The organism is Stenotrophomonas maltophilia (assembly GCF_900186865.1).
GTDB classification, from domain to species: Bacteria; Pseudomonadota; Gammaproteobacteria; order Xanthomonadales; family Xanthomonadaceae; genus Stenotrophomonas; species Stenotrophomonas maltophilia.
The window spans coordinates 4945001-5002671 of record NZ_LT906480.1 but is presented as its reverse complement, the minus strand read 5'-3'; the positions used below and the strand labels follow the sequence as shown (position 1 = coordinate 5002671).

Annotated in this window: 48 protein-coding genes (1 of these 48 cut by a window edge); 25 read left to right on the top strand and 23 right to left on the bottom strand. The window is 68.1% G+C overall.

Going from position 1 to position 57671, the window contains the following annotated elements; translation table 11 throughout:
* The 4 genes from yidC to CKW06_RS23400 form a co-directional block, all read left to right on the top strand.
* A protein-coding gene (yidC, locus tag CKW06_RS23415; protein WP_024958546.1) for a membrane protein insertase YidC crosses the window boundary here: on the top strand, positions 1–1021 show its 3' portion. 695 nt of this gene lie to the left of the window's left edge; the window shows 1021 of its 1716 coding nt (coding positions 696–1716); its start codon lies beyond the left edge, outside the window; its stop codon occupies positions 1019–1021.
* A 163-nt stretch (positions 1022–1184) separates the two neighbouring features.
* Positions 1185–3857 carry a polysaccharide deacetylase family protein gene (locus tag CKW06_RS23410; RefSeq protein ID WP_024958545.1) on the top strand — a complete coding sequence of 891 codons (2673 nt, stop codon included), beginning with the start codon at positions 1185–1187 and terminating at the stop codon, positions 3855–3857.
* Between the two features lie 3 nt (positions 3858–3860).
* Positions 3861–5210, top strand: a complete 1350-nt coding sequence (gene mnmE, locus CKW06_RS23405) for a tRNA uridine-5-carboxymethylaminomethyl(34) synthesis GTPase MnmE (protein WP_024958544.1) — start codon at positions 3861–3863, stop codon at positions 5208–5210.
* A 159-nt stretch (positions 5211–5369) separates the two neighbouring features.
* A complete protein-coding gene (locus CKW06_RS23400; RefSeq protein WP_024958543.1) occupies positions 5370–6485 on the top strand; it encodes a glycerophosphodiester phosphodiesterase in 1116 nt (371 codons plus the stop codon).
* Between the two features lie 110 nt (positions 6486–6595).
* Here the strand turns inward: CKW06_RS23400 and CKW06_RS23395 are convergent, their stop codons facing one another.
* Complete coding sequence (locus CKW06_RS23395; RefSeq protein ID WP_024958542.1) at positions 6596–7366, bottom strand: rhomboid family intramembrane serine protease; 771 nt, start codon at positions 7364–7366, stop codon at positions 6596–6598.
* A gap of 93 nt (positions 7367–7459) precedes the next feature.
* Positions 7460–8422, bottom strand: a complete 963-nt coding sequence (locus CKW06_RS23390) for a TerC family protein (RefSeq protein ID WP_005411722.1) — start codon at positions 8420–8422, stop codon at positions 7460–7462.
* A gap of 347 nt (positions 8423–8769) precedes the next feature.
* On the opposite strand from CKW06_RS23390, the gene CKW06_RS23385 reads away from it, so the two are divergent.
* From CKW06_RS23385 to CKW06_RS23370, 4 genes are all read left to right on the top strand, one after another.
* Entirely contained in the window at positions 8770–9939 is a 1170-nt protein-coding gene (locus CKW06_RS23385) for a class I SAM-dependent rRNA methyltransferase (RefSeq protein WP_005411721.1), read from the top strand.
* Positions 9940–10002: 63 nt separating this feature from the next.
* On the top strand, positions 10003–10683 hold the full coding sequence (locus CKW06_RS23380; protein WP_024958541.1) for a helix-turn-helix transcriptional regulator: 681 nt from the start codon (positions 10003–10005) through the stop codon (positions 10681–10683).
* Between the two features lie 60 nt (positions 10684–10743).
* On the top strand, positions 10744–11046 hold the full coding sequence (locus CKW06_RS23375) for an antibiotic biosynthesis monooxygenase family protein (protein ID WP_005414964.1): 303 nt from the start codon (positions 10744–10746) through the stop codon (positions 11044–11046).
* 112 nt (positions 11047–11158) lie between these two features.
* Positions 11159–12400, top strand: a complete 1242-nt coding sequence (locus tag CKW06_RS23370; protein WP_024958540.1) for a dipeptidase — start codon at positions 11159–11161, stop codon at positions 12398–12400.
* Between the two features lie 92 nt (positions 12401–12492).
* On the opposite strand, the gene CKW06_RS23365 is transcribed toward CKW06_RS23370, so the two are convergent.
* The 5 genes from CKW06_RS23365 to CKW06_RS23345 all read right to left on the bottom strand — a co-directional run bounded on the left by CKW06_RS23365 (position 12493) and on the right by CKW06_RS23345 (position 16816).
* Entirely contained in the window at positions 12493–13920 is a 1428-nt protein-coding gene (locus CKW06_RS23365; protein ID WP_005411719.1) for an amino acid permease, read from the bottom strand.
* A 166-nt stretch (positions 13921–14086) separates the two neighbouring features.
* On the bottom strand, positions 14087–14785 hold the full coding sequence (locus CKW06_RS23360) for a suppressor of fused domain protein (protein WP_024958539.1): 699 nt from the start codon (positions 14783–14785) through the stop codon (positions 14087–14089).
* Positions 14782–15204, bottom strand: a complete 423-nt coding sequence (locus tag CKW06_RS23355) for a hypothetical protein (RefSeq protein ID WP_005411717.1) — start codon at positions 15202–15204, stop codon at positions 14782–14784. The genes CKW06_RS23360 and CKW06_RS23355 overlap by 4 nt, the downstream gene beginning before the upstream one ends.
* Positions 15201–15830: a leucine efflux protein LeuE gene (leuE, locus tag CKW06_RS23350; RefSeq protein WP_005411716.1), complete on the bottom strand. Its 630-nt coding sequence runs from the start codon at positions 15828–15830 to the stop codon at positions 15201–15203. The genes CKW06_RS23355 and leuE overlap by 4 nt, the downstream gene beginning before the upstream one ends.
* 14 nt (positions 15831–15844) lie before the next feature.
* Positions 15845–16816 (bottom strand): LysR family transcriptional regulator, encoded by a 972-nt coding sequence (locus tag CKW06_RS23345; RefSeq protein ID WP_038646282.1) that lies wholly within the window; start codon positions 16814–16816, stop codon positions 15845–15847.
* Between the two features lie 91 nt (positions 16817–16907).
* On the opposite strand from CKW06_RS23345, the gene CKW06_RS23340 reads away from it, so the two are divergent.
* Complete coding sequence (locus CKW06_RS23340) at positions 16908–17915, top strand: zinc-binding alcohol dehydrogenase family protein (protein WP_024958407.1); 1008 nt, start codon at positions 16908–16910, stop codon at positions 17913–17915.
* Positions 17916–17982: 67 nt separating this feature from the next.
* Here the strand turns inward: CKW06_RS23340 and CKW06_RS23335 are convergent, their stop codons facing one another.
* Positions 17983–18588 (bottom strand): glutathione S-transferase family protein, encoded by a 606-nt coding sequence (locus tag CKW06_RS23335; RefSeq protein WP_024958408.1) that lies wholly within the window; start codon positions 18586–18588, stop codon positions 17983–17985.
* A gap of 45 nt (positions 18589–18633) precedes the next feature.
* Here CKW06_RS23335 and CKW06_RS23330 point away from each other — a divergent pair, with 45 nt between their 5' ends.
* The 3 genes from CKW06_RS23330 to CKW06_RS23320 all read left to right on the top strand — a co-directional run bounded on the left by CKW06_RS23330 (position 18634) and on the right by CKW06_RS23320 (position 21355).
* The gene (locus CKW06_RS23330; RefSeq protein ID WP_024958409.1) at positions 18634–20202 is read left to right on the top strand and encodes a DNA recombination protein RmuC; all 1569 of its coding nucleotides are present in this window, start codon (positions 18634–18636) and stop codon (positions 20200–20202) included.
* Positions 20203–20273: 71 nt separating this feature from the next.
* A complete protein-coding gene (locus tag CKW06_RS23325; RefSeq protein WP_024958410.1) occupies positions 20274–20672 on the top strand; it encodes a hypothetical protein in 399 nt (132 codons plus the stop codon).
* Between the two features lie 137 nt (positions 20673–20809).
* On the top strand, positions 20810–21355 hold the full coding sequence (locus CKW06_RS23320) for a glutathione peroxidase (RefSeq protein WP_005411710.1): 546 nt from the start codon (positions 20810–20812) through the stop codon (positions 21353–21355).
* A gap of 106 nt (positions 21356–21461) precedes the next feature.
* Here the strand turns inward: CKW06_RS23320 and CKW06_RS23315 are convergent, their stop codons facing one another.
* The 6 genes from CKW06_RS23315 to CKW06_RS23290 are packed head-to-tail and all read right to left on the bottom strand — an operon-like array spanning position 21462 to position 25561.
* Positions 21462–22478, bottom strand: coding sequence for an MlaA family lipoprotein (locus CKW06_RS23315; protein ID WP_005414957.1), 1017 nt, complete (start codon positions 22476–22478; stop codon positions 21462–21464).
* A gap of 1 nt (position 22479) precedes the next feature.
* Complete coding sequence (locus tag CKW06_RS23310) at positions 22480–22791, bottom strand: STAS domain-containing protein (RefSeq protein WP_024958411.1); 312 nt, start codon at positions 22789–22791, stop codon at positions 22480–22482.
* On the bottom strand, positions 22781–23443 hold the full coding sequence (locus CKW06_RS23305; RefSeq protein WP_005411707.1) for an MlaC/ttg2D family ABC transporter substrate-binding protein: 663 nt from the start codon (positions 23441–23443) through the stop codon (positions 22781–22783). The genes CKW06_RS23310 and CKW06_RS23305 overlap by 11 nt, the downstream gene beginning before the upstream one ends.
* Positions 23440–23964 carry an outer membrane lipid asymmetry maintenance protein MlaD gene (gene mlaD / locus CKW06_RS23300; RefSeq protein WP_005411706.1) on the bottom strand — a complete coding sequence of 175 codons (525 nt, stop codon included), beginning with the start codon at positions 23962–23964 and terminating at the stop codon, positions 23440–23442. Before mlaD ends, CKW06_RS23305 begins: the two co-directional genes overlap by 4 nt.
* 59 nt (positions 23965–24023) lie before the next feature.
* Positions 24024–24773: an MlaE family lipid ABC transporter permease subunit gene (locus CKW06_RS23295; protein WP_005414955.1), complete on the bottom strand. Its 750-nt coding sequence runs from the start codon at positions 24771–24773 to the stop codon at positions 24024–24026.
* A complete protein-coding gene (locus CKW06_RS23290; RefSeq protein WP_005411704.1) occupies positions 24773–25561 on the bottom strand; it encodes an ABC transporter ATP-binding protein in 789 nt (262 codons plus the stop codon). Before CKW06_RS23290 ends, CKW06_RS23295 begins: the two co-directional genes overlap by 1 nt.
* Positions 25562–25750: 189 nt before the next feature.
* Here CKW06_RS23290 and recC point away from each other — a divergent pair, with 189 nt between their 5' ends.
* From recC to recD, 3 genes are read left to right on the top strand one after another with little or no spacing between them, the layout of a single operon-like run.
* Positions 25751–29098 (top strand): exodeoxyribonuclease V subunit gamma, encoded by a 3348-nt coding sequence (recC, locus tag CKW06_RS23285; protein ID WP_024958412.1) that lies wholly within the window; start codon positions 25751–25753, stop codon positions 29096–29098.
* Complete coding sequence (gene recB, locus CKW06_RS23280; RefSeq protein ID WP_024958413.1) at positions 29095–32775, top strand: exodeoxyribonuclease V subunit beta; 3681 nt, start codon at positions 29095–29097, stop codon at positions 32773–32775. The genes recC and recB overlap by 4 nt, the downstream gene beginning before the upstream one ends.
* Complete coding sequence (gene recD, locus CKW06_RS23275; protein ID WP_024958414.1) at positions 32772–34652, top strand: exodeoxyribonuclease V subunit alpha; 1881 nt, start codon at positions 32772–32774, stop codon at positions 34650–34652. The genes recB and recD overlap by 4 nt, the downstream gene beginning before the upstream one ends.
* A gap of 468 nt (positions 34653–35120) precedes the next feature.
* Here the strand turns inward: recD and CKW06_RS23270 are convergent, their stop codons facing one another.
* The 6 genes from CKW06_RS23270 to CKW06_RS23245 form a co-directional block, all read right to left on the bottom strand.
* On the bottom strand, positions 35121–35519 hold the full coding sequence (locus tag CKW06_RS23270) for a hypothetical protein (protein ID WP_024958415.1): 399 nt from the start codon (positions 35517–35519) through the stop codon (positions 35121–35123).
* A 94-nt stretch (positions 35520–35613) separates the two neighbouring features.
* Positions 35614–37653 carry an FUSC family protein gene (locus tag CKW06_RS23265; RefSeq protein ID WP_024958416.1) on the bottom strand — a complete coding sequence of 680 codons (2040 nt, stop codon included), beginning with the start codon at positions 37651–37653 and terminating at the stop codon, positions 35614–35616.
* A gap of 3 nt (positions 37654–37656) precedes the next feature.
* On the bottom strand, positions 37657–39126 hold the full coding sequence (locus CKW06_RS23260) for an efflux transporter outer membrane subunit (RefSeq protein WP_024958417.1): 1470 nt from the start codon (positions 39124–39126) through the stop codon (positions 37657–37659).
* The gene (locus CKW06_RS23255) at positions 39123–40040 is read right to left on the bottom strand and encodes an efflux RND transporter periplasmic adaptor subunit (protein WP_024958418.1); all 918 of its coding nucleotides are present in this window, start codon (positions 40038–40040) and stop codon (positions 39123–39125) included. The genes CKW06_RS23260 and CKW06_RS23255 overlap by 4 nt, the downstream gene beginning before the upstream one ends.
* Positions 40037–40246, bottom strand: a complete 210-nt coding sequence (locus CKW06_RS23250; RefSeq protein ID WP_005411696.1) for a DUF1656 domain-containing protein — start codon at positions 40244–40246, stop codon at positions 40037–40039. Before CKW06_RS23250 ends, CKW06_RS23255 begins: the two co-directional genes overlap by 4 nt.
* Positions 40247–40360: 114 nt before the next feature.
* Positions 40361–40816: a MarR family winged helix-turn-helix transcriptional regulator gene (locus tag CKW06_RS23245; RefSeq protein ID WP_012481667.1), complete on the bottom strand. Its 456-nt coding sequence runs from the start codon at positions 40814–40816 to the stop codon at positions 40361–40363.
* Between the two features lie 611 nt (positions 40817–41427).
* On the opposite strand from CKW06_RS23245, the gene folE reads away from it, so the two are divergent.
* The 4 genes from folE to CKW06_RS23225 all read left to right on the top strand — a co-directional run bounded on the left by folE (position 41428) and on the right by CKW06_RS23225 (position 47706).
* Positions 41428–42039: a GTP cyclohydrolase I FolE gene (folE, locus tag CKW06_RS23240; protein WP_004141296.1), complete on the top strand. Its 612-nt coding sequence runs from the start codon at positions 41428–41430 to the stop codon at positions 42037–42039.
* 112 nt (positions 42040–42151) lie between these two features.
* The gene (locus tag CKW06_RS23235; protein ID WP_005411693.1) at positions 42152–43621 is read left to right on the top strand and encodes a DUF3375 domain-containing protein; all 1470 of its coding nucleotides are present in this window, start codon (positions 42152–42154) and stop codon (positions 43619–43621) included.
* Positions 43608–44309: a DUF4194 domain-containing protein gene (locus CKW06_RS23230; protein ID WP_005411692.1), complete on the top strand. Its 702-nt coding sequence runs from the start codon at positions 43608–43610 to the stop codon at positions 44307–44309. Before CKW06_RS23235 ends, CKW06_RS23230 begins: the two co-directional genes overlap by 14 nt.
* Before the next feature lie 16 nt (positions 44310–44325).
* On the top strand, positions 44326–47706 hold the full coding sequence (locus CKW06_RS23225; RefSeq protein ID WP_024958382.1) for an ATP-binding protein: 3381 nt from the start codon (positions 44326–44328) through the stop codon (positions 47704–47706).
* A 268-nt stretch (positions 47707–47974) separates the two neighbouring features.
* On the opposite strand, the gene CKW06_RS23220 is transcribed toward CKW06_RS23225, so the two are convergent.
* A complete protein-coding gene (locus tag CKW06_RS23220; protein WP_024958383.1) occupies positions 47975–48754 on the bottom strand; it encodes a sulfite exporter TauE/SafE family protein in 780 nt (259 codons plus the stop codon).
* A 102-nt stretch (positions 48755–48856) separates the two neighbouring features.
* Here CKW06_RS23220 and CKW06_RS23215 point away from each other — a divergent pair, with 102 nt between their 5' ends.
* The gene (locus CKW06_RS23215) at positions 48857–49249 is read left to right on the top strand and encodes a YchJ family protein (protein WP_005414942.1); all 393 of its coding nucleotides are present in this window, start codon (positions 48857–48859) and stop codon (positions 49247–49249) included.
* 3 nt (positions 49250–49252) lie between these two features.
* On the opposite strand, the gene CKW06_RS23210 is transcribed toward CKW06_RS23215, so the two are convergent.
* Positions 49253–50533: a GGDEF domain-containing protein gene (locus CKW06_RS23210; protein ID WP_024958384.1), complete on the bottom strand. Its 1281-nt coding sequence runs from the start codon at positions 50531–50533 to the stop codon at positions 49253–49255.
* Positions 50534–50683: 150 nt separating this feature from the next.
* Here CKW06_RS23210 and egtB point away from each other — a divergent pair, with 150 nt between their 5' ends.
* The 5 genes from egtB (at position 50684) to CKW06_RS23185 (ending at position 56010) form a co-directional block, all read left to right on the top strand.
* The gene (gene egtB / locus CKW06_RS23205; RefSeq protein WP_024958385.1) at positions 50684–51955 is read left to right on the top strand and encodes an ergothioneine biosynthesis protein EgtB; all 1272 of its coding nucleotides are present in this window, start codon (positions 50684–50686) and stop codon (positions 51953–51955) included.
* Entirely contained in the window at positions 51952–52926 is a 975-nt protein-coding gene (gene egtD, locus CKW06_RS23200; RefSeq protein ID WP_024958386.1) for an L-histidine N(alpha)-methyltransferase, read from the top strand. The genes egtB and egtD overlap by 4 nt, the downstream gene beginning before the upstream one ends.
* Positions 52927–53010: 84 nt before the next feature.
* A complete protein-coding gene (locus CKW06_RS23195; RefSeq protein WP_024958387.1) occupies positions 53011–54279 on the top strand; it encodes a lytic murein transglycosylase in 1269 nt (422 codons plus the stop codon).
* Positions 54280–54319: 40 nt separating this feature from the next.
* On the top strand, positions 54320–55186 hold the full coding sequence (locus CKW06_RS23190) for a D-hexose-6-phosphate mutarotase (RefSeq protein WP_024958388.1): 867 nt from the start codon (positions 54320–54322) through the stop codon (positions 55184–55186).
* Between the two features lie 50 nt (positions 55187–55236).
* Entirely contained in the window at positions 55237–56010 is a 774-nt protein-coding gene (locus CKW06_RS23185) for a DUF2628 domain-containing protein (protein WP_005411683.1), read from the top strand.
* A gap of 6 nt (positions 56011–56016) precedes the next feature.
* On the opposite strand, the gene CKW06_RS23180 is transcribed toward CKW06_RS23185, so the two are convergent.
* Positions 56017–57204 (bottom strand): benzoate/H(+) symporter BenE family transporter, encoded by a 1188-nt coding sequence (locus tag CKW06_RS23180; protein WP_005411682.1) that lies wholly within the window; start codon positions 57202–57204, stop codon positions 56017–56019.
* Positions 57205–57671 lie beyond the last annotated feature (467 nt).

Sequence of the window (57671 nt, the reverse complement as noted above, 5' to 3'; positions counted from 1 at the left end):
CAGCTTCAACGGTGCCACCTGGTACGACAACGACAAGAAGTACCAGCGTCGTGCGTTCAAGGACTACCTGGAAGACGGCACGCTGAACCAGAACATCACCGGCGGCTGGCTGGCGATGCTGCAGCACCACTTCTTCACCGCCTGGATCCCGCAGAAGGACCAGACCGCACACTACGTGCTGTCGCAGGTGGCCGGTCGTGACCTGATCGAAGCGCGTGGCCCGGCCTTCACCGTGGCCCCGGGCCAGTCCACCAGCACCGAAGCCCGCCTGTGGGTCGGCCCGAAGCTGGTCAACCTGATCGCCAAGGAAGACGTGCCGGGCCTGGACCGCGTGGTCGACTACAGCCGCTTCTCGATGATGGCGGTGATCGGCCAGGGCCTGTTCTGGGTGCTGAACCAGGTGCACAAGCTGGTCGGCAACTGGGGCTGGGCGATCGTCGGCCTGGTGGTGCTGCTGAAGCTGGTGCTGTACCCGCTGTCGGCGACCCAGTACAAGAGCGGCGCCAAGATGCGTCGTTTCCAGCCGCGCATCGCGCAGCTGAAGGAACGCTATGGCGATGACCGCCAGAAGTTCCAGACCGCGATGATGGAGCTGTACAAGAAGGAAAAGATCAATCCGATGGGGGGCTGCCTGCCGATCCTCATCCAGATGCCGATCTTCTTCGCCCTGTACTGGGTGCTGGTGGAATCGGTCGAACTGCGCCAGGCGCCCTGGTTCGGCTGGATCCAGGACCTGACCGCACGCGACCCGTACTTCATCCTGCCGGTCATCAACGTGGCAGTGATGTGGTTCACCCAGAAGCTGACCCCGGCACCGGGCATGGACCCGATGCAGCAGAAGATGATGCAGTTCATGCCGCTGGTGTTCGGCGTCATGATGGCCTTCATGCCGTCCGGCCTGGTCCTGTACTGGGTGGTCAACGGCGGCCTGGGCCTGCTGCAGCAGTGGTGGATGACCAAGCGCCATGGCGGCGAGCCGGTCCCGGCCACCACCGCGCCGGCCCCGGTCAAAAAGAAGTAATCCCGACCTGTAGAGTCGACTGTTGGTCGACTGGCAGTAGAGCAGTCGACCAACAGTCGACTCTACTACCGCCCCGGTCGATGAGAAGCCCGCCGCAAGGCGGGCTTTTCGCATGCGGCGTTAGAATCGCCGGCACACCGTTCCTCCCACCTTCGAGTCCTCCATGCAGCGTGCGCCGTCGTTCCGCCTGTTCCTGCCGTCGCTGTTGTTGACCCTGGTCGTTGCCGGCTGTGGCGACAAGGACGCGAAGGCGCCGGCGACCACGGTCACCCAGCCCAGCGCGCAGGCCGCGGCCGCCGCCGATCCCGCCGCTGCACCGTTGCTGGCCGCGCTGCAGAAGCAGCTCGACGGCTACCGCCGCATCATCGTGCTGCTGGCCGACGAGGAACAGCAGTCGGCTGCCGACCGCGGTACCTCCACGCGCGTGGGCCAGCAGCTGTTCCACGATGGCCTGGAACAGCGCACGGCCATCGCCGCGCAGTTCGACACGCTGCTGCGCGGCTCCAGTCCGCAGCGCTTCGCCACCCTCGGCACCGTGCTGGACTACATCGAGTCGGCGCCGGAACTGTTCGACGCCGACCGCCTGGCCTTCCGCGAAGTGCTGCGTGACCTGCATGAACGGGTCGGCACCGATTCGTCGCTGCCGGCAGTGAAGCTGCACCAGCGCATCGGTGAGGACCTGGAGGCGCTTGATGAGATCGAGCGCAACTACAACCAGGAACTGACCCGCATCTTCAGCCGCTTCGAGCGCACCCGCGCCATCGAACTGAAGCGTGAGAAGTGGGACGACTACATCGCCCACCTGCACAAGGACTACAGCCGCGAAGCGATCCTGCGCGACTACGGCGTGATCGAGCCGTACCCGATGTCGATGAAGGACAGCGACCGCGAGATCTTCGGCCGCGACCTGCCGGCCAAGACCGTTGTGCTCACCTTCGACGATGGCCCGCACAAGGCCTACACCGATGAAGTGGTGGCCATCCTCAAGCGCTACGACGTGCCGGGCGTGTTCTTCGAAGTGGGCCGCAACCTCGGCAAGGTCGAGGCCGACGGCAAGGTCAGCCTCGGCCCGATGGCGAAGATCAGCCGCAACCTGATGGAAGAGGGCTATGCGGTCGGCAATCACAGCCTGACCCACGCCCAGCTGTCGCGCACCACCGGTGACGCGCTGCGCCAGCAGGTGCTGGACACCGACACGCTGCTGAAGGATGTCGACAGCAAGCGCGCGCCGCTGTTCCGCTTCCCCTATGGCGCACGCAATGCCGAAGGCCTGCAGCTGCTCAACGAAGCCGGGCTGAAGTCGATCATGTGGAACATCGACTCGATGGACTGGGCCGACCCGGTGCCGGAATCGATCGTCCAGCGCGTGCTCGACCAGGTGAACAAGGAACAGCGCGGCATCATCCTGTTCCACGACATTCACGATCGTGCGGTGAAGGCGCTGCCGCAGATCCTCGACCGGCTGATCGCCGATGGCTACCAGTTCGCTGGCTGGAACGGCCGCGACTTCACGGTCGCCCGTGCGCGCAAGGGCGCGACCAACGATGCCACCGTCACCACCGGCTACGAGAAGTCCTGGGCGATCGTGGTCGGCATCGACAACTACGCCAAGTGGCCGAAGCTGGAGTACGCCAGCCACGATGCGCAGGCGGTGGCCGATACCCTGACCGGGCAGTTCGGCTTCCCGTCCTCGCAGGTGATCGTGCTGAAGAACGAGCAGGCCACGCGCAACAACATCCTGGCTGCCTTCCACGACCGCCTGGCCGATGACCGCACTGGCAAGAACGATCGCGTGTTCGTGTTCTTTGCCGGCCATGGCGCGACCCGCCAGCTCGCCTCCGGGCGCGACCTCGGCTACATCATCCCGGTCGATTCGGACCCGAAGGAATTCGCTACCGACGCCATCGCGATGACCGACATCCAGAACATCGCCGAGAGCATGCAGGCCAAGCACGTGATGTTCGTGATGGATGCCTGCTACAGCGGCCTGGGCCTGACCCGTGGCGGTCCATCGTCGTCGTCGTTCCTGCGCGAGAACGCGCGGCGCAGCGCGCGGCAGATGCTGACCGCCGGCGGTGCCGACCAGCAGGTGGCCGACGCCGCTCCGAACGGCCACTCGGTGTTCACCTGGGTGCTGCTGCAGGCATTGGCCGGCAAGGGCGACCTCAACGGCGATGGGCTGATCACCGGTACCGAACTGGCCGCCTACGTTGCGCCGGCCGTCTCAGCCGTTTCACACCAGACCCCGGCCTTCGGCAGCCTGCCCGGTTCGCAGGGCGGCGAGTTCGTGTTCCAGGTGCCGGACAGCCAGGAGTTCCTCAATGCCGATACGCGCCAGTTGACCGCCGATGCGATCGCACTGAACAACAAGGTTGAAGCCGCCAGCGAAGCCAAGGGCAGCCAGGCGCCGGTGACGGTGGCCGACCTGCAGGGCGGCAAGGCCAAGCTGGTGGTGCCCACTGCGGGCCCGGCGTCGGATCGCCAGCGCGCGCAGCAGGCCAATGACCGCGGCCTGCAGCTGTACCGCGAGAAGCAGTACGACGAGGCGGTGGCGCAGTTCACCGAGGCGCTGAAGCTGCGTCCGGACTTCGCCCAGGCCGCCAACAACCTCGGCTTCGTCTACTACCGCCAGCAGCGCTATGCCGAAGCGGCGCGCTGGCTGGAGAACACGCTGAAGATCGACCCCTCGCGTGCAGTGGCCTATCTCAACCTGGGCGATGCCTACTTCAACGCCGGCGACAAGGCCAAGGCCAAGCAGGCCTACACCACCTACCTGGCGTTGCAGCCGCAGGGCAGTGGCGCGGCCCAGGCGCGCGCACAGCTGGAGAAGCTCTGAGCCATGAACGACGCGATCCGCACCGACACCATCGTCGCCATCGCCAGCGCCCCTGGCGCCGGCGGTGTCGGCCTGCTGCGCCTGTCCGGCCCGCGTGCTGCGGCCATCGCCAATGCACTGGGCGCACCTGCACTGCGTCCGCGCCACGCGCACTACGCGCGCCTGCGTGATGCCGACGGCGAGGTCATCGACGATGGCATCGTGCTGTGGTTCCCGGCACCGAACAGCTTTACCGGCGAGGAAGTGGTGGAACTGCAGGGCCACGGCAGCCCGGTGCTGCTGCAGCAGCTGGTCGCGCGCTGCATCGCGCTCGGCGCGCGCCAGGCGCGGCCGGGTGAGTTCAGTGAACGGGCATTCCTCAACGGCAAGCTCGACCTGGCCCAGGCCGAGGCCATCGCCGACCTGATCGCCGCGGGCGACAACCGCGCCGCGCGCGCGGCACGTCGCTCGCTGGATGGCGTGTTCTCGCGCCGCATCGACGCCGTGGTCGAGCAGCTGGTGCTGCTGCGCATCCACGTGGAAGCGGCCATCGATTTTGCCGACGAACCGCTGGATACGCTCGGTGGCGCGCAGGTGCGGCGTGGGCTGGAACAGGCGCGCAGCGATCTGGCCCTGCTGCGCCGCGATGCCGAACGCGGCCGTCGCCTGCGCGATGGCCTGCACGCGGTGCTGATCGGTCCGCCGAACGCCGGCAAGAGTTCACTGCTCAACGCGCTGGCCGGCAGCGAACGCGCCATCGTCACCGACATCGCCGGTACCACCCGCGACACCCTGCGCGAGACCATCCGCCTGGACGGCCTGGAGCTGACCCTGGTCGACACCGCCGGCCTGCGCGACGGCGGTGACGCCATCGAACGCGAAGGCATGCGCCGCGCCCACGTGGAAATCGAGCGCACCGATCTGGCGCTGATCGTGCTGGATGCGCGCGATCCGGCGGCTGGCGAAGCGGCGCTGGGCGAGGCCGTGGCGGCGGTGCCGCACAAGGTCTACATCCACAACAAGTCGGACCTGCTGGAGGCGTTGCCGTCGCTGGACGATCCGGACCGCGTGTTCGTTTCGGCCGCCACCGGCGCCGGGCTCGACGATCTGCACGCGCGTCTGCGTTCGATCGCTTCGGCCGGGGCAGGGGAGCAGGTGGATGGCGAGTTCTCCGCGCGCACGCGCCATGTGGATGCAATCGAACGTGCGCAGGAACATGCGCAGCGCGCCGATGGCGAGCTGGCGCACGAGCACCTGGAGCTGGCCGCCGAGGAACTGCGGCTGGCGCATGACGCGCTGGGTGAGATCACTGGGCAGATGAGTGCCGATGATCTGCTGGGGAGGATCTTCTCCAGTTTCTGCATCGGCAAGTAAGCCTTGGTAGTGCCGGCCGCTGGCCGGCAACCCAGCCGAACGAGCTCCCCGGGATCGCTACGGGGTCGGAGCCCCTGCGGGGATCCGACCCCAGGTCCCCCACCTGTCACATTGCCGCCGCATACTGACGCCCATCACATACCGCTTGGGGAAGTCGCAGTGAAGTCGTGGGGTTGTGCGTTGCTGTTGTCGCTGGCCGTGGCACCATCGGTGGCCATGAGTGCTGAATCCTCCACCCCGGCCGCGCACAAGGTGTCGGTCTATGGCCATCGCGGGGCGAGCGCGTTGCTGCCCGAGCACACCTTGGCCGCCTATGCGCAGGCGATCGCCGATGGCGCCGACTACATCGAGCCGGACCTGGTGATGACCGGGGACGGAGTGATGGTCGCCCGCCACGAGAACGAGATCAGCGGCACCACTGATGTGGCCTCGCATCCCGAATTCGCCAGCCGCCGCACCAGCAAGGTCATCGACGGGCAGAAGGTGGACGGCTGGTTCACCGAAGACTTCACCCTGGCCGAGCTGAAGACCCTGTACGCGCGCGAGCGCCTGCCGGAACTGCGCAGCACCGCCTATGACGGCCAGTTCCGCATCGCCAGCCTGGACGAGATCCTCGCATTCCTTGTCCAGCAGGCCGGGCGTGCCAACCGTGGCATCGGCCTGGTGCCGGAGATCAAGCACCCGACCTACTTCCAGTCGATCGGCCTGCCGATGGAAGACAAGCTCCTGACCGCGCTGCGTGGCAATGCCTATACCAACGTCGGCCCGGTCACCATCCAGTCGTTCGAGACCGCCAACCTGCGCTACCTGCGCGGCAAGATCCCGCGCGGCAGCAACATCCGCCTGCTGCAACTGCTGTGGAAGGGCGACACCCAGCCGGCCGACATCGCCAAGGCCGGTGGCAAGCTGACCTACGCCCAGATGATGACGCCGGCAGGACTGAAGGACATCGCCAGCTACGCCGACAGCATCGGCCCGGAACTGCGCTCGATCATTCCGCTGGACGCCAAGGGCGCGCTGAGCACTCCGACCACGCTGGTACAGGACGCACATGCAGTGGGCCTGATGGTGATTCCGTACACCTTCCGTCCGGAGAACCACTTCCAGGCCAGCAACCTGCGCAAGGGCGCCGACAACGCGCGCAATGCCGAGGGTTCGATTGCCGAGATGCGTGCCTATCTGGCCACCGGCATCGACGCCTTCTTCACCGATGACCCGGCACTGGGCCGGCAGGCGGTGGATGGCATGGGCGCGGCGGGGAATGCGGCGAACTGACGGACTCTGGTAGATGCCAACCTTGGTTGGCACACAACAACCGCCGACCAAGGTCGGCCACTACCGGTTCATGAGGGTGCCGGCCAGCGGCCGGCACTACCGGGGCATTTTCAGCCGCGCGGCTCGTCTGGCCGGCGGAACGGAATCACCACGTAGTCCTGGCCTTCGCGCGGCTGCCACAGCACCGGCACGCGCTGCGGTGACGGCGGTTCCAGCTCGTCGTCGGCCAGCGGTTCGGCCTCGTCTTCTTCGTCTTCCCAGCTGTAGCGTTGGCGCGGCGGCAGCGGGTCGGCGTTGCGGAACAGCAGCGCGGCGATGATGCCGGCGAAGGCGCCGCCCATGTGCGACTGCCAGGACACGCCGTCGGCGTGCGGCAGGATGGTCATCAGCATGCCGCCGTAGAACAGCATGCCGATCAGGCCGGTGGCAATCGCTGCACGGTCGCGGCGCAGCAGGCCCAGGCTGGCCAGCAGGAACATCAGGCCATGGGTCACGCCGCTGGCGCCCAGGTGCACGCTGCCCGGATTGCCCAGCATCCACGCACCGATGCCCGAGCCCAGCCACAGCAGGGGCAGGGCGCGCACGGTGGCTTTCGGGTAGACGCTGCCGGCCAGCGTGCCCAGGATCAGGATCGCGATGCTGTTGGCGGCGATGTGCTCGACCGAGGCATGCAGCATCGGGCCGCCGATCAGGCCAAGCAGGCCCTTGGCTTCCAGCGGCGCGACCGCCCAGGGCCGCCAGTCGAAGGTGCCCTGCAGGGCGAACACGGCCACCAGCACCAGCACGGCGGCCAGGCTGACATTGAACGCCCGCAGGATGCGCGAGCGGTCATTGCGGGGGGCCGGCAGGTCGCCAGCGGGCAGGGGCGCGTTGTTGTCCATACCTCAGCAATGGCGGTGACTGGCGCGAAACCAAGGCCACCGCAACGGGAGAGTGGGTGAGGCCGGCGGGACAAGCCCGCCGGCCGGCCATGATCAGGCGTGGCCGGAGCCTTCCTTCGGCGGGTACTTCAGGCTCAGTACCACGGTGGCGGCGATGATCACCGCGACCACGCCCAGCGACACCGGGGTCGGGATCTTGAACAGGTCGATGATCATCATCTTGATGCCGATGAAGCCCAGCACCAGCGCCAGGCCATACGGCAGCAGGTGGAAGCGGTCGGCCATGCCGGCCAGCAGGAAGAACATCGCGCGCAGGCCCAGTACCGCGAACACGTTGGAGGTGAGCACGATGAACGGGTCGGTGGTGATCGCGAAAATCGCCGGGATGCTGTCCACGGCGAAGATCACGTCGGTGACCGCGATCAGGATCAGCACCGCGAACAGCGGGGTGAACCAGCGCACGCCGTCGCGCTTCACGCTCAGTGCGTTGCCGGCATAGTCCGGCAGCAGGCGCAGGTGCTTGCGCATCCAGCGCAGGGCGGGATTGGTCTCCAGGTCCGGCTCCTGGCCGGCGGCGAACCACATCTTCCAGCCGGTGAACAGCAGGAAGGCGCCGAACACGTAGAGCAGCCAATGGAACTGGCTGATCAGCACGCTGCCGGCGAAGATCATGATCGTACGCAGCACGATCGCGCCCAGGATGCCGATGATCAGCACCTTCTGGCGCTGCTCCTCCGGCACCGCGAAGTAGCTCATGATCATCAGGAACACAAAGATGTTGTCGACCGCCAGCGCCTTCTCGACCAGGTAGCCGGTCAGGAACTCGAGGCCGACCTTGTTGGCCACCACCTGGCCGGCGGTCTCATTCAGGTAGTACCAGAGGCCCGCATTGAACAGCAGGGCCAGCGCGACCCAGCCGATGGACCACCACAGGGCCTCCTTGAAGGTGACCTTGTGCGGTCCACCATGGCGCATCAACACGAGGTCGACCAGCAGGGCGATGACCACCACCGCTGCGAAGCCGCCCCACAACCACACGTTACCGATCGTCTGCATTGGGAATGTCCGTTGGAAAGATGAATGCCAGGCCGGACGGCGAGGATCTGCAACGGAGGATCGGGAGGGGGATCCAGGGACAGAGCTTCGCCAGTACGGCGAAGGTCTCGCTCGCAGTTCCAGTCGGCTGGAACTGCCGTTGCACCGGAGCCTGCGGGCTCGAAATGACGGCGACAACGTCTGGGAGCTACTCCCCTTCTGGCGCCGATTCTGCCGTCTGGCCCCGCCGCCGTCAAATGGGGAGGCCAGGGGTCGGATCCCCAAAGGGGCTCCGACCCCATCGTCGCCACACTGGGGTCAGAGCCCCTGCGGGGATCCGACCCCGGCGCCCGGTTTACAATGGGTGGATGAATACCCCCCTTCCGATTGTCCGCCTCAAGAATGCGTGGCGTTCCAGCCACCCGTGGATCTTCCAGAAACTGGTCGAGAAACCGACCGTCCGGCCCAAGCCCGGTTCCATCGTCGACGTGGTCGGCATCGATGGCGAGTTCATTGGCCGCGGGTTCTACAACGGGCACTCGCGCATCGCCGTGCGCATCCTCGAAACCGACCAGAACGTGCCGGTCGATGCCGGCTGGTTCTCGCGCAAGATCGCCCAGGCGGTGTCGCTGCGCCGTGAGGTGCTGAAGCTCGACGCGGTCTCCGACGCCTGGCGCGTGGTGCACAGCGAAGGCGACGGCCTGTCCGGCCTGGTGGTGGATCGCTACGGCGACCTGGTGGTGGTCGAGTTCTTCGCCGCCGGCATGTTCCGCCACCGCGAATGGATCTACGACGCCCTGCGCGAGCAGTTCCCGGGCTGCCGTTTCCACAGCTTTGCCGACGAACACGTGCAGAAGCAGGAGAGCTTCGACTTCCACGGCAACACCACCACCGAGGCGTCGGTGATCACCGAGTACGGCATCAAGTTCCGCGCCGACCCGGCCGGCGCGCACAAGACCGGCTTCTTCGCCGACCAGCGCGAGAACCGCGAGTGGCTGAGCCAGCAGGTGGAAGGCAAGAGCGTGCTGGACCTGTGCTGCAACACCGGCGGTTTCGCCGTGTATGCCGCTGCGCGTGGCGCTTCGGAAGTGGTCGGCATCGACATCGATGAGGACGTCATCCAGATCGCCAAGGGCAATTCGCGCCTGAACAACGTGCGCCCGAAGTTCATCCAGTCCGACATCTTCCCGTGGCTGCGCGACGCCGCCAACCGCGGCGAGCAGTACGACGTGGTGATCCTGGATCCGGCGAAGATGACCCGCGACCGCGACCAGGTCATCACCGCGCTGAAGAAGTACCTGGACATGAACAAGCTGGCGCTGGGCGTGGTCAAGCCGGGCGGCCTGTTCGCCACGTTCTCCTGCACCGGCCTGGTGGCCGAGGACCAGTTCCTCGACATGCTGCGCCGCGCGGCCTATTTCTCCGGCCGCACGATCCAGATCCTGAAGGTCGCTGGTGCGGGTCCGGACCATCCGTTCATGGCCCACGTGCAGGAATCGCGTTACCTGAAGGCCGTGTTCTGCCGCGTGGTCGACTGACCCGCGGCACACCTGCCCGGCCGGCCGTGGGCCGGCCACTGCGGCATCGCCGGGGAAAGGTCCATGCGTAAAGCTGACCGCCTGTTCCAGCTGGTCAACCTGATCCGTGTACGGCAGCCGGTGACCGCCGCCGTGCTGGCGGCGGAGCTGGGCCTGTCGGTACGTAGCATCTATCGCTACATCGATGACCTGTCCGTGGCCGGTATTCCGGTCTACGGCGAGGCGGGCATCGGCTATCGGCTCGACCCGGGTTTCGAACTGCCCCCGCTGAGCCTGGATGCGGCCGAGGCAGAGGCACTGCAGCTGGCCGTGGAAATGCTGGCCTGTAGTGGCGCTGGCCACCTGCAACCGGCGGCGCGTTCGCTGCTGCACAAGCTGCAGGCGGCGATGCCCGAGCGTGCTGCCAGCCCACGCACTGCCCGCGCGCTGCGTGCCATACCCGTTTCACTGCGGTGTTGGCAGCCACTGCATGCGGCCATCGCCGACCGCCGCAGCGTCCAACTGCGCTACCGCAGCCGGCAGGGTGACATCAGTCAACGTAGCGTGTTCCCGCTGGGCTTATTCCACTGGGGGCAGCACTGGACGCTGGGCAGCTGGTGCGCGCTGCGGCAGGACTATCGCGACTTCCGCCTCGACCAGATCGAGGCGATGGACGATGCCGTTGACGTGCCGTTGCCTGCCTGGGTCACGCTCGAAGCGTATCTGCAACACCAGCAACGGGCCTGGGAACAGCGCGCGCACTGACACCCCGGTGGCAGCAGGGGGAGCACAGACTGCCCGCTCATCCACAGCGGAATCCTTCCCATGCACGCACGTACGTCCGTCCTTGAACTGGCGGTGTTCACCGTCAAGCCCGAGGCACGCGCTGACATGCCCAAACTGCGCATGCAACTGCGCGCGGTGATCGCCCAGTTCCCAGGGTTGATCGATTACCAGCCGTTCTCGCCGATGGACGGTGATGATCGCTTCGTCGATATCGCGCACTGGCAGGACCTGGCCAGCGCACAGGCAGTGGCACAGGCCTTCGCTGAAGGCGATGCGCGATTCGCGCCATACATGGCGGTCATCGAGGAACTGCAGCTGATGCAGCACTTCCTGCCAGGCTGACCCTGGGCGTTCGAGATAATGGCGCCCCATTGATCAGATGGCGCGGCCCGACTCTACAAATCTGCCGGCTGCAGCGCTATGGTCGGGCTCTTCCCATTGCCGGTGAGAGCCCATGCCATCGTTGCGCCACCTGTCCGTCGTGCTTGCCCTGGCGCTGTGTGCGCCGCTGTCGGCTCATGCCATCGAGTTCAGCGCACAGGAACTGGCCCGCGCCAAGGCCCTGCAGCAGCGCCTGGTCACACTCGACAGCCATCTGGATACGCCGGCCAATTTCGGCCGGACCGGCTTCGACATCGAGCAGCGCCACGACCGCAACGCACTCTCGCAGGTGGACTACCCGCGCATGGTCGAGGGCGCGCTGGACGGTGGCTTCTGGGCGATTTACACCGATCAGGGCGACCGCAGCCCAGCCGCGCACCTCGCCGAGCGTGACCATGGCCTGCAGCGGCTGCTGGAGATCCGCGAAATGCTGGCCGCCAATCCCGAGCGTTTCGCGCTGGCATTGACCGCCGATGACGCGGCACGGATCAAGGCCGCCGGCAAGCGCGTGGTCTACATCAGCATGGAAAACGCCAGCCCGCTGGTGGAAGACCCCAGCCTGCTCTCGTTCTACCACCGTGCCGGCCTGCGCCTGCTCAGTACCGTGCACTTCGCCAACAACGAGTTCGCCGATTCGGCCACCGACCCCAAGGGAGCGGAATGGAAAGGCCTGAGCCCGGCCGGCAAGGGCCTGGTGCAGCAGGCGGTGAATCTGGGCATCGTGATCGACCAGTCGCATGCGTCCGACGCGGTGTTCGATGACCTGCTGGCAATGATGCCGGTGCCCTTCGTGCTGTCGCACAGCTCAGCCAAGGCGGTCTACGACCACCCGCGCAATCTTGATGACGCGCGCCTGCGCAAGCTGGCCAAGGCCGGCGGCGTGATCCAGGTGAACGCCTATGGCGGCTACCTGATCGACACGGCGAAGACACCCGAGCGCAAGCAGGCCGAGGAAGCGCTGAGCAAGCAGCTGGGTGGCTGGGAAGGCATGGGCATTGAGCAGGGGGTTGCCCTGCTGAAGGCCGAACAGGTGCTGGACCACGAGCACCCGGTGCGCCATGCCAGCCTCGACGACTTCTTCGCCCACTTCGAGCACATCCTCAAGGTGGTCGGCCCCGAGCACGTGGGCATCGGCCTGGACTGGGATGGCGGCGGCGGCCTGAGCGACCTGCCCGATGTCAGCCAGCTGCCGAAGATCACCGCGTGGCTGCTGCGCAAGGGTTACACCGAGCAGCAGATTGCCGGCATCTGGGGCGGCAACCTGCTGCGGGTGATGCGCCAGGCGCAGGACTACGCGGCAAAGCAGGGCGGTTGACCGCCCTGCGGTAGTGCCGGCCGCTGGCCGGCATTGCCCGTATCAACAGGATGTGAGGTGCCGGCCAGCGGCCGGCACTACCGGCGATCCGGTTATTTCGCGATCAGCGCGTGGCGACGGCTGTACAGGAAGTACAGCACCAGGCCGGCCACGTTCCACAGCAGGAAATACAGCTGGGTGGTGTGCGGCAGGCTGAGGAACAGGTAGATGCAGCCCAGCGCGGCCAGCGGGCCGACCACGAAGGCCAGCGGCGTGCGGAACGTGCGCTCGCGGTTCGGCTCGCGCAGGCGCAGCACCACCAGGCAGATGCCGACGGCGGTGAACGCGGCCAGGGTACCGGCGTTGGCCAGCGCGGCAATCTCGTCCAAGCGCGCCACACCGGCCAGCGCCGACACCACCACTGCGGTGAACAGCGTGGTCGCCACCGGCGTGCCGGTGCGCGCGTTGACCTTGGACAGGCCACGCGGCAGCAGGCCATCACGGCTCATCACGAAGAAGATGCGGCTCTGGCCGTACAGGAAGGCCAGCAGCACGGTCGGCAGGGCGATGATCGCGATCACGCCGATCACCATCGCCGCGGTCGGATGGCCCAGCTGGCGCATGATCAGCGCCAGCGGCTCGGCGCTGTGGCCAAACACGGCGTAGCTCATCGCACCCACGGCGGCCAGCGCCACCAGCACGTAGACGATGGTGCAGCCGATCATCGAACCGATGATGCCGATCGACAGGTCGCGGCCCGGGTTCTTGGTTTCCTCGGCGGCGGTGGAGATCGCATCGAAGCCGTAGAAGGCGAAGAAGATGATCGCCGCCGCTGCCATTACGCCGTGCTCGACGCCATCGGGGCCCATCGACTTGGCGAAGCCATACGGCATGAACGGCTGCAGGTTGGCGCTGTCGAAGGCGGGCAGGGCCACGGCCACGAAGATGGCCAGCGCGATCAGCTTGAACACCACCAGGATGGCGTTGAGGGTGGCGCTTTCCTTGGTGCCGGCCATCAGCATGCCGGCCACCAGCCAGGTGATGATGATCGCCGGCAGGTTGATCATGCCGCCTTCCACGTGCGGGCCGGCCGCCAGCCAGGCCGGCAGGTGCACGTTCCAGCCGAACTGGGTGTGGACCCATTCGAGGAAGCCGACGAAGTAGCCGGACCAGCCCACCGCCACCGTACTCACCACCAGCGAGTACTCCAGGATCAGACTCCAGCCCACCACCCAGGCAAACACCTCGCCCAGCGCACTGTAGCTGTAGGTGTAGGCACTGCCGGCGGCCGGCATCATCGTAGACAGCTCGGCGTAGGACAGCGCCGCGCAGGCACAGACCGCACCGGCGATGGCGAAGGAGATCAGCACGGCCGGGCCGGCCAGGTTGGCACCGACGCCGATCAGCGTGTAGATGCCGGTACCGACGATGGCGCCAATACCCAGCGCGATCAGGTGCGGCCAGCTGAGGGTCGGGATCAGACGCCTGCCGGCTTCGTGGACGGTGACGGAATCTAGGGACTTGCGCCGGAACAGGGACATGCAGGCCTCGGAAGGGGTGACTAAGAACGACAAGTTCCCGAGTGTGACCGAACGCAGCGCAGCATTACCACTGACGGGGGTCATGCATGGCGGGGCGCGCGTTGCACCCCGGCCACGCTGCCGGAATCGGCACAAATGCTGGCAGGGTTCGAAATGATTCGATCCCTCAAGGCGAGCCCGGAGGCGATTGAAGTACGAGAGCAGGGGCCAGATCGATGCTGACCCGCTGCGGATCGATCACCGGCGCCGCACCTTGGGTTCTCAACTGGGCCACCAGCACTTCGAAGCCATGCGCGCGGCCGAACGCGTGCTCGTCCAGGGTCAACGGCAGCAGCTGCAGGAAGTCGAATCGTCCCGATGGCAGTTGCTGGGGTCCCGGAAAGTGCAATGACGGAACGAAGACGGCCGCCCGCAGCATGCTCCCTGCGTGATCCACCGGCCCCCCCAGCTTCAGCCGGTCCCATGGCGCCAACGGATTGCCGGGCATGCGTGAGTGGCACAGCAGCAGGTGGTACGCGGTGAACCAGCGCAAGGTGGTCAGCGCCCACGTCGCTTCATCCTGGGTCTCAAGCATCAGTTCGATGCCCCACCCCGAATCTCCATCTTCGTGCCGCCCTTCCCAGGGGTTGGACAGGCCGGTGCTGACATAGATCCAGTGCCGTCGATCACCGTGCGGAGGGCACGCATTGACGCCGACATGCAGCCAGCGCGGGTCGATCTGCTCCTGCTTGAAGACGTTGCGCAGCAGATCCATGTCGAGGGGGTAGATCCCCGGTCCGGTATCGCCGAACAACCGCCGGTACAGCGTCTCCTCCCGATACTCCCAGCTGCGCTCCAGCAGGGTGTCGTCGTCGATGGTGGTCACTCAGCCACCCTGCCGGGCCAGCGGCAGCCGTCTTCCTGCCAGGCTTCGGGGTCGTCGTGGAAGGTGGTGCTGCGGCCATCGCGGGCGCGTTCGTAACGCAGATCCAGCACCAGGGCACCCTGCGTGCTCAGCAGGTAGCGGCCGTTGAGGCGTCCGTCGATGCGTTCTTCCCAGACGCTGTCGAACTGGTACGGGCGATCTTCGGCCAGCACCGTGGTCTCCATCGAGATCCGGTGCAGGGGCAGGCGCTCGCGCTGCCCGGCGTAGCGCACATCGGCCCGGCCGTCTTTCAGCCAGCGCCATTCCAGGTGGATGCTGTCATTGCGACCGCCGCTCAGGCAGCGATGGTCCTGCACGGTGGTGCCAGAGGCGGTGCCGGCGAGCAGTAGTGCGACCGCGGTTGCCAGCCAGGCCTTCATCCGTTCAACCCCAACCGGATGCCGAACCCGACAAGGAACAGGCCGGCCACCCGGCGCAGCGCATCGCTGATGCGCGGATGCTGGATCAACCGGCGGCGGGCCAGGTTGCCCACACCGATCAGCATCGAGCAGTAGGCGATGCTGACCACCAGGATGATCCCGGCCAGCGCCGCGAAGGTGGCGATGCCCTGGTGCGCCTTCGGATCGATGAACAGCGGCAGGAAGGCCATGTAGAACAGGATCGCCTTCGGATTGAGCAGGCTGACCAGGATTGCCTGCTGGAAATAGCGGCCCGGCTGCATGCGGATCGGGCCAGCATCACCGCCCTCGTGCTTCGGCGTACGCAGCAGGCTGATGCCCACCCATACCAGGTAGGCCGCACCCAGGTACTGCACAGCGTGGAAGACCAAGGGGTTGGCCTTCAGCAGTGCGGCGACACCGGCCAGCGCCAGCCACATCAGGATCTGATCGCCGACCAGCAGTCCGGCCAGTGCGGTGTAGCCGCCGCGCACGCCGCCACGGCCGGTTGCGGTCAGCAGGGTGAAGGTGCCGGGGCCGGGCAGGGCGAGAAACACCAGCACGGCGACCAGAAACGTCCACAGGTCCTGGATGCCCATCCACGGCATGGCGGTGTTCTCTCTTACGGGGGGCCGCCATTGTCGGCCAGCACCGGGGTGGGCGACAGGGGGCGGGGAAGTCCATCGGGCATGCCAGACAGCAGCGGTTGCAGGTGCTGGCGCAGCTGCGCGTGCAGCTGCCGCACCGCCGGCGAGAACTGCTTGCGATGCGGGCACACCAGCTGCAGCGGAATGTGGCTGCCGACGCCGTCGAGCAGCAGCTGCAGGCGCCCGGCCAGCACGTCTTCGCGCAGGTCCAGCCAGGATTTGTAGGTGATGCCCTCGCCCGCCACCGCCCAGCGCCGCACCACGTCGGCGTCGTCGCAGACCAGCGGGCCGCGCACCGGGATCACGGTGCGGCGCCCGTCGACCTCGAACGACCAGCGATCGTAGGCGCGGCCACTGAGCTGGTAGACCAGGCAATCGTGCTCGCGCAGTTCGTCCAGGCGCACCGGCGTGCCCCGTCGCTGCAGGTAATCGGGCGACGCCGCGAGTACACGGCGGTTGCCTTCGAGCAGGGGCAGGGCCACGTAGTTGGCGTCGTCGAAGTGGCCGATGCGGATCGCCACATCGACCGGATCGCGGAACACGTCGGCCACTTCATCGGACAGCCGCAGGTGCAGGCGCAGCCGTGGATGGGCGGCTCGGAACGCGGTCAGCCACGGCAGCAGCAGGTTGCGACCGAAGTCCGACGGCGCCGACAGCTGCAGCGTGCCATGCAGTTCGGCGTCCTCGCCCTGCACGCGGGCCCGCCCTTCGCGCAGGGTAGCCAGCACCTCCTGCGCATACGGCAGGTACAGCGCGCCCTCGCCGGTCAGGCGCAGGCTGCGGGTGGTACGCACGAACAGGCGCAGGTCCAGTTCGCGTTCCAGCCGCGCCACGGCAGCAGCGACCTGGCCGGGTAACAGATCGGCCTCGCGGGCCGCCTGCGAGAAGCTGCCCAGTGCGGCCGTGCGGACGAACAACTGCAGGTCGCCGAAGCGGATCATCTTCATTACCGGAGTGAAAGTGCTGCCCGATTCTGCGCCTTTCTGAGCGACCGTGCGCGGCGCAACCTGTGCACTCCTTCCCCACTGGACCGCTGCCATGCGCGCCATTGCCTACACCCACGCCGGCCTGCCGATCGACGACACCCGGGCCCTGATCGATATCGAACTGGAACTGCCGCAGCCCGGCCCACGCGACCTGCGGGTGGCGGTGCGCGCGGTGGCGGTGAACCCGGTCGACACCAAGGTCCGCCGCGGCGTGGCCACCGACGGCCCGCGCGTGCTGGGCTGGGACGCGGTCGGCATCGTCGACGCGGTGGGCAGCGAAGTCACCCTGTTCCAGCCTGGCGACGCGGTCTACTACGCCGGCGTGATCGACCGCCCGGGCAGCAATGCCGAGTACCAGCTGGTGGACGAGCGCAGCGTCGGCCGCAAGCCGGCCAGCCTCGATGATGCCGCCGCCGCCGCGCTGCCACTGACTGCAATCACCGCCTGGGAGCTGCTGTTCGACCGCCTGCGCATCCCCGAGGGCGGTGGCGAAGGCCAGACCCTGCTGGTGATCGGTGCTGCTGGCGGTGTCGGTTCGATCCTGGTGCAGCTGGCACGGAAGCTGACGAAACTGACGGTGATCGGCACCGCATCGCGCCCGGACACCCAGGACTGGGCGTATGCGATGGGCGCACACCACGTGATCGACCACCGCCTGCCGCTGGCCGAGGGACTGGCACGGCTGGGCATCAGCGAGGTGCAGCACGTGGCCAGCCTGACCCACTCCGACCAGCACTACGCGCAGATCGTGGAGCTGCTGGCGCCGCAGGGCCAGTTCGGCCTGATCGACGATCCGGGCCAGGTGGACGTGATGGCGCTCAAGCGCAAGGCACTGTCACTGCACTGGGAGTCGATGTTCACCCGCCCGCTGTACAAGACCGCGGACATGCAGCGCCAGCACGACCTGCTGAACCGGGTGGCCGAGCTGATCGATGCCGGCGTGCTGCAGACCACCCTGGGCGAGCATTTCGGGCGCATCGACGCGGCCAACCTGCGGCGCGCGCATGCGCTGCTGGAGAGCCACCGCGCCAAGGGCAAGATCGTGCTGGAAGGCTGGTAAGGCAGGTTGTTCCCGCGTCCTCGGGGTCAGATCCCTTTCCCGTTGGGAAAGGGATCTGACCCCTGCCTCAAGCCACGCCGTTGTCGACGTGTTCGGCGAAACCGGGCTGCTGGCGCAGGCGTTCGAACCACGCCGCGAGGTGTGGCAGTGCGGGCTTGTGGCCGGGTGTGCTGCGCCAGCGCTGGGTCGACAGCCCCAGCACGATATCGGCGAGGGTAAAGGTGTCGCCCGCCACGTAGGCATCGGTGGCGGCCAGCTGGGCTTCAAGCACACCCATCAGCCGGTTCCACTGCGCCAGGCTGGCCTCGGCACGGGCATCGTCCGGGTAGTCCGGATGCTGGCGCACGCGCGCCATGAACACATGGCGCCAGGCGCTGTTGAGGTCGCTGGCCTGCCAGTCCATCCACTGCTCCACCCGGGCCCGGGCCTGCGCTGCTGCGGGCAGCAGGTCGTCACGGCCGGCGCGGGCGGCCAGGTAGCGGCAGATGCTGTTGGACTCCCACAGCACGAAGTCGCCATCGCGCAGCACCGGTACCTGCCGGTTCGGATTCAGTGCGGCCAGCAGGTCCGCGGGTGGCGCAGGCTCGTGGTGAAGTGGCAGGTCGAGCCCGACGCACAGCCACAGCACCTTGCGCACGTTGATGGAGGTGGGCTTTCCGTACAGAGCGAGCATGGTTCTGGCGCAGCAGCTGAGACTCCGCCAGCCTACACTTGCCCCATGCAAACCGAATATCTGCTCATTGGCGGCCTTCTATTGGCCGTGCTCATCCTGCAGCTTGTCGCCCTGCTGCGCCGCCCGCCGCACGACCGCCTCGAACAGGCGGTGCGTGAGGAGGCGCGCGCCGGGCGCAGCGAGCTGCGCGAACAGCTCGATGGCTTTGCCCGCGCGCTGACCGATCTGTCCACCCGCACCGACCAGCGCCTGGACCTGCTGCGCGAGGCGCTGGGCGAGGACGCCCGCAAGGCGCGTGCCGAGGCGGCGGAGAGCCAGCAGCGTGGCGCCGCACTCATGGGGCAGCGCCTGCAGGAACTGCGCGGCCAGCTGGAAACCTTCGGCCAGCAGCAGGAAGCGCGCATCCACGCCTTCGGCCAGCAGCTGCAGGAACTCACCGGGCGGACCGATACCCAGCTGGGCGCGCTGCGCCAGACCCTGGTGGACGATGCGCGCAAGGGTCGTGAGGAAGGTGCGCAGTCGCAGCAGCGCCTTACCGAAAGCCTTGGCCTGCGCCTGCAGGAACTGACCCAGCGCAACGAACAGCGCATCGCCGAGATGCGCGCCACGCTGGAAGAGCAGCTGCGCGCGCTGCAGAACGACAATGCGCAGAAGCTGGAGCAGATGCGCCACACCGTGGACGAAAAGCTGCAGTCGACGCTGGAAACACGCCTGGGCAACTCCTTCAAGCTGGTTTCCGAGCGCCTGGAACAGGTGCAGCGCGGTCTTGGCGAGATGCAGCAGCTGGCCACCGGCGTTGGCGATCTCAAGCGTGTGCTGACCAACGTCAAGAACCGTGGCAGCTGGGGCGAAGTACAGCTGGAGAACATCCTCGAACAGACGCTCACCCAGGAACAGTACGCGCGGGCAGTGAAGGTACGCCCGGACAGTGGCGAGATGGTCGATATCGCGGTGCGCCTGCCGGGCCGCAGCAGTGACGACACGCCGGTGTGGCTGCCGATCGACTCCAAGTTCCCGCGCGAGGACTACGAGCGCCTGCTCGACGCGCAGGAACAGGGTGACGCCGAGGGCGTGCGCCTGCAGGGCATCCAGCTTGAACGCGCGGTGCGCGTGCAGGCCAAGTCGATCTGCGACAAGTACATCGCGCCGCCGCACACCACCGACTTCGCGGTGATGTTCCTGCCCACCGAAGGCCTGTATGCCGAAGTGATCCGGCGCCCGGGCCTGGTCGACCTGTTGCAGCGCGAGCACCGCGTGGTGGTGGCTGGACCGACCACGGTCACCGCGCTGCTCAACAGCCTGCAGATGGGCTTCCGCACGCTGGCCATCGAGCAGCGTTCCAGCGAGGTGTGGAGCCTGCTGGGTGCGGTGAAGAGCGAGTTCGGCAAGTTCGCCGGCATTCTCGAGAAGGCCGAGAAGCAGATCACCACGGTCGGCCGCAGCATCGGCGAAGCCAGCCGCAAGACGCGCACCATCGAACGGCGCCTGCGCGGCGTGGAGTCGCTGGCGTCAGAGCAGGCGCAATCCCTGCTGGGCGGCCTGGCCGATGCTGATGCCACGGCCGAGGACGAAGGCAACGAAGGCGACGACGGCGACGACGGCGACGAAGCCTGAGCTACGTCGACACGCCGCCTGCATGGTCGATGCGTATGCTGGCGGCCTGTCCTACTGGATCAGGTAACGCCATGCGCCTGCGCCTCTGCACCAGTCTCATCCTGACCGCGCTGCTTGTCGCCTGCAGCAGCGCACCGCCGGCTGCCAATCCGGCGGCGGCACCAGCCGCAGTCACCAGTCCCGAAGCGGCCGAGGCCTACCGCGAAGCGCGCGATGTGGACTGCCAGGCCGCTGGCGGCACCCTGCAGCGGCTGGGCCGGCTGCAGCGCGAACAGTGCGTGATTCCCTACGCCGATGCCGGCAAGGCCTGCAGCCGCAGGAGCGACTGCACGGGCCAGTGCCTTGCCGGCGGCGAAGTGGCGGTTGGCAGCCCCGCCACCGGCACCTGCCAGCGCGATGCCCGCCAGAACTTCGGCTGCCGCCAGCGCATTGATGAGGGCAAGGCGCAGGGCATGATCTGCGTGGACTGATCGTAGTGCCGGCCGCTGGCCGGCAGCCTCATGAACCCTTGCGAACGATCGCACGATTGCCGGCCAGCGGCCGGCACGACCGACATCGCGCGGCGCTATGCTGGTGGGCCATTCCCCGCTGTTGCCGGAGCCCCCGCGTGAGCACTTCGATCCAGGACATTTCCCTCACCACCATCGACGGCCAGCCGTCCTCGCTTGCCGACTACCAGGGCAAGGTACTGCTGCTGGTCAACGTCGCCTCCAAGTGCGGCCTGACCCCGCAGTACGAAGGCCTGCAGGCGCTGTATGCGGAAAAGCACGCACAGGGCCTGGAAGTGCTGGGCTTCCCGGCCAACAACTTCCTCGGCCAGGAGCCGGGCAGCGAAGCGGAGATCCAGCAGTTCTGCCAGCTCACCTACGATGTCAGTTTCCCGATGTTCTCCAAGATCAGCGTGGCCGGTGACGACACCCACCCGCTGTACCAGCAGCTGACCGCTGCGCAGCCGCAGTCGATCGGCGAAGGCCCGCTGCGCGAGCGCCTGGCCAGCAAGGAGATTCCGATCCACGCCGCGCCGGCGGTGCTGTGGAACTTCGAGAAGTTCCTGGTCGGCCGCGACGGCAAGGTCATCGCCCGCTTCGCCCCGGACGTGGCGGCTGACGACGCGCGCCTGCGCGAAGCCATCGAAGCCGCGCTGGCTGCCTGATCGGTCGGGGTCGGATCCCTTTCCACGGGAAAGGGCTCCGACCCCACCCACGGCGCCAAAGAAAAACCCCGCCGAGGCGGGGTTTTTCATGCGTCGCTGAAAGGACTCAGTGCGTCCACTGCGGCATCGGCATCGCATCGACCGGGATCGGCGAATTGGCGTCGTCGTGGCCACGCTCGCGCTTGCTGCGCAGATCGTTCTCGATCTGGTAGTTGCGACGCTGCATCCATGCATCGCGCACCAGCGAGTACTCGTCCACGGCAGTGTCACGCAGGTCGTCGATCGCCAGCAGCTGCGCGCGGGTATCGACCAGCTGCAGGCCCTGCAGGCCGATGCGGACCTTGTCCTCTTCGATACGGCGGATCGGCGACAGCGGAATGTCGCCGGCCAGGCCGAACACGTCGCGCACGGTACGCGGGCCGAAGAACGGCAGTTCCACGTAACGCGAACGACGCCAGCCCCAGGCACCCAGGGTCTGGCCGAAGTCCTCATTGCGGCGCGGTACCATCGCCTTGCTGGCCGGATCGAACAGGCCACCGATGCCCAGCGTGCTGTTCATCAGGAAGCGGCCGAGGCTGTCCCATGCATCGGCACCGCGGCCCTGCAGCAGCTGGTTGGTGATGGTCACCGGCGCGCGCAGGTTGCTGAAGAAGTTGCTGACGCCAGTGCGGGCGAAGCGCGGCACCACGTGGGTATAGGCGGTGGCCAGCGGACGCGCGACGCCGCGGTCGACCGCGTTGTTGAACTTGTGCACCTTGCGGTTGAATGGTTCCCACGGATCGTAGGCCGCTGCGTTGGTGGTGTTGCCGGCACCGCCATAGAGGGCATCGAAGTCGTCATCGCCACCGGGCGCGGTGGCGGCTGAGGTCTTCGCCGCGCTGCCGTCGCCGCTGTCGGTGGGCGCAGCCGGCGACGATGCGGCAGCAGCCGGCGGATTGGCCACCGGCGCGACCGGAGCAGCGTCAGCCGTGCCGGCATCGGTGGCCGCGACGGCGGGCGAGGTGGAAGAACTGGCCGGGACCACGGTGCTGGCTGCCGGTGCATCGCTGCGCGCGGGCTTGCCGGCACAGGCGGTGAGGGCGGTGGCCAGGACGATCAGGGGGAGAGTGCGCACGACGTTCATGTCAGCTCGCAGCAGAAGTAGCGTTGAAATCCAGGTTGGGCGACAGCCGGTAGGCCGCGCTCAGTTCGTTGTAGCCAGCCGGCGCGCCGCTGATCACCAGCGGATGGCCGGCCTTGCGCGCACGTGCCGCCAGCTCGGCCAGCAGGGCCAGGCCGGCGCTGTCCACGCGTTCGACCTCAGCCAGATCCAGCCTTGCCAGCTTTGCCGGCAGGGCCTGCAGCTGCGGCCATAGCGCGATCACCGCAGCGCGGTCGAGCACCCCGCGCAGGCGCAGGGTGTCGCCTTCCAGCAGTGCCAGTGCGTTACTTGCCATTGCCCGCGGGCCCGGCCTGCATGCTGCCGCTGTGCAGCTCGCTGGCCACCTGCTTGATGCCCTTCTGGCGCAGCGGGGTGTCGAACTGGTTGCGGAACGTCTGCACGTAGGAGATGCCTTCGATGTTGACGTCGAAGATCTTCCACTGGCCGTTCACGTTGCGCATCCAGTACTCGACCGGGGTCGGCTCGCTGCCGGCACGCACCAGCTCGGTGCTCACGCGCACGCCGCGGTTGCCCGGCAGCGGGCTTTCACCCTTCAGGCGGAAGCTCGGCTTGCCCTGGATGTTGAGCAGGGTCGAACCGTAGCGCTGCATGAGGCTGTCGGCCATGGCATCGGCGAACAGCTTGATGTCGGCATCCGAGGCACCACGGGCGTGCGGGCCCAGCACCAGGCGCGCGGCATAGTCGCGGTCGAAGGTGCGGTTCAGTTCGCTGTCGATGTAGTTGCGCAGGCTGGCCGGGTTGCTGCCGAATTCGCTCCTGCGCTGCTGCAGAGTGGTGAGGATGCGCGTGCTGGCATCGATCACCACCTTGCCGGCCTGGCCCTGCGCCGCGGCAGCGGCGGGGGCGGCGGCCTGGGCCTGGGCGAGGAACGGAGTGGCCGCCAGCAGCGCCGAGGCGAGCAGGGCCGGGATCAGTTTCATCTTCATGGTTGCGGTTCCGTTGCAGGCGCCTGCGCGCCATCGTTGGGCTTCTGAGCAGCGCCGCCACCGGCGCCGCCACTGAACATGTACTTGCCGACCAGCTGGATCAGGTCAACCGCCGGCTGGGTGAAGACAATTTCGTCGCCGGCCTTCAGCACGTCCGGATCACCGCCCGGCTGCAGTCCGATATAGCTCTCGCCGAGCAAACCACTGGTGAAGATGCCGGCCGAGGTGTCCGCCGGCAGGTCCTTGACCTTGCTGTCCATGCGCAGGGTCACGATCGATTCGAACTTCACCGGGTCCAGATCGATGGAGGCGACCTGGCCGACGGTGACGCCGCCGATCTTCACCGGCGCCTGCTTGCGCAGCTGGCCGACCTGGGAGAAGCGCGCCTTCAGCTCGTAGCCCTGGCTGCCCCAGCTCCAGCGCTGGTTGGTCGAGGCCACGGCCAGCACCATCAGCGAGGCCAGGGCCAGCAGCAGGAAAGCGCCGACGGAGAATTCGAGTCTGGGACCGCGGATGGCCATGTGGATTACCTGATCGAGTCGTGGTGGCCGCGCGCGCCTGCGCACCGCCGGTGGAGGGGTTAGGTGAACAACATTGCCGACAGAACGAAGTTGAACATCAGCACCAGCAGCGAAGCGTTGACCACTGCACGGGTGGTCGCCACCGACGTGCCTTCAATGGTCGGCTCGGCATGGAAACCAACATAGGCGGCGACCAGCGCGGCGGTGCCGCCGAAGATCGCCGACTTCAGCATCGCCACGCCGAAGTCATCCCAGAAATCGACGCTGTTGCGCAGCGCCGACCAGAACACGCCATTGTCCAGGCCCAGCACGTGCACGGCCTCGAAGTAGCTGGCACTGATCGCCAGCGAGCAGAAGATGCCGGTCAGCAGCGGCACGGTCAGCACCGCCGCCCAGAAGCGTGGCGCCACGGCCTTGGCCACCGGGTCGATCGCCATCAGCTCCAGCGCCTTGATCTGGTCGGTGGCGCGCATCAGGCCCAGCTCGGCGGCGATCGAACTGCCGGCGCGGCCGATGAACAGCAGCGCGGTCAGCACCGGCGCCAGTTCGCGGTACAGCGACAGGCCAAGCAGGGTCGACAACGCGTCGGCCGCGCCGAAGGTGGTCAGCGTGCGGTAGCCCTGCAGGGTCAGCACCAGGCCGACGAAGGCGCCACCGACGGCGATGATCGGCAGCGAGCGCGCGCCGATCTTGTAGATCTCGCGGGTCAGTTCGGCCAGGAAATCACGGGTCGGCAGGGAACCGCGCAGCACGGTCAGCGAGAACAGCCCGGCGCGGCCCAGCGAGCGGGTGGCTTGGACGAACGGCATCAGGCAACCCTCGCGCGTGGCGCGGCATCGAACGGAATCGGGCCATCCGGCTGGCCATGCAGGAACTGCCGCAGCAGCGGATCCTGGCTGGACTGCAGTGCCTCGGGCGTCCCTTGGAACACGACGCCGCCATTGGCGATGGCGATCACCTGGTCGCAGATCGGCAGGGTCTCGTGCACGTGGTGGCTGACGATGATGCTGGTCAGGCCCAGGCTGTGGTTGAGGCGCTGGATCAGGCTCATGATCACCCCGGAGGCGATCGGGTCCAGCCCGGTCAGCGGCTCGTCGTAGATCATCAGCGGCGGGTCCAGCGCCAGCGCACGGGCCAGCGCCACACGGCGCGCCATGCCGCCGGACAGCTCGCGCGGCCAGGCGTCGGCGGCGGCCAGCAGGCCCACCGCATGCAGCTTCATCTCCACCAGCCGGCGCAGCACGGCGGCCGGCAGGCGGGTATGCGTACGCAGCGGCAGGGCGACGTTCTCGGCCACGGTGAGGTCGGTCAGCAGGCCATTGCCCTGCAGCAGCACGCCCACGCTCTTGCGCATCTCCAGCAGCGCGCTGCTGTCATGCGGGATCGGCTTGCCGAACAGGGTAACGTCGCCGGCCACCGGTCGCAGTTCGCCGGTCAGCGCCGCCAGCAGGGTCGACTTGCCGCTGCCGGAGGGTCCGAGCACGGCGGTGATGCTGCCCTGCGGCACCTGCAGCGACACGTCACGCAGGATCGTGCGTCCGCTCCGGTCGATGCGGACGTTGGACAACTGCACCAGACTGGAGGTGGAAGCCGACATGGGCACCATTAACGTTTTTTAGACATCGAAGGATCGGGCCAGCCGGCTGAACATAAGCAGACTGGACGGTGCAGTATTGTTGCACGGCAGGGCGTGGCGCAGGCCGGGACAATCGGCCGGCAGCCCGGAACAATCCGTACCGTCGATGGGTCGACCATTGAATACTGCCTGCCGTCCTGCACACTGTGCATGATGAGTGACCCAGGCAGCGATTTCCGCCTCTACCATTCCAACTCGCTGGACGTGCTGGCCGCGCTGCTGGCGCGCAACGTGCGTGCGCCGGTGCCAGGCCAGCCATTGCTGGCGCCGGAAGTGGTGTTGATCCCGCAGGTGGCGATGCGCCGCTGGCTGCAAGCGACACTGGCCGCCGAATTCGGTGTCGCCGCCAACCTCGAATTCCTCACCCCGGGCGAGTTCGTGGCCCGTGCGCTGAAGGCCAACGTCAGCGGCGAGCAGGACGATCTGGACGCGGCCGGCCTGCACTGGAAGCTGTACCAGGCCCTGCGCGACCCGACATTGCTGGCGCAGCCACCGATGCGTGCGCTGCAGTCCTATCTTGCCGGCGGTGACGCATTGAAACCCTGGGCGCTGGCCGGCGAGCTGGCCTCGGTATTCGAGAAGTACCAGGCGTGGCGCCGTGACTGGCTGCTGCGCTGGGCAGCCGGTGCCGATCCTGCCGACCCGCAGGCGATCCTGTGGCGCACCATCACCCAGGGCCACGACTACCGCGCGCGCCGCATCCAGGAATACCTGGACCGTTTCGAAGGTGCCGGCCAACCGCTGCCGAAGGGCTTGCCACCGCGCATGTCTGCGTTCGCAACGCTCAACATCTCGCCCGACGTGCTGCGGGTGATGGCCACCCAGGCGCGGGTGGGCGAACTGCATTTCTATATGCCTACCCCGGTGCAGTCGTACTGGGGTGACCTGCAGACGCTGGCCGAGCGCCTGCGCAGCGGCGCACCGGACCCCTTCGGCGAAGCGGCCGGCGAGAACCGCCTGCTGGAAGCCTGGGGTGCGGCCGGGCGCGACTTCATGGCGGTGCTGGGCAGTTACGAGGTGGTGCATCCGGCCGGTGAAATCGCTGCCTATTCCGATCCGGAGGAGGACACCCGCCCGACCCTGGACGAAGGCGGCCTGTCCGACAGCCTGCTGCATCGCCTGCAGCGTGACCTGTTCCACCGCCGCGCGCTGCCCTCGGGCGAGCTGCGCGACGGCCTGCGCAGCGACGACCCCAGCCTGCAGGTGCATGCCTGCCATACCCGCCTGCGCGAGCTGCAGGTGCTGCACGACCAGCTGCGCAGCCTGCTGCAGGACCCGCGCTTCGACCCGCCGCTGCAGGCGCGCGAGATCGCGGTGCTGGCACCGGACATCGATCCCTATGTGCCGTACCTGGAAGCGGTGTTCGGCGGTCGCGGCGGCGAGGAGGAACACATTCCGTATGCGCTGGCCGACAGCAGTCCGCTGGCCGGCGAGCCGTTGGCCGATGTGTTCGTGCACCTGCTGGGCCTGCCGGTCTCGCGCTTTGGCTTGAACGAAGTGCTGGACCTGCTGGCCAGCGCGCCGCTGGCCGAGGCGGCCGGGCTGGAAGCGGTGGACTTCGACCGCCTGCATGGCTGGCTGCAACAGGCCGGTGCACGCTGGGGCCTGGATGCGAAACACCGCAACCAGCACCAGGCACCGGCCGACGACGCCTACACCTGGCAGTTCGCGCTGGATCGCCTGGTACTCGGCCATGCCACCGGCAGCGAGGCCGACCTGGCCGGCGTGGCGCCGTGGATCGAACTGGAAGGCGGCGCGCTGGACGCGCTGGACCGGCTGCTGCGCCTGCTGCGCGTGCTGGCCATCTACCAGCGCCGACTGGGCGAGCTGCTGACCCCGGCGCAGTGGCGGCAACGCCTGCTGTCGCTGCTGGATGCACTGCTGCCCACCGCGCCCAGTTCCCCCAACAGCCAGCGCGCGCTGGAGCGCCTGCGCAAGCTGCTCAACCAGTTCGCCGAAGATGCCGCCAAGGCCGGCTTCGAGGAAGGCGTGCCGCCGGAGGTGGTGCGCGCGCACTTCGCCGGCGCGCTGGGCGAGGCCGATACGCGCGCACCGCTGCTGACCGGTGGCATCAGTTTCGGCCGCATGGTGCCGATGCGCCTGCTGCCGTTCCGGGTGATCTGCGTGCTCGGCCTCAATGATGGCGATTTCCCGCGCCGTGACCCCGCTGCCGGTCTCAACCAGCTCACCGCCGAGCTGGATACGCCGCGCCGCCGTCCGGGCGACCGCTCCACCCGCGAGGATGACCGCTTCCTGTTCCTGCAGCTGTTCGCCGCGGCGCAGGAGGTGTTCTATCTCAGCTATCTCGGCGCCGATCCGCGCGATGGCAGCGTGCGCGAGCCGTCGGTGCTGGTCAGCGAACTGATCGATGCCGCCGCCGCGTATCACCTCGATCCGCCTGCGGCGGTCCGCGACTTCACCGTGCGCCACGCACTGCAGCCGTTCTCACCGGCGGCGTTCGGCGATGGCGATCCGCGTCGCTTCAGCTATCGCCGCCAGTGGCATCCGGCCGCCGGTCGCCTCACCGGCCAGCGCGGTGGCCTGCAGCCGTGGTTCGATGCACCGTTGCCGCCGCCGGCCGACGATGCGGTGGAAAACGAGGTCGCGCTCGATACCCTGCGCCGCTTCCTGTGCGACCCGGCCGGGCAGTTCCTCGCACAGTCGCTGGGCCTGCGCCTGGCCGACGAGGTCGAGGAGGTGGATGACCTGGAACCGCTGGTGCTGTCCTCGCGCGGGCCGGAAAAGCGCAGCGTGCAGGCGGCGGTAGTGCGCGCCACGCTCAGCGGCGATACCGAGCCGTTGTACCCACGCCTGCGCGCGCGTGGCCTGCTGCCGTCGGGTCCATTGGGCGAGCGTCAGTTCGAGGTGGAGCAGTTGAAGACACGCCCATATGCCAGTGCGCTGCTGGGCTGGATGCAGGGCGAACCACTGGAAAGCCGTCGCTACGAAGTGGACATCGATGGCGTGCGCCTGCATGGCCGCGTGGCCGATCGGCATCCGGAAGGGCTGGTGCGCCTGCGTGCCGGCACACTCAATGGCAATGCAGTGATCCGCCACGGCCTGGACTGGCTGCTGGCGAACGCTGCGGGCGATGCGCTGCCGCTTGTGCAGTTCCATGATGGTGGCGACGCCGGTCCCGGCCCGCATGTACTGCCGGCACTGAGCGTTCCCGCTGCACGTGCGGCGCTGCGTGCGCTGCTGCAGCTGCGCCAGCGTGGCCTGCGCGAGCCGCTGCGCTTTGCCCCGTACACCGGCTGGGTGCTGTACAACGCGCCGGCAGAAAAGCAGCGCAGCGAAGGCTGGAAGCAGTGGCACGGCAGCGACCGCACCTGGGGTGAATCCAGCAGCGACGCCTGGCAGCTGCTGCTGCGGGGTGCCGACCCGTTCGCTACCGAGGCCAGCTACGCTGACCTGCTGCGCAACAGCCAGGTGGTCTTCAGCGCGGTGCGCGAAGGCCGCGCTCTCGGCACCGAAGCACGCCAGGAGGGCGACGCATGAACACCGCCATCGCCGAAGACGGCCTCGAATCCCTCAGCCGCGATCCCTATCTCGCGCTGTCGCTGGAGGGCATCCGGCTGATCGAAGCCAGCGCCGGCACCGGCAAGACCTTCACCCTGGCTACGTTGTTCACCCGCCTGGTGGTGGAGCAGGGCCTGCGCATCGGCCAGATCCTGGCGGTGACCTTCACCGATGCCGCCACCCAGGAACTGCGCAAGCGCATCCGCGAGCGCCTGGCGCTGGCCGCGCGCCTGGTCGACCTGGAAGCGGCCGACGGTGAAGCACCGGAGGTACGATTGACGCGCGACGTGCTGCAGCGCCATCTGCAGGGCGGCACCGAGAGCGCCGCCGCACTGAAACGCCGCCTGCAGGTGGCCGCAGACGAGATCGACCTGGCGTCCATCTTCACCATTCATGGTTTCTGTACCCGCGTGCTGCGCGAGCATGCGCTGGAAAGCGGCCACACCTTTGATCCGCCGGAACTGCTGGCCAGCGACCGTGAACTGCTGGAGGAGCTCGCGGCCGATCTGTGGCGCGTGCATGCCAACGACCCGGCCACGCTGGAGCCGCTGACCTGGCTGTGGTCCAGCCCCGACGCGCTGGCCGCCGATCTGCGCGCGCTGCTGGGCACACCGCCGCTGCATCCGCTGCCACGGCCGGCGGCGCTGGCCGATCCACACCCCGCATTGCAGAGCGCGGCGGAAGCATTGTCTGCAAGCGTGCGCGAGCATGGCGAGCAGTTCTTCATCGACCTCTGCGATGCCGTCGACAACAAGTGGATCAACGGCGTGTCCTACAAGCTCGGCTGGCTGCACCCGCTGGGCCGGCAGTTGCTGGCCTGGGCCGAGCGCGGCGACCCGCGCGAGCTGCTGGTCAGCGAGCGCCTGCCGGCACTGCTGCCGGAGGTGCTGGCCGACAAGACCAACAAGAAATGCCTGGATCGCACGCCGTCGTCGCCATTGCAGGCGCCGTTGTCGCGCTATGTCGCGCTGCTGGCCGAACGCGATGCCTGGCTGCGTGGTACCGCGCTGAATTTCCTGCACGCGCTTCGCGCCGAAGCCACGCAGCGCCTGCAGGCGCTGAAGCGTACGCGCCGGGTCCAGACCTACGACGATCTGATCGATGGCGTAGCGCTCGCCCTGGAAGGTCCGCAGCGACTGACGCTGGTCGGGCAACTGCGTGCGCAGTACCGCATCGCACTGGTCGATGAGTTCCAGGATACCGACGACCGCCAGTGGGGCATCTTCCACACCGTGTTCGGCGATTCGCCGGAGGTGCGCGAGCTGGGCCTGGCGCCGGCGCTGTTCCTGATCGGCGACCCCAAGCAGGCGATCTACGGTTTCCGCGGCGGTGATATCCACACCTACCTGAAGGCCAAGCAGGTGGCGCAGCAGGCGCCGGTGCTGGACCAGAACTTCCGCTCGCGACCGTCTGTGCTGCGCGCGTTGCAGGCGCTGTACGACAACGGTGGCGAAGACGCCTTCCTCGAGCGCGACATCCAGTTCGAGCCGGTGCGTGCCGGTGGCGTGCGTACCGACGAGGACTACCAGCGCGACGGCCATGCCGCCGCGGCGCTCACCCTGCGTGTGCTGCGCAGTGGTGGCGACAAGGCGTTGAGTGCCGACGCCTCGCGCGATGCGGCCACCCAGGCCTGCGTGGCCGCGATTCACCAGATCCTGGTCGAGGCGCGTGCGGGCAATGCCGTGTTGCGTGGGCGACCGGTGCAGCCCGGTGATATCGCGGTGCTGGTGCGCTCGCATCGCGAGGCCACCCTGGTACAGCGTGCGCTGGCCGCTGTCGGCATTCCCGCGGTGGCGGCCGGCAAGCAGAGCCTGTTCGCCACTGCTGAAGCCCGCGACCTTCGTGCGCTGCTGCTGGCACTGCTGCAACCGGCCGACGAAGGCCGCCTGCGTGCAGCGCTGGCCACCGTGCTGCTTGGCCAGCGGGCCAGCGCGATCGCGGCAATGGAACGCGAAGGTGACCTGCAACGCGGGTTCCAGGCACAGCTGCTGCATTGGCGCGAGCGCTGGCAGCGCGGCGGACCGTTCGCAGTGATTGCCGATGTCTGTGCCGCACAGGGTGAACGCCTGCTGGCGCTGATCGATGGCGAGCGCCGCCTGACCAATTACCTGCAGCTGGGTGAACTGCTGCAGGAGGCCTCGGCGCAGGCGCTGGGCATGCATGGCCTGCTGGACTGGCTGCAGGGGCAGATGGCCAGTGCCGACCAGGATGACGAGCAGCAGCTCCTGCGCCTGGAGTCGGATGCGCGCCGCGTGCAGATCATCACCCTGCACAAGAGCAAGGGCCTGGAGTATCCGCTGGTGTTCCTGCCCTTCGTCGGCATCGACGGCGGCGCGCCGAACACCGCCTCGCACTGCACCGTGCACTTTGGGGGCCAGCGCCAGCTGCACTGGAAGCTGGACAAGGACGAGGCCTGGGAAGCGGCCAACGCGCAGCGTGAGCGCGAGCAGCGGGCCGAGGATGCGCGCCTGCTCTATGTGGGACTGACCCGTGCCGAGCATGCGCTGTGGATCGCCGTGGGTGATCTGGCCGGGCTCGGCAGGACGCGCCTGGCGCCGCTGCTGGGTGACCTGCAGGCGCTGCGCGCGCACGCCGATGTGCATATTGATGACAGCGAGGCACCGGCCGCGCTGCCGCAGCTGGCGGCCGAAGTGGAAGGTGACCTTCCGGCGGTGCGTGCTCTGACCCGGCGCGTGCCGCACGACTGGTGGGTGTACAGCTTCACCCAGCTGGCGCATGCCGATGCGGGCGCTGGCAGTGATATTGAAGCCGCCGCCACCGAGCTGCCGGCACCGGCCGCCGATGAACCGGCCGGCCCGGAGCTGCCGCTGGAACCGGCGCTGCCCGAACCCACCGCCGTCGTCGAAGACAGCGCGCCGATCGACCCGCGCTTCATGGGCAGCCGCTTCGGCAACGTGCTGCACGAGGCGATGGAGAACGTCGACTTCGCTGCCTGGGGTGACTGGAAGCCGGGCCGGGAAGCGCCCGAGGGACAAGCCGAGGTGCTACGCAAGGCGCTGCATGACGAAGGCTATGCCGACGTCGACCTGGACGATGGCGTGGCCGTGCTGGTGCCGCTGGTCGGCCACACGCTCACCGTGCCGCTGCCCGAAGGCGGCGCCCTTTACAGCCTGGGCGAAGGCGAGCGGCGCGCGGAAATCGACTTCCATTTCGCCATCGAGCCGACCACGGTGCCGGCGCTGCTGCAGGTGCTGCATGCCCACGGTGTTTCCAGTGGTCGTCGAGGCTTCGGCCAGCGCCGCCGCCTGGAAGGGCTGATGACCGGCATGATCGATCTGACCTACGTGCGCGACGGTCGCTGGTACGTGCTCGACTACAAATCCAATCGTCTGCCCGGCTACAGCCCGGACCTGCTGGCCATCGCCATGCGCCACAGCGAGTACGACCTGCAGGCGCTGATCTATACCGTGGCCCTGCATCGCTGGCTGCGCTTCCGCCTGGGCGCGGCCTACGACTACGACCGTGACATGGGCGGCATCCGCTACCTGTTCTGCCGCGGCCTCGATGGCACCGGCAACGGCGTGCACGTGGACCGCTTCCCGCTGGCGCTGGTGGATGCGCTGGATGCGTTGTTCGCCGGTGGCGAACAGGCCCAGGCCGAACTGGCCGCACGTGCCCGTGGGGCCAGCGCATGAGCCTGCTGAAGGAACTGCACCAGAAGGGCCTGCTGCGCACCCTCGACCACGCGTTGGCGACCAGCCTGATGCGGCTGCGCGGCGACACGCCGGAGAGCGTGGCGCTGGCGGCGGCGCTGGCCTCGCTGGCGGTGGCGCAGGGCCACGCCGGCTTCGATCCGGCGCAGCCGCAGCGCCTGCTGGAAGGGGTGCCCGAGTGGCCCGCCGCGCAGGACTGGCTGGCACAACTGCGCGCATCGCCTTGGGTGGCTATACCCGAGCAGGCCGACGCCATCGCCGAGGATGCGCCGCTGGTGCTGGAGAACGGCCTGCTCTACCTGCGCCGCTACCGCGAGTACGAACGGCAGTTGGCCGCCGGGCTGCAGCGCATCGGCCGGCATCCGCTGCCGGCACCGGACATGGCAGCGCTGGCACCCTTGTTCGCGCAGCTGTTCCCGCAGGCATCGGGCAGCGAGGATCACCAGGCCCGTGCCGCCGGCGTGACCCTGCGCCATCCGCTGGCGCTGGTGACTGGCGGCCCCGGCACCGGCAAGACCACCACCATCGCGCGCCTGTTGCTGCTGCTGGCGGCGCAGTCCCGGCACGCCGGCCAGCCGCTGCCCGAAGTGGCGCTGGCCGCGCCTACCGGACGCGCCGCCGAGCGCATGGCCGAGAGCCTGCGTCTGGCCGTGCAGCGCCTGCAGGAGAACGGCGTGGACCCGGCGCTGTGCGCGGCATTGCCCAGTACCGGCACCACCCTGCATCGCCTGCTCGGCGTGATCCCGGATTCGCCACGCTTCCGCCACCACGCCGACAACCCGCTGCCGGTGGACGTGGTGGTGGTCGACGAAGCCTCGATGATCGATCTGCCGATGATGGCCAAGCTGGTCGACGCGATCGCCAGCGGCACCCGCCTGATCCTGCTTGGCGACCCCGATCAGTTGCCCTCGGTCGAAGCCGGTGATGTGCTCAGCGCGATCCTGCGCGCCAGCGGTGATGGCATCGGCACCCGCGCCGATGATGCGCAGGCACTGCAGGGTCTGTTGGCACCGGCCACGTTGCAGCCGCAGGCCACGCCGCGCGCCTTCGCCGGCCGCCGCGTGCAGCTGCAACGTGGTTACCGGCAAAGCGATGCGCTGGACCTGGCACCGCTGGCGCATGCCGTGCGCGAAGGCGACAGCAGCACCGCATTGCAGCTGCTGCGCGGTGGATCGCTGGCAGGCGTGCATTTCCACGAAGGAGAGGCCGATCCATTGCGTGGCCAGCGCGAGCACCTGCTGGGCCACTGGCGTGCACTGGCCGACGCGGCCGATCCAGTGCTTGCCTTGCAGCAGGCCGGGCGCCTGCGCGTGCTGACCGCGTTGCGCGAAGGCCCGCAGGGTGCGCGCGGGCTCAACAGCCGCATCGAACAGCTGCTGGCTGGCAACACCCCGGGCTACTTCCAGGGCCGCCTGCTGCTGGTCACCGAGAACAGCTACCGGCACCGCCTGTTCAACGGCGATATCGGCATCTGCCTGCGCGATGGCAGCGGCGCGATGGTGGCCTGGTTCCCTGGCGACAGCGTCGACCAGCCGCGCGCCTTCCACCCGGCCGCACTGCCCGCGCACGAAAGCGCCTTTGCGATGACCGTGCACAAGGCGCAGGGCTCGGAGTTCGATGAAGTGTGGTTGCAGCTGCCGCGCCAGGACAGCCGCGTGCTGTCGCGCGAGCTGGTCTACACCGGCCTGACCCGCGCCCGCCAGGTGCTGCATGTGGCGGGCAGCGCAGAGGTGCTGCAGGCCGCGTTGAAACGCCACGCCAGCCGATTGGGTGGCCTGGCCTGGCGGCTGGGTGCGGAAGCGGTGGCCGAAGCACCGGCGCGCATCGAACAGCCCACGGTGCAGGGCCAGTTGTTCTGAATCGGGGTCGGATCCCGTTCCCATCGGGAACGGGCTCTGACCCCTTCACCTGATCGCCAGGCAGAAGCAGTCGAGCATGGCTCGACTCTACAAAAGCGTACTTCGATCATTCCGACGTTCATCCACGCATGCCGGGATCTACCGTGTCGACCAAGGTCGACACCCACCAGAGCAGAACGCCGTGCCGGCAGATCGCAGGAAGCTGTCGAAGGCGGGGTGGGTCCGGGTGCGGGGGCGTGAGCCGCATGGGCCCGAGGCATGCCTCGGGCGGGTTGGGCAGGACGCCCAACCCCGGTCTTGCCGTGTGCGCAGGACAGCGCACACGAGCAAGCGGCGACCAAGCCCCCATGGATGGGTTGACGGCGTCCCCCTCAACCGGACCTACCCCGCCATCCCGCGGAATGCCAGCCTTTGACGTTGCTGTTGAAGTTGATTCGGCAGGTGCAGGGCGCAGCCCTGCCGCCACACCTATTCCGCGATCAGCACCAGCCCATCCGGGAACACGATCGCCGCTTCATCCGCACTCACGTCGAAGAAGCCCACGCCGTGCTTCTCGGCCAGGTCCTGCACGCGGCCGTGCGCGCGCTCGGCCACCGAATAGGCAAACGCGCCGTAGATCACCTCGCGGCCGATGCTGTACTCGGTCACCTCGGCACGGTCGTCATCGTCGTTGCTCAGCGGGCCGTTCAACGGCGGGAATTCCCGCGCCATCTCCGCGAACCACGCCTGCAGCGCTGGGCTGCTGACCACCGGGTCGTCGTACTCGTGGCGCTCGTTCCACTGCGTCTGCTTCTCGAACCAGGCGATGAAGGCCGCCGCCTCGCGTGGCGCGGCGCTGGCCTCGAACACCATCATGTCGTAACTCATTGAACCGTCCTGTTGCAGCGCCAGGGTCGGATCCCTCTCCGCAGGCGAGGGCTCTGACCCCTGCGCGGGGTCTGTGGCTGCACAGGGTATCGCGCTACGGCTGTCCGGCTGCACTCATCGCCAGGCCCGGCGCCAGCGCCTTCGCCTCCGGGAACAGCGCGAAGCGCAGGCCGATCAGGCCCATCAGGGCTTCATCGCGGGCCTTGCAGGCGGCCACGCTACCGACCCGGCCCAGCGAAGTATCCAGCCGCTCGCGCAGCGCCTCGGCCGCCACAATCGGTTTGCGCGCGGCGATCTGCCGGCGGTAGTGCACGGCGACCTCTTCCAGAATGTGCTCGACCGCCTCGCGACTGCGCTCGGGAAGTTCCAGCCGGGCGCGGCGCAGCTGCAGGATGTTCAGGCCGATGCGTGCTTCATTGAGCATGTCCACCGACGCGATGTCGCTGCCCTCCGGCGTCGCCGCCAGGCGCGGCGCGAGCAGGCCCAGCAGGTCAAGCATGCGCGCGGCGAAGCGCTGGCGGTCCTGCTGGCCACGACCTTCGGCGGCTTCGGCCAGCGTGGTCCAGCCCTGCCGCACCAGCCGGCGCGCGGTCCACTCGGCGCCCACCGAACGGAACAGGCGCGTCATCACTACCGCGAAGCCAATGCCGATGAACATCGCGATGGACGAGTTGAGGAAGGTCTGGATGTTGGCACTGTAGGTGTTCTGCAGGCTCAGCAGCGCGGCCAGGTTCACGGTCAGTGGCAGCGCGAACAGCGCGCTCTTGGGGTGGTGCAGCATCAGCCCCAGCGGCAGGAACGCCACCGCCAGCACCAACGCCAGCAGGCCGAAGTCGTGCACCGCCGGGAACACGCCGAACAGGTACACTCCGGCCACCACCGAGGCGACCATCGCCCACACCAGGAACGACACCATGCTCGGCGCCGGATCGTCCTGTGCGGCGAAGAACGCGGCGGTCACTGCGGCCATCATCGCGCCGTTGCCACCGCCTTCCCACCCCAGCGCGATCCACAGCACGCAGTAGCTCATCAGCGCCGCGCCGGCACTGAGCGCGGAGAACAGCGCCATGCCATAGTCGACGTGCTTGTCGGCGGCCACGCGTTCGGTGCGGATGCGGTAGTGCGCACGGTCCAGCGGCGCAGTGCCCTGGTCGATCGCGTGCTGCAGGGTGCGGCAGTCCTGCCACAGGTCCACCAGTTCCTCCAGGCGCAGCAGCAGGCTGGCCAGCTGCAGGTGCTGCAGGTCGCGGTCCACCTGCGGCTTCAACGCACTGATGCGCGCGCGCAGGCGGGCGTATTCGCTGGCGTTGGTCGGGCCATCCAGCCAGTCGTGGATGTCATCGACCAGTGCCGGCAGCCCCTCGGGCAGGTCCTGGCCGTCGCTGCGCAGCGCACTCAGGCGGTCGGCAATCGAGGACAGCACCGGCAACAGCAGCAGCATGCGCTCGCGCAGCCGCTCCATCGACACGGCCGAACCGGCATGGCGCGGGTCGTCGCGGCGCAGGAACTCGATCAGCGCCTCGAACTGCACCAGGTCGGCGGCGAGCCGGTTGCGCGGCGCGTGCGCGCGGCCGCGTTCGAGGATCTGCCGGCACCACTGCGCCGCGTCCTCCATCCAGTTGCCGATGCGGGCGCGCAGCATCGGGCGTACCGAGGCCGGGAACAGCAGCGAAGCAAACAGCACTGCCACCACGGTGCCGAGGATGATCTCCTCGCTGCGCGCCACCACGGTGTCGAAGATGGTCTCCGGCGAGGTCACGGCCGGGAAGCCGATGAAGGCGGTGGTGTAGCCGGCCAGCAGGAACGCGTAACCGCGCGGGCCGCGGTTGAGCAGGGCCATGAACAGGCACCCGGCCAGCCAGATCGACATCGCCGCGCTCAGCACCAGCGGCGTTTCCACCAGCGCCGGCAGCACCAGCAGGGTGGCCAGGCCGGCCACCAGGGTGCCAACGATGCGGTACACGCCCTTGGCGCGGGTTGGGCCCAGCAGCGGCTGGCTGACGATGTACACCGTGCCCATCGCCCAGTACGGGCGCGACAGGTTGCCGGCCATGGCGATGTACAGCGCGGCCACCGCGGCCAGGTAGGTCTTGATCGAGAACAGCCAGGCCTGGCGATCGGTCAGCGCGTTCATGGCTTACTTCGCCGAGGCCTGTGCGGTGGACGGCGCGGGCGGGGCAACCGATGCCTGCCAGCCGCCACCCAGCACCAGGAACAGATGGATCTGGTCGCGCGAGACCTGCGCTTCGGCGGCGGCCAGGGTGGCGTCGCTGCTGGCCAGGCTGCGGTCGGCATCCAGGCTGGACAGGTACGGCGTACGGCCACCCTGGTACAGCCGGCGGTTCTGCTCGGCGGCCAGTGCGGCCTGCTCCTGCGCGATGCGCAGCGACTGCAGCCGGCGCAGGTCCTGCGCATAGCGGTCCAGCGCGGTCTGGGTCTCGCGCAGCGCCTGCAGCACGGTGTGGTCGAACTCGGCCAGCGCGGCATCGGCACCCGCCTCGGCGGCGTGGATGCGTGCGTGCGTGCCGGAGGACGGCAGCGTCCACGAGATCAGCGGGCCGATCGACCACTGCTGGGTCATCGGCGTGCCGAAGTCTTCCAGCAGGCCGGCGGCACCCACCGAGGCACCCAGGCGGATGTCCGGGTACAGCTCGGCGGTGGCGACCCCAATCCGCGCCGTGGCCGAGGCCAGCTTGCGCTCGGCCTGGCGCACGTCCGGGCGGCGCTGCAGCAGCGCCCGGCCATCACCGACCGGCAGCGGCTGCGCCAGGCCGGGGGCGTGCGCACAGTCGATCACGCCGGCTGGCAGCTGGCCCGGGGTTTTCCCAAGCAGCGCGGCCAGCGAATAGGCGGCCGCCGAACGCTGCGCGCGTAGCGGCGGCAGTGCCGCCTCCAGCAACGCTACCTGCGCATTGGCGCGGGCCAGTTCCGGCGGCGTGCCGCGGCCGGCCGCGATCAGGCGCTCGGTGACCGTGCGGCTGCGCTGCTGCAGCTGCAGCGAATGCTCGGCCACGTGCAGTTCGTGGTTGGCGTGGCAGATTTCCAGGTAGCTGTCGGCGACCTGCGCGACGACGCTGACCTGGGCCAGGTCGCGCGCCGCAGCGACCGACTGCTCGTCGGCACGCGCTGCCTCGGCGCCGCGCTTGAGCTTGCCGAACAGGTCGAACTGGTAGCTGACCGCGAACTTGCCATCGGCCAGGTTGATCACCGGCAGCTCGTGCTCCTGCATGAACGATTCGGCCGACAGCTGTGCGCGGCTGACGCCGGCCTCGGCCTCGTACTCGAAGCCACCGGCGTCCAGCGCCTGTTCGTACACCGCCGCCGCACGACGCAGGTGTGCATCGGCGGCCTTCAGTTCCACGTTGTCACGCAGCGCCTGGGTGATCAGGCCGTCCAGCACCGGGTCGTTGTACAGCGACCACCAGCGGTCGGGCAGCGCCTGGTTGGCGGCAATCTGCGGGTTCTGCGTATCGATGAAGGCCGCATTGGCCTCCGGGCGCTTGAACGCCGAGCCTTCCGGCAGTGCATAGTCCGGGCCGACGGTTTTGCAGGCGGCCAGGCTGGCCAGCGCGACGATCAGACCGAGACGGGGCAGGGCGGCGTTCACAGGCCCGCCTGTGTCGGCGCAGTGCCGGCCTTGTCGTTGTGCGGATGGCGGCCGGTGTCCACGGTCACCGTGGCGGTGCGGCCGGCGATCAGTTCCACGCCCTTGGGTACTTCGTCGATGGCGATGCGCACCGGAATGCGCTGTGCCAGCCGCACCCAGTCGAAGGCCGGGGTCACGTTCGGCAGCAGGGTGCTGCCGTTGCTGCGGTAGCGGTCCTCGATGCCGGCGGCGATGCTTTCCACGTGGCCACGCAGCGGGGCCGACTCGCCCATCAGGCGGATGTCCACGCTCTGCCCCGGGGCCACGCCGCGCAGGCGGGTTTCCTCGAAATAGCCATCGATGCGGAACGAGCCGGTATCCAGCAGCGCCAGCACCGGCTTGCCGGCCACCACGTAGTCGCCTACGCGCAGGGTGCGGTCGTTGACCCGGCCATCGGCCGGCGCGCGCACCTCGGTGCGGCCCAGGTTGAGCTCGGCCAGGTCGACCGCCGCCTGTGCGGTGGCCAGCGCAGCCTGTGCGGCCTGCAACTTGGCGCGGCGCACTTCGGCGTCCTCGGCGGCGACCAGGTCCTGCAGGCTGCGGTCACGGCCGATCTCGCGGCGCAGCTGCGCCACCGATGCCTGGCGCTCGGCCAGGTTGGCGCGGGCCTGCTCCAGCGCGATGCGGTAGCGGGCGCGATCGACCACGAACAGCAGATCACCCTTCTTCACCGCCTGGTTGTCGGCCACCTGCACCGTTTCCACCAGCCCGGACACGTCCGGCGCCACCTGCACCACGTCGGCACCGACATGGGCATCGCGGGTCCACGGCTCATCCATGTAATAGACCCACAGCTGGCGCAGCACCAGCAGGGCGACGATCACGGCTGCGCTGGTGAGCAGCACCGGCAGGGTCTTCTTCACGATCTTGTTCACGATTGCATCCAACGCAGGAGGTGGAACAGCAGGCCAAGCACGATCCCGTACAGCGCCAGGTTGAACAGTGGCGGGTGCCATATATGGCGATAGGCACCGGCACGCTGCAGCAGCGCATGCAGGCCGCTGTTGACCAGGTAGGCCAACAACATCAACCCGAGCAGGGTCGGGACGAACACTCCGTGGAGACTGAATTCACCGGGCATCGGTAGGGGCGGGGGCGAGGTGGGGGGAGGGGAGGGGAGGAACAGCGAAACAACGGCAACGGGCAAAAGCCGCTGGCGTGTGCACGGCAGCGGCGGTGTTCAGGGGCAGCGGTCTTACGTGATGCGGTCGGCGGCCTCGGCCAGCAGGCGCCATGCCTTCAGCACGGCGTGCAGTTCATCCATGGAAAGCTCGCCGAACACGTCCTGGCGCAGGCCGATCAACTGGTCTTCCAGCTCGCTGACCAGCGCATGGCCTGCGTCGGTCAGCCACAGCAGGTTGGCGCGGCGGTCGCTGGCGTCGCTCTCGCGGCGGACCAGGTCGCTGGCGCACAACTTGTCCAGCAGGCGCACCAGTGAGGGACCTTCCATGCCCAGCTGCTGCGCCAGGGCCACCTGACGGATGCCACCGCCGGAGCGGCCGATCATCAGCAGCGGCATGGTGCAGGCGGTGGAGATGCCGTAGCTGCCGAGCCGGCTGTCGGCCAGGCGCTGCCACTGCCGCCCTGCGTACAGCAGGCCGGAGCTGAGCTGCATCTGCAGCACGGTGCGCTCGTCGAGGGGTCGGTCCATAAGAGATAGATAGGATACTACTAATTTCATTCCTATCAATAGGTTTTTCTGAATGGGTGGGTGTGTTGAGGAAGGCGTTGCGCCTGCTGGCTATCGGATGGGGCGGCGGAGGGCCGGACGGGGCAGGGCACGCTGCAAGTACGTCCATGTAAGCTCGATCGGCGCATCCATGCGCCTCACGGCCCTGTCCCGCCCGGCCCTCCACCACCCCACCCCACATCCCGCGAGCGCCGTGGGTTGGCTCTTTAAAGGCAAGGGCAGAAGCAGTGCGGACCAACGGTCCGCACCCACCAAAGCACAAGACACCACAGCAGCGGCGCGCTGCTTCCAAAGTCATGAACCCCGCTTTTGCCCCCGCTTTCGGGCGGTCCGGCCGCGCCCGCGGGAAACTGTCAGGGATGGGGAAGGGCGGCAGGGCAGGACCGTGAGGCGCATGGATGCGCCGACCGAGCCCCCATGGATGGGTTTACGGCGTGTCCTGCCCTGCCGCCCTTCCCCATCCAGACCCGTAACAGGCAGGCGCCGCCAGACCCCCGATGAACCCGACCAACAGGACGACCCACCCCCCGGTCGGGTACGATGCTCGCCCCCCGTTCGGGACGCTGTACGCAATGAGCAAGAACAACGAAAAGGCCGCCCCGCAGGGCGACGTGACCCAGGACCAGGCCGAGGATGCCGTGCGCACCCTGCTGCGCTGGGCCGGTGAGGACCCGTCCCGTGAAGGCCTGCTGGATACCCCCCGCCGTGTCGCCGAAGCCTATGGCGACTGGTTCAGCGGTTACCGCGACGACCCGCGCGCCTACATGGAGCGGACCTTCGAGGAAGTGGCCGGCTACGACGAGCTGATCGTCCTGCGCGACATCGAGTACGAAAGCCACTGCGAGCACCACATGGCCCCGATCATCGGCCGCGTGCACGTCGGCTACCTGCCGGCCGGCAAGGTGGTGGGCATCAGCAAGCTGGCCCGTGTCGTCGAAGCCTACGCCCGCCGTTTCCAAGTGCAGGAGAAGATGACCGCGCAGATCGCCCAGTGCATCCAGGATGTGCTGCAGCCGATCGGCGTCGGCGTGGTCGTCGAAGGCGCCCACGAGTGCATGACCACCCGCGGCATCCACAAGCGCGGCGTCAGCATGGTCACCTCCAAGATGCTGGGCAGCTTCCGCGACGACGCGCGTACCCGCGCCGAGTTCCTGCGCTTCATCGAAGTGGGCGGCAAGCGCTGAGCCGCTTGCCCGCACCACGCCGGCTCCTGCAGGCCGGCATGCCCACGGCTGTCCACGCGGCAGCTGTGCATGGCGGTTTGTCCCTGTCAGCCCTACAGACTTCTTTCGCTGCATGAAGCATCGCGAACGCATTGCCCGTTACCGCCACCTGCGCGAACAGCCCCAGTGGAAGCTGCTTGCCGCCGACCACGCTCCGGAAATCATCGGCCTGCTGCAGGGCCTGCTGATGGACGGCGAGCGCACGTTGCCGTCCTCGGTACTGAACGAGCGACTGCAGCGCGCGCTGGACCAGCTGGCCGGCGATGAACTCTCGCGCGAGCTGCCGCGCACCGCGCAGGCCTACATCGCGCACTGGCTGGCCCAGGGCTGGCTGGAACGCCGTCTGCCCGAAGGCGCCGACCAGGAGCAGTACGAGCTGGCGACCGCGGCACTGCAGGCGATCCGCTTCGCCGACGGCCTCGAGCAGGCCCGCGTGGCCGCCACCGAAAGCCGCCTGGCGCTGGTCATTGAACAGCTCTCGGCGCTGGCTGCGCAGACCGAAGCCGATCCCGATGCGCGCCTGTCCGCGCTGCACGACGAGCGCGACCGCATCGATGCCGAAATCGCCCGGGTCGGCACCGGCCGCGTGGTTGCGCTGGACGGCAAGCGCGCGCTGGAACGCACCCGCCAGATCATCGGCCTGGCCGACGAGCTGACCGAGGACTTCCGCCGCGTGCGCGATGACTTCGAGCAGCTCAACCGCGATTTCCGCGAACGCATCATCGACGACGAGGGCGAGCGCGGCGATGTGCTGTCGCAGCTGTTCGAAGGTGTGGATGTCATTGGCGAAAGTGACGCCGGGCGCAGTTTCCAGGCCTTCTGGCGCCTGCTCAACGACGCCGAACAGAGTGCCCAGCTCGATGCCGCGCTGGAAGCGGTGCTGGCGCGCGGCTTCGCCCGCCGCCTGGACCGCAACGAACGCAACTTCCTGCGCAGCTTCACCAGCACCATGCTCGAGCGCGGTGGCCAGGTGCACGATGTGCTGCAGAACTTCGCGCGCAGCCTGCGCGGCTTCGTGCAGAGCCGTGGCTACCTGGAACAGCGCCGCCTCAACCAGTTGTTGAAGCAGGCGCAGTCCGAAGCGCTGGCCCTGCGCGACGAATTCCCCGCACAGCGCGGCATCGGCCGCGACCTGCAGCTGACCACCAGCCGCCTGCGCTCGTGGTCGCAGTGGAAGCTGCATGATCCGCGCAGCGCCCAGGTCGACGGCAATGTCGAGTACAACGACGCGGCCGCGATCAGCCTGGAGAGCGTCGGCGACCTGGTCGCTTCGTCCGAAATCGACTTCCGCACCCTGCGCCGCGACCTGCACGACCTGCTCGATGCACAGCCGCGGCTCAGCATCGCCCAGGCCCTGTCGCAGCGCGAGGCGCCGCAGGGTCTTGGCAGCGTCATCGGCTATCTGTCGCTGGGCACGCGCTTCGGCAACGTGGTCGCCGGCGAGCAGGAGCTTGCGCAATGGCGTGGTGGCGACGGCCAGGTCCGTCGCGCCCGCATCCCGCTGGTTTGGTTCACCCAGGAGAGACGCCATGAGCTGGCATGAAGATCCCATCGACGCAGCGCAGGCCGACGTGGCGGAAGACGCCTACGAGGCCGAACCGGTGGCGGCCGTGGCGCAGCCCCGCCGTGGCAACGACGTCTATTACCTCGGCGACACCGGGCGCCTGCCGCTGGATGCGCGCCGCGCGCTGTGCCAGCTGCTGATCGGCCCCAGCATCGACCAGCTGCGCCACGCCAAGCTGTGGCCGGCACTGATCCGCAGCGAAGCGGCCATCCGCTCGTCGCTGGCGGACCTGTTCCTGGAACTGGTGCTCGACCGTGACAGCGGCGTGGCGTTCACCCGCCAGGCCGATACCGAAGACGTCGACGCGCCGGTGCTGCTGCGCACCTCGCCGCTCACCTTCATCGACTCGGTGCTGCTGCTGTACCTGCGCCAGCAGCTGGCCGAAGCCGATGCGCGCGGCAACCGCGCGGTGGTCGCCGATGCCGAAATGGCCGAAGCACTGGCCATCTACGAAAAGAACCTGTCCACCGACCGCGCCGGCTTCAACCGCCGCGTCGCCTCGGCGGTGCAGAAGATGAAGGACAACCACATCCTGACCCGCCTCAGCGGCCAGGAAGACCGCCACGAAGTCTCGCCGGCGCTGAAGCTGCTGTTCTCCGCCGAAGACGTGTCCCAGCTCTCGGCGGTCTACCGCCAGCTGCGCGAAACCCCGGCCGCCGAGGCCTGAGAGACCCGACCATCGCATGGCTATCTCCAAGCACACTCCCGCCCTGTTCAACGAAGGCCTGCCGGACCCGCGCCTGCAGCAGTTCCGCATGCGCCGCCTGCAGGTGCACAACTGGGGCACCTTCAACGGCCTGACCGAAGTGCCGATCGCCGAGCGCGGTTTCCTGTTCGTCGGACGTTCCGGCTCGGGCAAGTCGACACTGCTCGATGCCATGTCCGCGCTGCTGACGCCGCCGGCCATCGTCGACTTCAACGCTGCTGCGCGTGAAGCCGAGCGCAGTGGCCGCGACCGCAACCTGGTGTCCTACGTGCGTGGCGCGTGGGCTGACCAGCAGGACAGCGGCACCGGCGAAATCGCCACCCAGTACCTGCGCAAGGGCGCCACCTGGACCGCACTGGTGCTGGAATACCGCGCCGGCGATGGCCGCGTGGTCAGCCTGGTGCGCCTGCTGTGGATCTCCGGCAACGGCACCTCGGCCGGTGACGTGCGCAAGCACTACATGATTGCCGAGCGCCCGTTCGACATCGCCAAGGATCTTGGTGGGTTCGACCTGGACCTGCGCAAGCTCAAGCAGAAGCTGTCCGACCTGCACCACTTTGACACCTTCTCCGGCTACGCCGAGCGCTTCCGCGACCTGCTCGGCATCGACAACGAGATGGCGCTGCGCCTGCTGCACAAGACGCAGTCGGCGAAGAACCTGGGCGACCTCAACGTCTTCCTGCGCGACTTCATGCTCGACACGCCGAAGACCTTCGACGCCGCCGAGCGCCTAGTCAGCGACTTCGCCGAGCTCGATGGCGCGCACCAGGCGGTGGTCACCGCCCGTCGCCAGGTGGAGACTCTGCTGCCGGCACGCGCCTACTACAACGACCTGAAGGAAATGCACCGCCGGCGCGGCGACGACGAAGCCCTCAAGCTCGGCGTCGACAGCTTCCGTGAAAGCCGCCGCCAGGCGCTGATCGAAGCGCGCCTGCGCGAGATGGACGTGCGTGACCGTGGCCTGCTCGGCGAAGAAGCCCAGCGCCGTGCCGCACTGGACAATCACACCGAGCGCCTGGCCGAACTGGAACTGCAGCGTCGCCAGCAGGGCGGTGAGCGCATTGAAGAACTGGAACGCGAGCAGGGCCGCGCCGAAGCCGAGCGCGACCGCCGCCAGGCCAAGCGCGAGCAGGCAAGCCTGGCCGCGCAGCAGCTGGGGGCCGAACTGCCGGACGACGCACACGGCTTCGCCGAACTGGTCGAGCGCGCACAGAACGAGCTGCAGGACCGCCAGCGCGCCTCTTCGGCGCTGGACGATGCGATCAGCGATCGCCTGGGTGGCAAGCGCGATGACGAGCGCCGCTTCGGCGAAGTCCGTGCGGAACTCGAAGCGATGCAGCGCACGCCCTCCAACATCCCGGCGCCGATGCAGAAGCTGCGCGCGCGCCTGGCCGAGGAAACCGGCATCGCTGAAGCGGCGCTGCCGTTCGTCGGTGAACTGATCCAGGTCCGCTCGGAAGAGCAGGGCTGGCAGGGTGCCATCGAGCGCGTGCTGGGTGGCTTCGCGCTGTCGCTGCTGGTCGACGACAAGCATTACAACGACGTCGCCGAGTGGGTGAACCGTACCCACCTGGGCATGCGCTTCACCTACTACCGCGTGCGCCGCAACGATGATGCGTTCGCCCGTGAGCCGTCGGCGAAGTCGCTGCTGCACAAGCTGGAACTGCGCGAACACGTGTTCGACAGCTGGCTGCGCCGCGAGCTCGGCAAGCGATTCGACTACGAGTGCGTGGATGCCAAGCAGCTGCGCAACGTCGACCGCGGCATCACCCGCGAAGGCCAGGTCAAGCATCCGGGCGACCGTTTCGAGAAGGATGACCGCAGTGCGGTGGGCGACCGCCGTCGCTGGATCCTCGGCTTCAACAACCACGACAAGGTGGGCGCCTTCGAGCGCGAAGCTCAGGAACTGGCCAAGCGCATCGCCAGCTGCGAGACCGACATCGCGCGCCTGCGTGGACAGCGTGACCGCGACAACGAACGCCGCCTGGCCTGCCACGAGCTGGTCAGCATCAGCTGGAACGAGATCGACATCGCCGCCCCGCAGCAGCGCCTGAGCGACATCGAGGCCACGCTGCGCGACCTGCGCGAAGGCAATGCCGACCTCGCCAAGCTGGCCAAGCAGATCGACGCCGTGCGCGCCGACATTGAGCAGGCCCGCCGCACCTATGAAGACGTCCGCGTCGAGCGCGGGCAGCTGGTCAAGGAACGCGACCGCCTGGACCGCGCGCGCCAGCAGAGCCGTGCGCTGGTGCTGCCGAGCCTGGCCCAGGAGCAGGAAGCCGGCCTTGCCGAGCGCCTGCAGGAGCAGGGTCCGCTCAGCCTGGAAACGCTGGAAGCGCACATGCGCCAGGTCAGCAACGCGCTGAACGAGCAGCTGTCGTCCTCGCAGCAGGACCTCAACCGCATCGAGAACCAGTTGATCGGCTGCTTCCGTCGCTTCATCCAGCAGTGGCCGGAGGAATCGGGCGACTTCACCGTGTCGGTGGCCTCGGCCGAGGACTTCCTCGCACGCCTCGAACGACTGGAGCGCGATGGCCTGCCGCAGCACGAAGAGCGCTTCTTCGATCTGCTGCAGAACCAGAGCAAGAACAACCTGCTGGCCCTGCAGCGCCACAGCGCCGAGGCCCGCAAGTCGATCGGCCAGCGCCTGGACGAAGTGAACGCCAGCCTGGAACAGGTGCCGTTCAACCGCGGTACGCTGCTGACCATCGAACTGAGCGACCGTCGTCTGCCGGAAGTGGGCGAGTTCCAGCTGCAGCTGCGCGAAGTGCTGTCGCAGCAGCAGACCGAGCAGCGCGAGCTGGCCGAATCGCAGTTCACCGTGCTGCGCCAGCTGGTCAACCGCCTGGGCTCGCAGGAAGGCGAGGACAAGCGTTGGCGGGAGCTGGTGCTGGACGTGCGCATGCACGTGGAGTTCATCGGCGTCGAGCTGGATGCGGAAACGCGCCAGCAGGTCGAGATCTACCGCAGCGGCGCCGGCAAGTCCGGTGGCCAGCGCCAGAAACTGGCTACCACCTGCCTGGCCGCGGCGCTGCGCTACCAGCTCGGCGGTGCTGACAGCCAGCTGCCCAGCTACGCCGCAGTGGTGCTCGACGAAGCCTTCGACAAGGCCGACAACGAGTTCACCGCACTGGCAATGAACATCTTCGACAACTTCGGCTTCCAGATGGTGGTTGCCACCCCGCTGAAGTCGGTGATGACGCTGGAACCGTTCATCGGCGGCGCCTGCTTCGTCGAAATCAGCGGTCGTCACGACTCCGGCGTGCTGCTGATCGAGTATGACGAGGAAGGCAAGCGCCTGAAGCTGCCAGAGCGCAGCCGCCAGCAGGCCAACGAACCGGAAGAAGCCGAGGCCTGACCTGGCCGATTGAAGGGGAACGCCGGCCAGCGGCCGGCACTACATGGGCGGGGTTCATGACCCGATCGGATGGGGATGCCGGCCAGCGGCCGGCACTACCCATGGGCGGGGTTCATGGCCCGATCGGATGGGAATGCCGGCCAGCGGCCGGCACTGCCCATGGGCGGGGTTCATGACCTGATCGGATGGGGATGCCGGCCAGCGGCCGGCACTACCCATGGGCGGGGTTCATGACCCGGTAGTGCCGGCCGTTGGCCGGCAACCGCGTTCACGCAGCGCGGAACGTATCCCACGCCATCCGCGCGATCAGCACCACCACCAGCCCCACGAACAGCTTGCGGATGAACGGCGTACCGCCCTTCAGCGCCAGGCGCGTGCCCACCACCGAACCGATGATGTTGGCCGCCGCCATCGGCAGCGCGAACAGCCACAGGATGTTGCCGGTCGGCACGAAGAACGAGATCGCCGCCACATTCGTCGCCAGGTTCACCACCTTTGATGCCGCCGAGGCGCGCAGGAAATCCAGCCCGAAGAAGCGCACGAACAGGAAGATCAGGAAGCTGCCGGTGCCCGGCCCGAAGAAGCCGTCGTAGAAGCCGATCGCCGCACCGATCGCCAGCGCGATCACCAGTTCGCGGCGGCCGATCTCCTGTGGCCGGTGCAACGCGCCGAAGTCCTTCTTCCACAGCGTGTAGGCCAGCATCGCGACCAGCAGCACCAGCACCAGTGGGCGCACCGCGTCCTTGGGCAGCAGGCTTACCGCGGTGGCGCCGGCGAAGGAGAAGATGAAGGCCGTGCCGGCCGCGAACAACACCGGCTTCCACGGGAAGCGCACGTTGCGCGCATAGCGCCAGGCGGCCGCACCGGTACCGCACATCGAACTGAACTTGTTGGTACCAAACAGCATCGCCGGCGTCTGCTGCGGCAGCACCGTGAACAGGCCAGGCAGCTGCACCAGCCCACCACCACCGACGGCGGCATCGACCAGCCCGGCGATGAAGGCGATGACCACCAGCCACCACAACTCAGGGGGAACCAGTTCCAGCACGGCGATCAATCGATATGGGGGCGCGACAGCATACGCCTGTCCTGCACTGGTTGACCGGTGCCCCGCGTGGATCCATCCGCACAACCCGGCGACAATGTCCGCATGAGCCGAAAACCCACCGATCCCTGCCCCTGCGGCCTTCCCGCCGAGTACGCCGCCTGCTGTGGCCGTTTCCATGCCGGTGAGGCCGCCCCCGATGCCGAGCGCCTGATGCGATCACGTTACAGCGCCTATGTGCGGGGGCTGGCGGACTATCTGCGCCAGAGCTGGCATCCGGATACCCGTCCGGCCGAGTTGTCGCTGGATGATGCGCCCGGCCAGCGTACGCATTGGCTGGGCCTGACCGTGCACGAGCACACTGTCACCGGCGCCGACAGCGCCGAAGTGCGCTTCACCGCCCGCTACCGCGTGGGCGGCGGCAGCGCGGTGAAGATGGCCGAGCACAGCCGCTTCCTGCGCGTCGACGGCCGCTGGTACTACCTCGACGCGGTGTGAGCCTCAGCCGCCGCGTGCCGCCAGCACGCGCTGGCCGGCATGCGCGCGGACCTGGTTGCGGCCACCGTCCTTGGCTGCGTACAGCGCCTGGTCGGCGGCCTTGATCACTGCCGCTGGCCGCTCATCCACGCGGCTGTCTGCCAGCCCGATGCTCACCGTCACCTGCACCGTCTGCCCGCTTCCGCCGCGTCCTCGCTGCCGGCGCCCCGTTTCATCGTCGCGGCTGCGTGTGCTCCGGTCGCGCAGCTGCATGCGGGTGTCCTCGATGGTCTGCCGCAGCGCCTCGACTGCATCCACGCAGGCCGCTGCGGGACGATCCAGGAACACCACCGCGAACTCCTCGCCGCCATAGCGGAACGCCCGGCCACCATCGCCCACCCGGCCCAGGCGCGAGGCCACCAGGCGCAGCACATCGTCGCCGGTGTCGTGGCCGTGGGTGTCGTTGAACGACTTGAAGTGGTCCACGTCCACCATCGCGATGCTGTAGGTGCCGCGCGCCCGCTGCAGGGTCTCATTGAAGGCGCGGCGCCCCGGCAGGCCGGTCAGCTCATCGCGGAAGGCCATATGGAAGGACTCCTGCAGCATCGCGCCCAGCATCAGCAGCAGGGCCGCGCTGGCCAGTGCCGGCAGTAGCACCGGCTGCAGGAACACCCGTGGCAGCATCCACCACAGGCACAGCAGGGCCAGCAGCATCGCCGTGTGCAACGGGCGCGGATGCCGCCAGGCCTGCCAGCCCAGCGCGGCGGTTGCCAGAAGGAACAGCAGCGCTGGCAGCTGTGCCAGCGCGTTCCAGTCGGCCGGAATCCAGCTCCAGTGGCGGTTGGACAGCAGATCGTGCATGCCCCGGGGTTGCTGCGTGGCCAGTAGCAGGAAGATCATCAGCGCGGTGCCACTGGCAACACCCCGCAGCAGCAGGTCGCGGCGGCGGCGGCCGCGCTCGGGCCACAGTGCCAGGCCCGCGAACAGCAAGGGCAACCAGGCCGAAATGGCATGGAAGCGCAGCGGTGTCAGCGCCGTGACATGGCCGCTGTGCAGATAGCCGCCCACGTCCTGGTGCAGCAGCGCGAACATGACCGCCACCACCAGCAGCAGGCAGAGCGTACGCACCTGGTGGTAGAGCAGGGCAAGGCCGGCGCCGAGGCAGGCCAGCAGCCAGGGCAGGATGCGTTGGGCCGGACTGGCAACGTCTTCGTTGCCCAGTGCTGCCCACAGCACCACGGCAACCAGCACGGCGGGCAGCACGAACAGGTAATGCGCAGGCTGGCGGAGCGGATGCAGGGGCAAGCAGGAATTCCAGCGCGGTGACGACGCGGCCGCAGCATTGCCGTTAGCGGCGTTCGCACCGGCTTCTTGAATGCGGGATGGTCACGCATGTGAACGCGTTGACGTCGAACGATGACATCGCACTCACCCTGTTGCGCAGATGCTGCCCGGATGGACAGCGTAGCCACCGCCGTCGCTGCCCCGCAGCGCGATCTCGCCCGCCAGTACGCATGTGTGCGGAACCGCAGCATGCACCTGGCAGCCCCCCTCAGCGCCGAAGATGCCATGCTTCAGAGCATGGCCGATGCCAGCCCGAGCAAATGGCACCTGGCCCACACCACCTGGTTCTTTGAACGCTTCGTGCTGGCCGGCTTCCCACCCGCACCGGCGCATGACCCTGCCTGGGACTACCTGTTCAACAGCTACTACAAGAGCCTCGGCCCGGCGCATGCCCGGCCGCAGCGTGGGCTGCTGTCGCGGCCATCGCTGCAGCAGGTGCGCGACTACCGCCAGCAGGTCGATGCACAGGTGCAATCGCGGCTGGCGGCAGGCGACCTTGATGAGCAGGCACTGCAGCACCTGCAGTTGGGCCTGCAGCACGAACAGCAGCACCAGGAACTGCTGCTCACCGACATCAAGCACGCGTTCTGGTGCAATCCGTTGCAGCCGGCCTACCGCGCGGACCTGCAGCCTGCAACCAGCGCTGCCAGTGCGCAGGGCTGGATCGAGTCGCCCGAGCGCATCGTCACCATCGGCGCCGCAGCCTGGCCGCAGCACACCGCCTTCGCCTACGACAACGAATCGCCGGCGCATCGCGTGCTGCTCCCCGCGCACGCACTGGCCGAGCGCCCCGTCAGCAATGCCGAGTACCGCGCCTTCATCGACGCCGGCGGCTACCGCGAACCGCGCTGGTGGCTCAGCGAAGGCTGGGCGCTGCGCGAAGCCGAGGGCTGGCAGCACCCGCTGTACTGGGATGACGCCCTGCAGCGCGAGTACACCCTGGGCGGTTGGCGCGAACTGGATCCGCATGCGCCGGTCTGCCACCTCAGCTACTACGAGGCCGATGCCTGCGCCCGCTGGGCCGGTGCGCGCCTGCCCAGCGAGTTCGAGTGGGAGGCTGCCGCCGCAACGCTGCCGCCTCGCGGTCATTTTGCCGATGACGATCGGCTGCACCCGCAGGCTGCAGGGGGCAGTGGACTGCGTCAGCTGTTCGGCGATGTATGGGAATGGACCCACAGCGCGTATGGCGCCTACCCGGGCTTCCGCCCTTTCGCCGGCAACCTCGGTGAATACAACGGCAAGTTCATGTGCGGGCAATGGGTGCTGCGCGGTGGCAGCTGCGCCACGCCGCGTGGCCACGTGCGTGCCAGCTACCGCAACTTCTTCATGCCCCCGGCACGTTGGCAGTTCTCCGGGCTGCGCCTGGCCAGGGACCTCGCATGAGTACGGTGCACGACGCACTGCAGGCGCTGACCGATCTCACCCCTGGCCGCCAGCAGATCCTCACCGACGTGGTGGCCGGGTTGTCGCGCACGCCGCGCCAGCTGCCGTCCAAGTACTTCTACGATGCGCGCGGCTCGCGCCTGTTCGAGCAGATCACGCAGACCGCCGAGTACTACCCCACGCGCACCGAGCTGGCCCTGCTTTCACGGGTACTGCAGGACATCGCCCGAAGCGTCGGGCCGCATCTGCACGTGGTGGAACTGGGCAGCGGCAGTGGCCGCAAGACCGCGTTGCTGCTGGCCGCCCTGCACGACCCGGTGGCCTACACGCCGATTGAAATCTCGCGTGCCGCGCTGCTGTCCAGCATCGACCATCTGGCCCCGGCGCTGCCCGAGGTGGAGATGCTGCCGGTCTGTGCCGACTTTACCCGTCCCGTCGCCGTACCCATGCCCGAACGCGACCCCGCGCGACGGCTGCTGTTCTTCCCCGGTTCCACGCTGGGCAACTTTGAAGGCGAGGACGCGGTCGCGCTGCTGCGCGCGATGCGCCAGACCATGGGGCGTGATGGCCTGGCCCTGGTCGGCATCGACCTGCACAAGGACCCGGCGTTGATCGAGGCGGCCTACAACGATGCGCAGGGCGTCACCGCCGCATTCACCCTGAACCTGCTGGCCCGCCTCAACCGCGAGGTCGGCAGCGACTTCGATCTGCAGGGCTTCCGTCATCGTGCCCGCTACAGCGTCGCGCGGCTGCGCATCGAGACCGATCTGGTCAGCCAGCGGGCACAGGACGTCCATCTGGATGGCCGGACCTTCCATTTCGAGGCCGACGAACCGATCCGCGTCGAATACAGCCACAAGTACACCGACGAGAGCTTCGAAGCGCTGCTGCGGCCGGCTGGCCTGCAGGTCATGCAGCGCTGGGATGCTGAAGGCCCGGCCTATGGCCTGCGCCTGTTGCGTGCCATCTAGGGCGGACGGCCAGCCGGTACCGCTTCAGGTTCAGCAGCACCGCTACCCCTAAGATGGCCGTGCAACGGCAACACGGAGGACGCCATGCCCATTCTGACCACGCTCGGCCTGGCGGCCGCTCTTGCCTCGGCGCCGACAGCGCCCGCCGCGCCTGCCGGCGACATGGATCCGGCGTTCAGCCGCTGCCTGTCGGGCCTGCAGGCCACCGCTGCGACACAAGGCATCAGTGCCGACCGTTTCAACGCGATCACCGCCGGCCTCACCCCGGACCCCACCGTGCTCGGCCTGCTCGATGCACAGCCCGAATTCACCACGCCGATCTGGGACTACCTGGCCGCGCTGGTCGATCGCCAGCGCGTGGCTGATGGCCGCGCCCTGCTGCAGCAGCACCGCGACCTGCTCGATCGCGTGTCGGCGCAGTACGGCGTCGATCCGGCCACCATCGTCGCGGTCTGGGGCGTGGAGAGCGACTACGGCCGCGTGTTCGGCAAGCGCCCGCTGCTGCAGTCATTGGCCACGCTGTCCTGCGCCGGCCGTCGCCAACCCTTCTTCCGCGGTGAACTGCTGGCGCTGCTCAAGCTGATCGACCGCGGCGACCTGCAGGCCCACGGGCTCACCGGCTCCTGGGCCGGTGCCTTCGGGCATACGCAGTTCATGCCCAGCACCTACGCCCGTATCGCGGTCGATGGTGATGGCGATGGCCGCCGCGATCTGGTCGGCAGCATTCCTGACGCGCTGGCCTCCACCGCCAACTATCTGAAGCGTGCCGGTTGGCGCAGTGGCGAACCGTGGGGCATGGAAGTCCGTGTTCCCGCCGGCTTCAACGCCAGCCAGGCAGGCCGCACCCAGCGTCGAGCCCTGGCCGACTGGCGTGCGCAGGGCGTGACTGCGCTGGATGGCAGCGTGTTGGCTCCGGCCAACCTGCCGGCGGATGCGCGCGCCGCGCTGCTGCTGCCGGCCGGCAACAAGGGCCCGGCATTGCTGGTGTTCCGCAACTACGACGCGATCTACAGCTACAACGCCGCCGAAAGCTATGCGCTGGCGATCGCGACGCTGGCTGACCAATTGCGTGGTGGCAACGGGTTGGCCACCGCCTGGCCGACCGATGACCCGGGCCTGGGCCGCGATGAGCGCCGCCAGCTGCAGACCCTGCTGCTGGCCCGCGGCCACGATATCGGTGCCGCCGACGGCATGATCGGTACCGCCACGCGCCGCGCGATCCAGGCCGAGCAGCAGCGCCTGGGCTGGAGCGAGGTGGACGGCCGCGCAGGCCAGCGCATCCTGCGCACGCTGCAGGAAGAGGCGGCCGCCATCGCACCCGCTGGGCAGAAAGCCTTGCCGGCGGCACGTTGACCGCGACATCATCGCCGCGGTCTTCAAGGAGCGTCATCGCATGCAGTCGAATCCGGACATCAGCACCGGCCTGTATCACGGCCTGGAGGCCTGGCAGGTGCGAACCGCCAACGCCACGGCGGTCGTCAGCGTGTTCGGCGGCCAGCTGCTGTCGTTCATTCCTGATGGGCAGCCCGATCTGCTGTGGCTTTCGCCCACGCGCGCCGAGCTGCCCACGCCCATCCGCGGTGGCGTCCCGGTGTGCTGGCCGTGGTTCGGTCGCCAGGGCCAGAGCGCCGATGTACCGGCGCATGGCCTGGTACGTACCGCGCGCTGGGAGCTTCTGCAGGCCAGCCAGCGCGATGATGGCGAGGTCGAGCTGCAGTTGGCGCCTGCGCCCAGCGCCGATCGCGGCCTGCGCCTGCAGATGCAGCTGCGCATTGGCCGCCAGCTGCGCCAGCAGCTGGTCACCGAGAACACCGGAACCTCGCCGGTGACCTTCACCCAGGCCCTGCACAGCTATTTCCGGGTGGGCGATGCCAAGCGGGTCGAGGTCGAGGGCCTTGACGGCCTGCAATACCTGGACAAGTACGAGGACTATGCACAGCTGCGCCTGCAACAGGGACCGTGGTCATTGCGCGATCCGCGTGATCCCGGTCGCAGCGATCGCATCTACACCGGTGCCAAGGGGCACTATGTACTGCGCGATCCGGTCCTGCAGCGGCGGATCGAGATCCGCAGCGAAGGCAGCCAGACGCTGGTGGTCTGGAATCCGGGTGCCGAGGCGGCAGCCAGGATGGCCGATGTCGGCGAGGGCTGGCGCGATTACGTATGCCTGGAAGTGGCCAACGCAGGCCCGGAGCAGATTACGCTTGCGCCGGGTGCGCGCCATCAGCTGGTGCAGACCCTGGGCAGTACCGCGCTGTAGGCGCGGACAACGATTTCAGTTTGTCGATGCAGGTAGCAAGGACGGAAAACATGCAGGAAGCACAATGGTGGTACGCCAATGGCAGGCAGAGCAGTGGGCCGGTGGATCTGGCCGGTCTTCGCCAGCTGCAGCAGGAAGGGACGGTTACGGCGCGCACCCTGCTCTGGTGCGAAGGCATGCCCTCATGGCGGCCGTTGGCGGAACTGGAGCAGGCTTCCACCCCCGTCGAGGTGGCTCCGGCCCTGGATATCGACGCAGCCCCTGCGGTTGAGGGCATCGCGCCGGATGTCGGCGATCCGTCCGATCCCTATCGTGCGCCGGCCGCCGCACCGGACAGGGCTGCGGCTGCCGGGCTGGAGGGCGAGATGGCCTTGTACGCCAGCGTGGTCGGCGGCAACTTCCCGATCTATCGCCAGCGCTGGCGGCTGGATCAGGGCGTTGCCACGGGCAGTGGCACCTGGCATTGGCCGGCCTTCCTGCTCGGGCTGATCTGGATGATGTACCGCAGGATGTACCGCCTGGCGGCGATGTGGGCTGGCCTGCTGCTGCTGATCAGCGTGGTGGAGACCTGGCTGGATGTGCCGGATGGCCTGTCGCTGGTCATCACCTTCGCGCTGAGCATCACCACCGGCATCTTTGGCAACAGCTGGTACCTGGCACACTGCCAGCGCCTGATCGCCCAGGCCCGTGCCGTCACCGGCGACGATGATGCACGGCTGCGCAGCGAGCTGACCGCGCGTGGCGGCACCAGCGTGGTCGCCACACTGATCGCCATCGTCATCGCGGTGGCGCTGAGCATCGTCGGCGCAGCATTGGCCGGGTAGGGTGGGTCAGCGGTCCTGACGGGGCCGCAGCACCAGCAGGCACAGCGCACCGGCCACCAGGCCCCAGAACGCCGAGCCGATGCCGGCCAGTGAGACGCCCGAGGCGGTGACCAGGAAGGTGACCAGTGCCGCCTCGCGGTCCCGCTCTACCGCCAGCGCACTGGCCAGGCTGTTGGCGATGGTGCCGAACAGCGCGATACCGGCCACGCAGGCCACCAGCTCCTTGGGGAAGGCAGCGAACAGTGCGGCTACGGTGGCACCGAACAGCCCGATGACGATGTAGAAGGCACCTGCCGCCATGGCGGCGGTATAGCGTCGTGCCGGGTCCTCATGGGCATCACGGCCCATGCAGATCGCGGCGGTGATTGCCGCCAGGTTCAGCGCGTACGCACCGAACGGCGCCAGTAGTGTATTGACCACACCGATCCAGCCGATCAGCGGCGACACCGGGGCGTCGTAGCCGGATGCCCGCATCACCGCCACGCCCGGAATGTTCTGCGAGGCCATGGTGACCACGAACAGGGGCAGGGCGATGCCGGCCACCGCGGTCCAGGACAGGGATGGGGTCACCCATTGCGGTACCGCCAGTTGCAGCTGCACCTGCTGTGCGTGCAGCAGGCCACGGCTGGCCGCAATCGCGATGCCGACCAGCAGGGTGGCGATGACCGCATAGCGCGGGAACAGGCGGCGTCCGGCCAGCCACGTGGCGAACATGGCCAGCGCCAGTACCAGCTGGGTGTTCATGGCCACGAACACGTCCAGACCGAAGCGCAGCAGCACCCCGGCCAGCATGCCGGCGGCCAGCGCCATCGGTACCCGTTGCATCAACCGGGCGAAGATGCCGGAGAAGCCAGCCAGCATGCCCAGAACCGCAGCGAGCAGGAATGCGCCGGTGGCCTCGGAAAGAGATGCGCCGCCGGCACCGACCACCAGCATCGCCGCGCCCGGTGTCGACCATGCGGTCACCACCGGTACCCGATAGCGTAGTGACAGCCCGATGCAGGTGACACCCATGCCCAGTCCCAGTGCCCACATCCATGAGGCGATCTGCGCCTGGTTGGCACCGACAGCTTGTGCAGCCTGGAACACGATGACGGCCGAACTGGCGAAGCCGACCAGCACAGTAATGAAGCCGGCAACGAGGGCCGGTACTGAAAGGTCGCGCCACCACGCTTGCCGCACCTGCATGTTCATTGCCGTCTCTCCACTGTGCATCCGTGCATTGATAGCCCTTGTGGCGTTGACCGCGCAACGCGCGGTCAACGCCACAGTGATCTTCGAGCGTATGCCATGCGTGACGTTGCCTTGGTTCTGTCATCACCCTGCAAAAAAATGCTTGACGAAATCTGCAGGATCTCTAGAATTCGCTCCCTTGCTGCAGCGCACCGCTTCTTCGGAAACGGCACGCAAACAGCAACGCCACCACCGACGAACGAGATGATCGAACGAAGGTGTTGACGGACTCGAAAAGTCCGGCATAATAGGCGGCTCGCAACGACGAAAGGCCTTCGGGTCCAACGCCGAAGCAGCATCGGCAACAACGTCCACCCCGGTGAGACGGCCTTAAAAAAAGGTGTTGACGAAGCGGAAAAGCCGGCTATAATGGGCGGCTCGCTACGAAGGAAACTTCGCAGCACACGGGAACGGCGCTGAGGCCACTT

Excerpts from the sequence above, each read along its gene's own strand:
- CKW06_RS23410 (WP_024958545.1), top strand. The coding sequence starts at position 1,185 with ATGCAGCGTGCGCCGTCGTTCCGCCTGTTCCTGCCGTCGCTGTTGTTG.
- mnmE (WP_024958544.1), top strand. The coding sequence starts at position 3,861 with ATGAACGACGCGATCCGCACCGACACCATCGTCGCCATCGCCAGCGCC.
- CKW06_RS23395 (WP_024958542.1), bottom strand. The coding sequence starts at position 7,366 with ATGGACAACAACGCGCCCCTGCCCGCTGGCGACCTGCCGGCCCCCCGC.
- CKW06_RS23390 (WP_005411722.1), bottom strand. The coding sequence starts at position 8,422 with ATGCAGACGATCGGTAACGTGTGGTTGTGGGGCGGCTTCGCAGCGGTG.
- CKW06_RS23385 (WP_005411721.1), top strand. The coding sequence starts at position 8,770 with ATGAATACCCCCCTTCCGATTGTCCGCCTCAAGAATGCGTGGCGTTCC.
- CKW06_RS23380 (WP_024958541.1), top strand. The coding sequence starts at position 10,003 with ATGCGTAAAGCTGACCGCCTGTTCCAGCTGGTCAACCTGATCCGTGTA.
- CKW06_RS23375 (WP_005414964.1), top strand. The coding sequence starts at position 10,744 with ATGCACGCACGTACGTCCGTCCTTGAACTGGCGGTGTTCACCGTCAAG.
- CKW06_RS23370 (WP_024958540.1), top strand. The coding sequence starts at position 11,159 with ATGCCATCGTTGCGCCACCTGTCCGTCGTGCTTGCCCTGGCGCTGTGT.
- CKW06_RS23365 (WP_005411719.1), bottom strand. The coding sequence starts at position 13,920 with ATGTCCCTGTTCCGGCGCAAGTCCCTAGATTCCGTCACCGTCCACGAA.
- CKW06_RS23355 (WP_005411717.1), bottom strand. The coding sequence starts at position 15,204 with ATGAAGGCCTGGCTGGCAACCGCGGTCGCACTACTGCTCGCCGGCACC.
- leuE (WP_005411716.1), bottom strand. The coding sequence starts at position 15,830 with ATGCCGTGGATGGGCATCCAGGACCTGTGGACGTTTCTGGTCGCCGTG.
- CKW06_RS23345 (WP_038646282.1), bottom strand. The coding sequence starts at position 16,816 with ATGAAGATGATCCGCTTCGGCGACCTGCAGTTGTTCGTCCGCACGGCC.
- CKW06_RS23340 (WP_024958407.1), top strand. The coding sequence starts at position 16,908 with ATGCGCGCCATTGCCTACACCCACGCCGGCCTGCCGATCGACGACACC.
- CKW06_RS23335 (WP_024958408.1), bottom strand. The coding sequence starts at position 18,588 with ATGCTCGCTCTGTACGGAAAGCCCACCTCCATCAACGTGCGCAAGGTG.
- CKW06_RS23330 (WP_024958409.1), top strand. The coding sequence starts at position 18,634 with ATGCAAACCGAATATCTGCTCATTGGCGGCCTTCTATTGGCCGTGCTC.
- CKW06_RS23325 (WP_024958410.1), top strand. The coding sequence starts at position 20,274 with ATGCGCCTGCGCCTCTGCACCAGTCTCATCCTGACCGCGCTGCTTGTC.
- CKW06_RS23315 (WP_005414957.1), bottom strand. The coding sequence starts at position 22,478 with ATGAACGTCGTGCGCACTCTCCCCCTGATCGTCCTGGCCACCGCCCTC.
- CKW06_RS23310 (WP_024958411.1), bottom strand. The coding sequence starts at position 22,791 with ATGGCAAGTAACGCACTGGCACTGCTGGAAGGCGACACCCTGCGCCTG.
- CKW06_RS23305 (WP_005411707.1), bottom strand. The coding sequence starts at position 23,443 with ATGAAGATGAAACTGATCCCGGCCCTGCTCGCCTCGGCGCTGCTGGCG.
- mlaD (WP_005411706.1), bottom strand. The coding sequence starts at position 23,964 with ATGGCCATCCGCGGTCCCAGACTCGAATTCTCCGTCGGCGCTTTCCTG.
- CKW06_RS23295 (WP_005414955.1), bottom strand. The coding sequence starts at position 24,773 with ATGCCGTTCGTCCAAGCCACCCGCTCGCTGGGCCGCGCCGGGCTGTTC.
- CKW06_RS23290 (WP_005411704.1), bottom strand. The coding sequence starts at position 25,561 with ATGTCGGCTTCCACCTCCAGTCTGGTGCAGTTGTCCAACGTCCGCATC.
- recC (WP_024958412.1), top strand. The coding sequence starts at position 25,751 with ATGATGAGTGACCCAGGCAGCGATTTCCGCCTCTACCATTCCAACTCG.
- recB (WP_024958413.1), top strand. The coding sequence starts at position 29,095 with ATGAACACCGCCATCGCCGAAGACGGCCTCGAATCCCTCAGCCGCGAT.
- recD (WP_024958414.1), top strand. The coding sequence starts at position 32,772 with ATGAGCCTGCTGAAGGAACTGCACCAGAAGGGCCTGCTGCGCACCCTC.
- CKW06_RS23270 (WP_024958415.1), bottom strand. The coding sequence starts at position 35,519 with ATGAGTTACGACATGATGGTGTTCGAGGCCAGCGCCGCGCCACGCGAG.
- CKW06_RS23265 (WP_024958416.1), bottom strand. The coding sequence starts at position 37,653 with ATGAACGCGCTGACCGATCGCCAGGCCTGGCTGTTCTCGATCAAGACC.
- CKW06_RS23250 (WP_005411696.1), bottom strand. The coding sequence starts at position 40,246 with ATGCCCGGTGAATTCAGTCTCCACGGAGTGTTCGTCCCGACCCTGCTC.
- CKW06_RS23245 (WP_012481667.1), bottom strand. The coding sequence starts at position 40,816 with ATGGACCGACCCCTCGACGAGCGCACCGTGCTGCAGATGCAGCTCAGC.
- folE (WP_004141296.1), top strand. The coding sequence starts at position 41,428 with ATGAGCAAGAACAACGAAAAGGCCGCCCCGCAGGGCGACGTGACCCAG.
- CKW06_RS23235 (WP_005411693.1), top strand. The coding sequence starts at position 42,152 with ATGAAGCATCGCGAACGCATTGCCCGTTACCGCCACCTGCGCGAACAG.
- CKW06_RS23230 (WP_005411692.1), top strand. The coding sequence starts at position 43,608 with ATGAGCTGGCATGAAGATCCCATCGACGCAGCGCAGGCCGACGTGGCG.
- CKW06_RS23225 (WP_024958382.1), top strand. The coding sequence starts at position 44,326 with ATGGCTATCTCCAAGCACACTCCCGCCCTGTTCAACGAAGGCCTGCCG.
- CKW06_RS23215 (WP_005414942.1), top strand. The coding sequence starts at position 48,857 with ATGAGCCGAAAACCCACCGATCCCTGCCCCTGCGGCCTTCCCGCCGAG.
- egtB (WP_024958385.1), top strand. The coding sequence starts at position 50,684 with ATGGACAGCGTAGCCACCGCCGTCGCTGCCCCGCAGCGCGATCTCGCC.
- egtD (WP_024958386.1), top strand. The coding sequence starts at position 51,952 with ATGAGTACGGTGCACGACGCACTGCAGGCGCTGACCGATCTCACCCCT.
- CKW06_RS23195 (WP_024958387.1), top strand. The coding sequence starts at position 53,011 with ATGCCCATTCTGACCACGCTCGGCCTGGCGGCCGCTCTTGCCTCGGCG.
- CKW06_RS23190 (WP_024958388.1), top strand. The coding sequence starts at position 54,320 with ATGCAGTCGAATCCGGACATCAGCACCGGCCTGTATCACGGCCTGGAG.
- CKW06_RS23185 (WP_005411683.1), top strand. The coding sequence starts at position 55,237 with ATGCAGGAAGCACAATGGTGGTACGCCAATGGCAGGCAGAGCAGTGGG.
- CKW06_RS23180 (WP_005411682.1), bottom strand. The coding sequence starts at position 57,204 with ATGAACATGCAGGTGCGGCAAGCGTGGTGGCGCGACCTTTCAGTACCG.